Origin of the sequence: Ralstonia psammae, from assembly GCF_958405935.1 — a bacterium.
In the GTDB taxonomy this organism is placed as follows: Bacteria; Pseudomonadota; Gammaproteobacteria; order Burkholderiales; family Burkholderiaceae; genus Ralstonia; species Ralstonia psammae.
Window position 1 is genome coordinate 57672 of the sequence record NZ_CATZBU010000013.1, and the last position, 56229, is coordinate 113900.

55 protein-coding genes (1 of these 55 cut by a window edge) are annotated in these 56229 nt (G+C 63.8%); 35 read left to right on the forward strand and 20 right to left on the reverse strand.

What is annotated here, in order from left to right; genetic code table 11:
- Nucleotides 1-672: the 5' end (the start) of a sensor histidine kinase gene (locus tag R2N16_RS20625; RefSeq protein ID WP_316668089.1), read on the reverse strand. It extends 747 nt beyond the left edge of the window; 672 of the gene's 1419 nt are visible here — the first part of the coding sequence; it begins with the start codon at nucleotides 670-672; the stop codon falls past the left edge of the window.
- Nucleotides 669-1349: a response regulator gene (locus R2N16_RS20630; RefSeq protein WP_316668091.1), complete on the reverse strand. Its 681-nt coding sequence runs from the start codon at nucleotides 1347-1349 to the stop codon at nucleotides 669-671. The genes R2N16_RS20625 and R2N16_RS20630 overlap by 4 nt, the downstream gene beginning before the upstream one ends.
- A gap of 207 nt (nucleotides 1350-1556) precedes the next feature.
- On the opposite strand from R2N16_RS20630, the gene R2N16_RS20635 reads away from it, so the two are divergent.
- Nucleotides 1557-2630, forward strand: a complete 1074-nt coding sequence (locus tag R2N16_RS20635; RefSeq protein WP_316668093.1) for a porin — start codon at nucleotides 1557-1559, stop codon at nucleotides 2628-2630.
- 88 nt (nucleotides 2631-2718) lie between these two features.
- Here R2N16_RS20635 and R2N16_RS20640 read toward each other — a convergent pair whose 3' ends face one another.
- From R2N16_RS20640 to R2N16_RS20680, 9 genes are all read right to left on the reverse strand, one after another.
- The gene (locus tag R2N16_RS20640) at nucleotides 2719-3819 is read right to left on the reverse strand and encodes a J domain-containing protein (protein ID WP_316668095.1); all 1101 of its coding nucleotides are present in this window, start codon (nucleotides 3817-3819) and stop codon (nucleotides 2719-2721) included.
- 99 nt (nucleotides 3820-3918) lie between these two features.
- Nucleotides 3919-4713: an ABC transporter ATP-binding protein gene (locus tag R2N16_RS20645; protein WP_316668096.1), complete on the reverse strand. Its 795-nt coding sequence runs from the start codon at nucleotides 4711-4713 to the stop codon at nucleotides 3919-3921.
- Between the two features lies 1 nt (nucleotide 4714).
- The gene (locus tag R2N16_RS20650) at nucleotides 4715-5623 is read right to left on the reverse strand and encodes an ABC transporter permease (RefSeq protein ID WP_316668098.1); all 909 of its coding nucleotides are present in this window, start codon (nucleotides 5621-5623) and stop codon (nucleotides 4715-4717) included.
- 174 nt (nucleotides 5624-5797) lie between these two features.
- Nucleotides 5798-6778, reverse strand: coding sequence for an ABC transporter substrate-binding protein (locus R2N16_RS20655; RefSeq protein WP_316668099.1), 981 nt, complete (start codon nucleotides 6776-6778; stop codon nucleotides 5798-5800).
- 287 nt (nucleotides 6779-7065) lie between these two features.
- Nucleotides 7066-7863 carry a peptidylprolyl isomerase gene (locus R2N16_RS20660; RefSeq protein ID WP_316668101.1) on the reverse strand — a complete coding sequence of 266 codons (798 nt, stop codon included), beginning with the start codon at nucleotides 7861-7863 and terminating at the stop codon, nucleotides 7066-7068.
- 42 nt (nucleotides 7864-7905) lie between these two features.
- Complete coding sequence (locus R2N16_RS20665) at nucleotides 7906-8178, reverse strand: BolA family protein (protein ID WP_316668103.1); 273 nt, start codon at nucleotides 8176-8178, stop codon at nucleotides 7906-7908.
- Nucleotides 8178-8750, reverse strand: coding sequence for a septation protein A (locus tag R2N16_RS20670; protein WP_316668105.1), 573 nt, complete (start codon nucleotides 8748-8750; stop codon nucleotides 8178-8180). Before R2N16_RS20670 ends, R2N16_RS20665 begins: the two co-directional genes overlap by 1 nt.
- A 34-nt stretch (nucleotides 8751-8784) precedes the next feature.
- Nucleotides 8785-9171, reverse strand: coding sequence for a peptide-methionine (R)-S-oxide reductase MsrB (msrB, locus tag R2N16_RS20675; protein ID WP_316668107.1), 387 nt, complete (start codon nucleotides 9169-9171; stop codon nucleotides 8785-8787).
- A gap of 150 nt (nucleotides 9172-9321) precedes the next feature.
- Nucleotides 9322-10911, reverse strand: a complete 1590-nt coding sequence (locus R2N16_RS20680) for a protein adenylyltransferase SelO (RefSeq protein WP_316668109.1) — start codon at nucleotides 10909-10911, stop codon at nucleotides 9322-9324.
- Between the two features lie 344 nt (nucleotides 10912-11255).
- Between R2N16_RS20680 and R2N16_RS20685 the strand changes: the two genes are divergently transcribed.
- The 6 genes from R2N16_RS20685 to R2N16_RS20710 all read left to right on the forward strand — a co-directional run bounded on the left by R2N16_RS20685 (nucleotide 11256) and on the right by R2N16_RS20710 (nucleotide 18281).
- Nucleotides 11256-12884, forward strand: a complete 1629-nt coding sequence (locus R2N16_RS20685) for a 3-(methylthio)propionyl-CoA ligase (RefSeq protein ID WP_316668111.1) — start codon at nucleotides 11256-11258, stop codon at nucleotides 12882-12884.
- Between the two features lie 226 nt (nucleotides 12885-13110).
- Entirely contained in the window at nucleotides 13111-14367 is a 1257-nt protein-coding gene (locus R2N16_RS20690) for a branched-chain amino acid ABC transporter substrate-binding protein (protein WP_316668113.1), read from the forward strand.
- Between the two features lie 127 nt (nucleotides 14368-14494).
- Nucleotides 14495-15442, forward strand: a complete 948-nt coding sequence (locus R2N16_RS20695) for a branched-chain amino acid ABC transporter permease (protein WP_316668276.1) — start codon at nucleotides 14495-14497, stop codon at nucleotides 15440-15442.
- Entirely contained in the window at nucleotides 15443-16777 is a 1335-nt protein-coding gene (locus R2N16_RS20700) for a branched-chain amino acid ABC transporter permease (protein WP_316668115.1), read from the forward strand.
- Nucleotides 16774-17562 (forward strand): ABC transporter ATP-binding protein, encoded by a 789-nt coding sequence (locus R2N16_RS20705; protein WP_027681415.1) that lies wholly within the window; start codon nucleotides 16774-16776, stop codon nucleotides 17560-17562. The genes R2N16_RS20700 and R2N16_RS20705 overlap by 4 nt, the downstream gene beginning before the upstream one ends.
- Complete coding sequence (locus R2N16_RS20710) at nucleotides 17562-18281, forward strand: ABC transporter ATP-binding protein (protein WP_316668119.1); 720 nt, start codon at nucleotides 17562-17564, stop codon at nucleotides 18279-18281. The genes R2N16_RS20705 and R2N16_RS20710 overlap by 1 nt, the downstream gene beginning before the upstream one ends.
- Nucleotides 18282-18383: 102 nt before the next feature.
- On the opposite strand, the gene R2N16_RS20715 is transcribed toward R2N16_RS20710, so the two are convergent.
- A complete protein-coding gene (locus R2N16_RS20715) occupies nucleotides 18384-19910 on the reverse strand; it encodes an amino acid permease (RefSeq protein WP_316668121.1) in 1527 nt (508 codons plus the stop codon).
- Nucleotides 19911-19987: 77 nt separating this feature from the next.
- Nucleotides 19988-21523, reverse strand: coding sequence for an amino acid permease (locus tag R2N16_RS20720; RefSeq protein ID WP_316668122.1), 1536 nt, complete (start codon nucleotides 21521-21523; stop codon nucleotides 19988-19990).
- 360 nt (nucleotides 21524-21883) lie between these two features.
- Here R2N16_RS20720 and R2N16_RS20725 point away from each other — a divergent pair, with 360 nt between their 5' ends.
- The 12 genes from R2N16_RS20725 (at nucleotide 21884) to R2N16_RS20780 (ending at nucleotide 35747) form a co-directional block, all read left to right on the forward strand.
- Nucleotides 21884-23965 carry a 3-hydroxyacyl-CoA dehydrogenase NAD-binding domain-containing protein gene (locus R2N16_RS20725; protein WP_316668124.1) on the forward strand — a complete coding sequence of 694 codons (2082 nt, stop codon included), beginning with the start codon at nucleotides 21884-21886 and terminating at the stop codon, nucleotides 23963-23965.
- A gap of 44 nt (nucleotides 23966-24009) precedes the next feature.
- On the forward strand, nucleotides 24010-24648 hold the full coding sequence (gene pncA, locus R2N16_RS20730) for a bifunctional nicotinamidase/pyrazinamidase (RefSeq protein WP_316668126.1): 639 nt from the start codon (nucleotides 24010-24012) through the stop codon (nucleotides 24646-24648).
- 64 nt (nucleotides 24649-24712) lie between these two features.
- A complete protein-coding gene (locus R2N16_RS20735; RefSeq protein ID WP_316668128.1) occupies nucleotides 24713-25891 on the forward strand; it encodes an acetyl-CoA C-acyltransferase in 1179 nt (392 codons plus the stop codon).
- Between the two features lie 321 nt (nucleotides 25892-26212).
- Nucleotides 26213-28081, forward strand: coding sequence for an acyl-CoA dehydrogenase (locus R2N16_RS20740; protein WP_316668130.1), 1869 nt, complete (start codon nucleotides 26213-26215; stop codon nucleotides 28079-28081).
- Between the two features lie 25 nt (nucleotides 28082-28106).
- Nucleotides 28107-28889, forward strand: coding sequence for an SDR family oxidoreductase (locus R2N16_RS20745; protein WP_253539455.1), 783 nt, complete (start codon nucleotides 28107-28109; stop codon nucleotides 28887-28889).
- A gap of 32 nt (nucleotides 28890-28921) precedes the next feature.
- On the forward strand, nucleotides 28922-29356 hold the full coding sequence (locus R2N16_RS20750; RefSeq protein ID WP_012762007.1) for a PaaI family thioesterase: 435 nt from the start codon (nucleotides 28922-28924) through the stop codon (nucleotides 29354-29356).
- A gap of 81 nt (nucleotides 29357-29437) precedes the next feature.
- Nucleotides 29438-30841 (forward strand): serine hydrolase domain-containing protein, encoded by a 1404-nt coding sequence (locus R2N16_RS20755; protein WP_316668135.1) that lies wholly within the window; start codon nucleotides 29438-29440, stop codon nucleotides 30839-30841.
- Nucleotides 30842-30885: 44 nt separating this feature from the next.
- A complete protein-coding gene (locus tag R2N16_RS20760) occupies nucleotides 30886-31896 on the forward strand; it encodes an NADP-dependent oxidoreductase (RefSeq protein WP_316668137.1) in 1011 nt (336 codons plus the stop codon).
- A 96-nt stretch (nucleotides 31897-31992) separates the two neighbouring features.
- Complete coding sequence (locus R2N16_RS20765; protein WP_316668139.1) at nucleotides 31993-32841, forward strand: class II aldolase/adducin family protein; 849 nt, start codon at nucleotides 31993-31995, stop codon at nucleotides 32839-32841.
- A gap of 27 nt (nucleotides 32842-32868) precedes the next feature.
- Nucleotides 32869-33825 carry a glutathione S-transferase family protein gene (locus R2N16_RS20770; RefSeq protein WP_316668141.1) on the forward strand — a complete coding sequence of 319 codons (957 nt, stop codon included), beginning with the start codon at nucleotides 32869-32871 and terminating at the stop codon, nucleotides 33823-33825.
- Nucleotides 33826-33881: 56 nt separating this feature from the next.
- Entirely contained in the window at nucleotides 33882-34784 is a 903-nt protein-coding gene (locus R2N16_RS20775) for an SDR family oxidoreductase (RefSeq protein ID WP_316668143.1), read from the forward strand.
- Between the two features lie 36 nt (nucleotides 34785-34820).
- On the forward strand, nucleotides 34821-35747 hold the full coding sequence (locus R2N16_RS20780) for an alpha/beta fold hydrolase (protein WP_316668145.1): 927 nt from the start codon (nucleotides 34821-34823) through the stop codon (nucleotides 35745-35747).
- 10 nt (nucleotides 35748-35757) lie between these two features.
- Here the strand turns inward: R2N16_RS20780 and R2N16_RS20785 are convergent, their stop codons facing one another.
- Nucleotides 35758-36906 (reverse strand): iron-containing alcohol dehydrogenase, encoded by a 1149-nt coding sequence (locus R2N16_RS20785; RefSeq protein WP_316668147.1) that lies wholly within the window; start codon nucleotides 36904-36906, stop codon nucleotides 35758-35760.
- 109 nt (nucleotides 36907-37015) lie between these two features.
- Here R2N16_RS20785 and R2N16_RS20790 point away from each other — a divergent pair, with 109 nt between their 5' ends.
- Genes R2N16_RS20790 through R2N16_RS20800 form a run of 3 tightly spaced genes read left to right on the forward strand, consistent with a single transcriptional unit; the run spans nucleotide 37016 to nucleotide 38897 of the window.
- Nucleotides 37016-37996, forward strand: coding sequence for an alpha/beta hydrolase (locus tag R2N16_RS20790; RefSeq protein WP_316668149.1), 981 nt, complete (start codon nucleotides 37016-37018; stop codon nucleotides 37994-37996).
- Nucleotides 37997-38010: 14 nt separating this feature from the next.
- Nucleotides 38011-38448 carry an acyl-CoA thioesterase gene (locus tag R2N16_RS20795; RefSeq protein WP_316668152.1) on the forward strand — a complete coding sequence of 146 codons (438 nt, stop codon included), beginning with the start codon at nucleotides 38011-38013 and terminating at the stop codon, nucleotides 38446-38448.
- The gene (locus tag R2N16_RS20800; protein ID WP_316668153.1) at nucleotides 38445-38897 is read left to right on the forward strand and encodes a GNAT family N-acetyltransferase; all 453 of its coding nucleotides are present in this window, start codon (nucleotides 38445-38447) and stop codon (nucleotides 38895-38897) included. Before R2N16_RS20795 ends, R2N16_RS20800 begins: the two co-directional genes overlap by 4 nt.
- Here R2N16_RS20800 and R2N16_RS20805 read toward each other — a convergent pair.
- The gene (locus tag R2N16_RS20805) at nucleotides 38887-39792 is read right to left on the reverse strand and encodes a LysR family transcriptional regulator (RefSeq protein ID WP_316668155.1); all 906 of its coding nucleotides are present in this window, start codon (nucleotides 39790-39792) and stop codon (nucleotides 38887-38889) included. The two genes, R2N16_RS20800 and R2N16_RS20805, sit on opposite strands and share 11 nt — an antisense overlap.
- A gap of 100 nt (nucleotides 39793-39892) precedes the next feature.
- Here R2N16_RS20805 and R2N16_RS20810 point away from each other — a divergent pair, with 100 nt between their 5' ends.
- On the forward strand, nucleotides 39893-40795 hold the full coding sequence (locus tag R2N16_RS20810) for a sterol desaturase family protein (protein ID WP_316668157.1): 903 nt from the start codon (nucleotides 39893-39895) through the stop codon (nucleotides 40793-40795).
- A 12-nt stretch (nucleotides 40796-40807) separates the two neighbouring features.
- Here the strand turns inward: R2N16_RS20810 and R2N16_RS20815 are convergent, their stop codons facing one another.
- The 3 genes from R2N16_RS20815 to ygfZ form a co-directional block, all read right to left on the reverse strand.
- The gene (locus tag R2N16_RS20815; protein WP_316668158.1) at nucleotides 40808-41623 is read right to left on the reverse strand and encodes an NRDE family protein; all 816 of its coding nucleotides are present in this window, start codon (nucleotides 41621-41623) and stop codon (nucleotides 40808-40810) included.
- Nucleotides 41624-41759: 136 nt separating this feature from the next.
- The gene (locus tag R2N16_RS20820) at nucleotides 41760-42050 is read right to left on the reverse strand and encodes a DUF4936 family protein (RefSeq protein ID WP_316668160.1); all 291 of its coding nucleotides are present in this window, start codon (nucleotides 42048-42050) and stop codon (nucleotides 41760-41762) included.
- 14 nt (nucleotides 42051-42064) lie between these two features.
- On the reverse strand, nucleotides 42065-43105 hold the full coding sequence (ygfZ, locus tag R2N16_RS20825) for a CAF17-like 4Fe-4S cluster assembly/insertion protein YgfZ (RefSeq protein WP_316668162.1): 1041 nt from the start codon (nucleotides 43103-43105) through the stop codon (nucleotides 42065-42067).
- Nucleotides 43106-43239: 134 nt separating this feature from the next.
- Here ygfZ and mltG point away from each other — a divergent pair, with 134 nt between their 5' ends.
- From mltG to R2N16_RS20855, 6 genes are all read left to right on the forward strand, one after another.
- Nucleotides 43240-44238 (forward strand): endolytic transglycosylase MltG, encoded by a 999-nt coding sequence (gene mltG / locus R2N16_RS20830; RefSeq protein ID WP_316668164.1) that lies wholly within the window; start codon nucleotides 43240-43242, stop codon nucleotides 44236-44238.
- The gene (tmk, locus tag R2N16_RS20835; protein WP_316668167.1) at nucleotides 44235-44852 is read left to right on the forward strand and encodes a dTMP kinase; all 618 of its coding nucleotides are present in this window, start codon (nucleotides 44235-44237) and stop codon (nucleotides 44850-44852) included. Before mltG ends, tmk begins: the two co-directional genes overlap by 4 nt.
- 81 nt (nucleotides 44853-44933) lie before the next feature.
- Nucleotides 44934-45944 carry a DNA polymerase III subunit delta' gene (locus R2N16_RS20840; RefSeq protein ID WP_316668169.1) on the forward strand — a complete coding sequence of 337 codons (1011 nt, stop codon included), beginning with the start codon at nucleotides 44934-44936 and terminating at the stop codon, nucleotides 45942-45944.
- Nucleotides 45945-45986: 42 nt separating this feature from the next.
- Nucleotides 45987-46406, forward strand: coding sequence for a PilZ domain-containing protein (locus tag R2N16_RS20845; protein WP_316668171.1), 420 nt, complete (start codon nucleotides 45987-45989; stop codon nucleotides 46404-46406).
- Nucleotides 46407-46458: 52 nt separating this feature from the next.
- The gene (locus R2N16_RS20850) at nucleotides 46459-47262 is read left to right on the forward strand and encodes a TatD family hydrolase (RefSeq protein ID WP_316668173.1); all 804 of its coding nucleotides are present in this window, start codon (nucleotides 46459-46461) and stop codon (nucleotides 47260-47262) included.
- A complete protein-coding gene (locus R2N16_RS20855; protein ID WP_316668175.1) occupies nucleotides 47246-48094 on the forward strand; it encodes an ankyrin repeat domain-containing protein in 849 nt (282 codons plus the stop codon). The genes R2N16_RS20850 and R2N16_RS20855 overlap by 17 nt, the downstream gene beginning before the upstream one ends.
- A gap of 24 nt (nucleotides 48095-48118) precedes the next feature.
- On the opposite strand, the gene egtB is transcribed toward R2N16_RS20855, so the two are convergent.
- Nucleotides 48119-49429, reverse strand: coding sequence for an ergothioneine biosynthesis protein EgtB (gene egtB / locus R2N16_RS20860; protein WP_316668177.1), 1311 nt, complete (start codon nucleotides 49427-49429; stop codon nucleotides 48119-48121).
- Between the two features lie 241 nt (nucleotides 49430-49670).
- Between egtB and R2N16_RS20865 the strand changes: the two genes are divergently transcribed.
- The 6 genes from R2N16_RS20865 to R2N16_RS20890 all read left to right on the forward strand — a co-directional run bounded on the left by R2N16_RS20865 (nucleotide 49671) and on the right by R2N16_RS20890 (nucleotide 55424).
- On the forward strand, nucleotides 49671-50741 hold the full coding sequence (locus R2N16_RS20865; RefSeq protein ID WP_316668179.1) for a LacI family DNA-binding transcriptional regulator: 1071 nt from the start codon (nucleotides 49671-49673) through the stop codon (nucleotides 50739-50741).
- Nucleotides 50738-51769 (forward strand): ABC transporter substrate-binding protein, encoded by a 1032-nt coding sequence (locus R2N16_RS20870; protein WP_316668181.1) that lies wholly within the window; start codon nucleotides 50738-50740, stop codon nucleotides 51767-51769. The genes R2N16_RS20865 and R2N16_RS20870 overlap by 4 nt, the downstream gene beginning before the upstream one ends.
- A 2-nt stretch (nucleotides 51770-51771) precedes the next feature.
- The gene (locus R2N16_RS20875; protein ID WP_316668183.1) at nucleotides 51772-52623 is read left to right on the forward strand and encodes an ABC transporter permease; all 852 of its coding nucleotides are present in this window, start codon (nucleotides 51772-51774) and stop codon (nucleotides 52621-52623) included.
- Between the two features lie 97 nt (nucleotides 52624-52720).
- Entirely contained in the window at nucleotides 52721-53515 is a 795-nt protein-coding gene (locus R2N16_RS20880) for an ABC transporter permease (RefSeq protein WP_316668185.1), read from the forward strand.
- Complete coding sequence (locus R2N16_RS20885) at nucleotides 53515-54576, forward strand: ABC transporter ATP-binding protein (protein WP_316668187.1); 1062 nt, start codon at nucleotides 53515-53517, stop codon at nucleotides 54574-54576. The genes R2N16_RS20880 and R2N16_RS20885 overlap by 1 nt, the downstream gene beginning before the upstream one ends.
- Entirely contained in the window at nucleotides 54576-55424 is an 849-nt protein-coding gene (locus R2N16_RS20890; protein WP_316668188.1) for a phosphodiesterase, read from the forward strand. The genes R2N16_RS20885 and R2N16_RS20890 overlap by 1 nt, the downstream gene beginning before the upstream one ends.
- Here the strand turns inward: R2N16_RS20890 and R2N16_RS20895 are convergent.
- Nucleotides 55421-56119: an FMN-dependent NADH-azoreductase gene (locus tag R2N16_RS20895; protein WP_316668191.1), complete on the reverse strand. Its 699-nt coding sequence runs from the start codon at nucleotides 56117-56119 to the stop codon at nucleotides 55421-55423. The genes R2N16_RS20890 and R2N16_RS20895 overlap by 4 nt on opposite strands.
- Nucleotides 56120-56229 lie beyond the last annotated feature (110 nt).

Genomic DNA, 56229 nt, shown 5'->3' on the forward strand with positions numbered 1-56229 from the left:
CAGCGGCGCGACTTCTGCCGGCAACCCCTGCTGCGGCAGCGGGGCAAGCTCATCGGTGCCGCGCCCGGCCACGGTTTCGCTCAACTGCCGCAGCGGCCGCAGCCCGCGCCGCACACCCAGCCAGACAATGCCTACCGCCAGCACCACCAGCAGCACCTCCTGCTGCAATGAGCCGGCCAGAATCTCGTGCGCCAGCGCCTCGCGCGGCTCCAGCGTTTCGCCCACCAGCAGCCAGACGATCTGCGTCTCGGCGGATTGCGCATCGCGCACCGGCAGGGGCTGCGCGGCCATGCGCACCTGCATGCCGCGAAACAGCGTGTCGTAGAAGACGGTGCGATACGGCGTGGGACGCTGCCCGCCCGGCATGGGCAAATCGTCGTAGCCGGTGAGTGTGCTGCCGCCGGTATCGACCATGCGGTAGAAGATGCTGCTGCCCGTTTCCGATTCGAGAATGTCCAGTGCGAGGTAGGGCAGGTCGATGGCGAATTGCTTGTTGCGCAGTCGCACGCCTTCGCGCATGGCCTTGAGCGAGGCTTCCAGTGTGCGGTCGAACGCGGAGTTGGCCGCAGTCATGGCACGCGTGTAGGTCAGCCACGCATCCAGCGCGAGCAGCCCCAGCAGCGGCAGCAGCAGCCAGAGCGAAAGCTGCCGACGCAGGCTCGACGGGTTCATGGGGCCGCGCCTTCCGTGGTTTCCAGCAGGTACCCGAGCCCGCGCAACATGACGATGGCCACGCCGCTGCCGTCGAGTTTCTTGCGCAGGCGGTGCACGTAGATCTCGATGGCATCGGCGTTGACGGATTCGTTGATGCTGAAGATCTTTTCCGAGATCGCAGCCTTGTTGACGGCGCGGCCATCGCGCAGCATCAGCACTTCCAGCACGGCGCGCTCGCGGCCGGTGAGGGCGAGCAGTTCGCCGTTGAGCGTGAAGGCGCCGCTGATGCCGTCATAGTGCAGCGGGCCGCATTGCAGTTGCGTGCTCTCGTGGCCGTGGCTGCGGCGGATGAGCGCGCGGGCGCGCGCCTCCACTTCGGTCAGGTCGAAGGGCTTCGCAAGGTAATCGTCAGCACCGAGGTTCAGGCCGCGCACACGTTCCTCCACGGCGCCGTGTGCGGTCAGGATCATCACCGGCAGCGCGTTCTTGCGGGCGCGCAGGCGGCGCAGCACTTCCAGCCCATCAAGGCGGGGCAGGCCTATGTCGAGAATGGCCAGCGCGTAGTCCTGCGTGGTGAGCAGCAAATCGGCCGCGTGGCCGTCATGCACGCAATCGACCGTGAAGCCGGCCTGGCCCAGGGCTTCTTCCAGCGTGCTGGCCAGCTTCAGGTTGTCTTCCACCAACAGGATGCGCATATCGGACGTCTCTCAATCAGCCGCAGAGGAATACAGACATCGCCGCATGTTTTGAAGCTAGGGAAACCCCCGAGAACACCGCGACACATCCCGCCAATTTCCGGCCAATCGAAAGTGAACTGAAAGTGCGCTCCTCATACGATCCGTCCCGCCCAAAGGCCCTGCGACTGCGGCTTTTGCGCAAGGACAACGAATAAGGGAGACCTGATGAACAAGACTTCGATGGCGCTGGCAGTGGTTGCGCTCGCCACCGCCACTACCGCCGGCACGGCCGCCGCACAATCCTCCAATGTGACCCTGTACGGGATCATGGATTCGGGCATCGAGTACGTGAACCACGCCGGTCCGAACGGCGGCAGTGCCACGCGCCTCGTTTCGGGCGGCAAGAACACCTCGCGCTGGGGTCTGCGCGGCACCGAAGACCTGGGCGGCGGCATGAAGGCCGTCTTCAATCTGGAAAGCGGCATCGCCATCGACACCGGCAAGCTCGACACCGACAACACGCTGTTCGACCGCCGCGCGGTGGTTGGTCTGGCTGGCGGCTTCGGTCAGGTGGTGGTCGGTCGCACCTTCACCACCACGTACGACTTCATGCTGCCGTACGACCCGATGGGCTACGCGCCGAACTACTCTTGGGCCACGTCGTCCACGGCAACGGGTGACCGCAAGGACGGCCTGTTCTCGCGCGCTTCGAACGCTGTGCGCTATGACGGCACCTTTGGCGGCCTGAAGCTGGGCGCCACCGTCGGCTTTGGCGAGGCGGCCGGCAACTTCAAGAGCAGCTCCAAGTACGACCTGGGCGTCGGCTACAGCGTGGGTGGCTTCTCGGCCGCCGTCACGTGGGATCGCCAGAACGGCGCAGGCACGAGCACCACGCCGGCAGATACGACCGACTACATCCAGGGCATTCACGCTGGTGCCAGCTACGACTTCGGTGCACTGAAGCTGTTCGCGGGCTATCGCAACTACAAGCGCGCCTTCACGACGGCCGCCGCCAGCCAGCGCAGTGATATGTACTGGGCGGGCGCCAGCTACGATGTGACGCCGGCCTTCACCCTTTACGGCGCGGTGTACAAGCAGAACATCAAGGACGGCACGGATGCCGATCCGATCCTGTTCTCCGTTCGCGGCCAGTACGCGCTGTCCAAACGCACTACCGCGTACCTGTCTGCCGGTTATGCCAAGGCCAAGAACGGCCAGAACGTGAGCCTGTCGCGCGACGTGATCGGCTACGCCAGCAACCAGGTGGGTGTGACGATGGGCCTGCAGCACCGCTTCTGATCGACCGGTCGACCCGTCAATCGCTGTAACGAATACGGGCACCTTCGGGTGCCCGTTTTGTTTGATCAGAGCCCTCTTCTGCAGGGCATCAGTCAGTCGCCGTGCGGGATTTCAGCATGCGCCGCACGTCCTTGAAATCGTCAAAGGCAGCAAGGTCGTGCTCGATATTGCGAACATGTTCGCGCAGCACAGCGATGTCGGTGTCGAGCTTTTGCAAAACGGCGTCGGGCGGCATCGCTTCGAACCGCTGGTACCCGTACGTGTACCGGAACGTTGTCTCGACACGATGGATTTGCCGGTCCAGCTCGCGCACCTGGTCTTTCAGGATCTGGTTGTAGTGTGTCAGCCGTGCTTCGCTGATCTGGTTGATCGTGCGCTGATCGATGTGCTCAAGTTCAAGCTGCAACTCGATCAGTTGCAGCAGGTTGTTTTTGGCATAGGCCTCGTTAACACGCTGCATGAGCCGCGTCTTCCGATCGCGCTCCTGCGGATCGGTTTCCCGGTCTGGATGCAAGGCGCTGGCGAGTTTGCGATAGACCTCGCGGATGGACAGGCTGGTCTGCGCCTGTTCGTCTTCCGCCCGTGCTTCTGCGGCAAGTTGCTTGGGAGATTTCTTTCGGGCGGCCCGACGGGCTTCACGCTTGCTTGCAACGGCGGCTTTTTTCTCAGCCCGTTGCGCGATGTGCGCGCGGGCACGTTGCAGTAGCGCTTCCTGCGAATGCACGTCCGTGTCATCGCCCAGGTCGACACCGAGTGCCGCCTCGAGCCTTGACTTCATTTCCGCGGCTTGCATCGCGGCTTCCCGGTCGAAGTCTGTGCCGCTGTACTTGTTGTAGAGCACCTTCAGGCCGGGGTCTTCATCAACCAGATCACTGCTCAGTTCGATGATGAGGGCGGATATCGTGCGCCGCTCGGCCTTGGTAAAGCCGTCGTGTTCATAGACTTGGTCGAGGCTGCGCACCATCCGGATGTGCAGCTCGGTGCGGGTTCGCTCTAGCGGCAAGAACTCGCTGGCATAGCGGCGCTGGAACTGAACGGTGGTCGCCTCCCAGTCAGCCAGCCGCTTGCGTCGATTCTCGATCTGTTTGATCAGCGCGTTGAATGCTCTCTGGCCCTTCGACAGCGTTGGCGAGTCGTCCGCGTGCTGATCGGGCGCAATGCTGATGGCCGGACGGGGTGCCTTGGTCATGGAGCGGAAATGTCGCGGGCTCCGCTAAGGGAGCCCGGGCTGTGGGTCATGTGGCGGCGGTGTCGATCCTGAGCGCCGCGGTGGTGCTCAGGAACAGGGTCAGTCGAGCAACAGCGCGTCGTCGTCCACCTTGGCGCCGCGCGTTTCTTCGAACTTCTGCAGCAGGTGCGGCACGTCCAGGCCGCGGCGCTCCTCGCCTTGCACGTCGAGGATCACGTTGCCCTGGTGCAGCATCACCGTGCGGTCGCCGTAGTCGAGCGCCTGGCGCATGGAGTGGGTCACCATCATCGTCGTCAGTTTGCTCTCCGAGACGATCTTGGCGGTCAACTCCAGCACGAAGGCGGCCGTTTTCGGGTCCAGCGCGGCGGTGTGCTCGTCCAGCAGCAGAATGCGCGACGGTTGCAGTGACGCCATCAGCAGGCTCACGGCCTGGCGCTGGCCGCCCGAGAGCAGGCCGATGCGATCGGTCAGGCGGTTTTCCAGGCCGAGATCAAGCCGGCGCAGTTGCTCACGGAAGATCTCGCGCCACTTGCGGTTGGTCGCAAACCTGAAACCGCGCCGCTGCCCGCGGCACATGGCCAGCGACATGTTCTCTTCGATGGTCAGGTTTTCGCAGGTGCCGGCCATCGGGTCCTGGAACACACGAGCGACCTTGTCGGCGCGTTGCCATGCCGTCTTGCGCGTGACGTCTTCACCGTCGATGGTGATGCGGCCAGAATCGACCAGTTGGTCGCCGCTGATGGAGTTCAGGAACGTCGACTTGCCGGCCCCGTTCGAGCCGATCACGGCCACGAACTGGCCCGCCGGAATGTCCAGCGACAGGCCGCGCAGCGCGCGCGTTTCGATGGGCGTGCCGGGGTTGAAGGTGAGGGTGAGTGCTTGTGCGCTCAGCATGTCAGTTCCCCTTGGTAGCGGTCTTGGCGAACTTGCCGAACACCTTGCGGCGCACACCGGGAAGCACGAGGGCGATCACCACCAGCGCGGCGGTCACCATGTTCAGATCCTGCGCCTGCAGGCCGATGAAATCGCTGTTGAGCGCCAGGGCGATGAAGAAGCGATACAGGATCGCGCCCACCACCACGGCCAGCGTGGTCAGCACCAGGCGGCGTGCTGGCAGCACAGTCTCGCCGATGATGACGGCGGCCAGGCCGATCACGATGGTGCCGATACCCATGGATACATCGGCGCCGCCCTGCGTTTGCGCGTAGAGCGCACCGGCAAGCGCCACCAGCGCGTTGGACAGCGCCATGCCGGCCAGCGTGGCGCGGCCGGTAGCCACGCCCTGGGCGCGTGCCATGCGCGGGTTGGCGCCCGTGGCGCGCAGCGACAGGCCGATCTGCGTGGAGAAGAACCAGTCCACCAGCAGTTTGACCACCACCACGACCACACCCAGCAGCACCGGGCGGAAGACGTAGTCGGGCATCCAGTCCGGCTGCAGCAGCGAGAAGATCGTCGGCTCGGAGATGAGCGGCACGTTGGGCTTGCCCATGATGCGCAGGTTGACCGAGTACAGCGCGATCATCATCAGGATACTGGCGAGCAGATCCATGATTTTTAGGCGCACGTTGAGCCAGCCCGTGATGAAGCCGGCAGCGGCGCCGGCCAGCGTGCCGCCCAGCGTCGACATGAACGGATCGTGTCCACTGGCGATGAGCGTGGCCGCCACAGCGCCGCCCATGGGGAAGCTGCCGTCGACAGTGAGGTCAGGGAAGTTGAGGATGCGGAACGAGATCAGCACCCCGAGCGCCACGAGGCTGAAGATGAGACCGATCTCCAGGGCGCCGAGTAATGAAAACAGTGACATGACAGAGTAGGGCGCGATGGTTGGGCACCGGCCTGTGTGCAATGAACGGGGACGCTTGTGGGTAAGAGCGTAAGCGACCGGCCATGATGCGGCGGATAGCCACGTTGGGGCTCGGGCAGCCAGACCCGCGCCGGGATGGCTCCGTTGGACGGAGGCATCCCGGCGCCTTGCGAGTTACTTGATGACTTCCTTGGCGTCCTTCAGCAGGTCCGCCGACAGGGTCGCGCCTTGCTTCTTGGCCGCGCCTTCGTTCACGAACAGCTCCAGGTCGGTGCTGCCGGCCGAAGCAATCGAGCCCGGCTTCTCACCCTTCAGGATGCGGGCGACGACCTTGCCGGTCTGCTGGCCCAGCTTGTAGTAGTTGATGCCCAGCGCGGCGATGGCGCCGCGCTTGACGCTGTCGGTATCGCCGGCCACCAGCGGGATCTTCGCTTCGTTGGCCACCTTCACCAGCGATTCGTACGCCGACACCACGTTGTTGTCGGTGTTCGTGTAGATCACGTCGACCTTGCCGATCAGGTTCTTGGCGGCCGGCGCAATGTCCACCGTGCGCGGCGCGGCCGATTCGACCAGCGTCATGCCTTGCGCCGGCAGCAGCTTCTTCAGCTCAGTGACCACCACCACGGAGTTGGCTTCACCCGGGTTGTAGACCATGCCGACACGCTTGGCATTGGGCACAACACGCTTGATCAGGGCGATCTGCTTGTCCAGCGGCAGCTTGTCGGACACGCCAGTCACGTTTGTGCCGGTCGGCTCCCAGCTCTTGACCAGTTGTGCGGCAACCGGATCGGTCACGCCCGAATACACGACCGGGATCGATTTGGTGGCAGCAACAACCGCCTGCGCCGACGGGGTTGCGATGGCGATAATGGCGTCCGGCTTGTCGCCGATGAACTTGCGGGCAATCTGCGCGGCAGTGGCAGTGCTGCCTTGCGCGCTCTGGTATTCCCACTTCAGGTTCTTGCCTGCGTCAAAGCCTTCGGCCTTGAGTTGCTCCTTGGCGCCATCGCGGATGGCGTCGAGCGCCGGGTGCTCAACGATGGCCAGCACTTCGACCGACTTGGTGGCCTGTGCCAATGCCGGTGCGGCTTGCAGCAATGCCATTGGAATGGCAGCAAGCGCGGCAATGCGGAAGGCGTGCTTGAACGTGGACATAAGGATCTCCTGTTTCCTTTTGGGTGGTTTCGCTCTGGCGGCGAGCGGGATAGGCCCGTGCCGGCGTGATTGGTTTTTCAGACTCTGGATTCTTGAGCGCACCGAAGCAGTGCAATACCGGCGCACGTGGGCGCACATTATGGGACAAATCGCAATGCTTTTCAGCAAACACTTCAAAAGAGTCTGGGGGGTACGGAGGGATTCCGGTTGCGTGCGATGTAACGCGGCCATCAAGTCAAAAAGGGGCACGCGGCCCCTTTTTTTTTACTGCCCCACCGGGCTGCTGATTACTGGATCTTCGCCTTTTCGCGCAGGTCCTTCAGCATCGCCTGGAACTTGCTGCGTTGCCAGTTCTGGTCGCCCATCATCATCTCGAGCAGTTGCGGCTTGACTTCTTCGTACGACGGGATCTTTGCGTCGCGCGTGTCGTCCAGACGGATCACGTGCCAGCCGAATTGCGTCTTGACCGGCGTCTGGGTGATCTGCCCCTTCTTCAGGCCGGTAAGCGCTGCGGAGAATTCCGGCACGTAGGTGCCCGGGTTCGCCCAGTCCAGATCGCCGCCGTTGGCGCCCGATCCCTTGTCCTTCGATTGCGCCTTGGCAATGTCTTCAAACTTGGCGCCAGCCTTCAGCTTGGCGATGATGGCCTTCGCGTCGGCTTCCTTGTCCACCAGAATGTGGTGGGCGTGGTATTCCTTGCCGTTGCCGAACTGCGCCTTGATCTTGTCGTACTGCTTGTGCAGCTCGTCTTCGGTGGCGGGACTGTTCTTGACGTAGTCCTCGAACTCGGCGGCCACGAGCACGTTCAGGCGGGCCGATGCCAGTTGTTCCTGAATATCGTCGCGCTCCAGCAGACCTCGCTTGGCGGCGTCCTGCTCGATCAGTTCGCGGTCGACCAGCATCTCGCGGGCCTTGGCACGCAGCTCGGGCGATTCGGGCTGGCCCGACTTCTTGATCAGCGCGTCCACCTTGGCGCTCGGGATGGCTTTGCCGTTGACCACCGCGGCGTTTTGCGCCATGGCGGGAGCAACGGTCGCAGCAAAGGCAACAGCCAGCAGGCTGGCAGTGAGGCTGGAAATCTTCATGGGATTGCGTTCGAGGGAAGGACGAGTGAGCGTGGAATGCGCTTACGTGTTTTCTTCGGGAGTTACCGCGCGGATCGCCAGGGCATGGATCGCCGCCGGCCATAGCGTGTGCAGCGCATCATACACCATGCGGTGACGCGCCAAACGGTTCTTGCCGGCAAAGGCCGAGCTGACGATTTCGACGTTGTAATGCCCCCCGCCGGAGGCGGCACCGGCGTGTCCGACGTGCTTGGCGCTGTCGTCTTCCACGACGAGGTGGAGGGGCTGGAAGGCCTCGCGCAGCAGGCGTTCGATTTCACGCGGATCGGCGGCCATCAGCGGTCGTCCCCGATGTTGGCGTCGTTGGCCGCGTTGGCAGGGCGCTCCTGCATGTGGCGCGCGAGCCAGACACTTTGCACGAGGATGAACACCACCATCAGCCCCATCGAGCCGAACAGCTTGAAGTTGACCCACACGTCGGTGTCGAAGTTGTAGGCCACGTAGAGGTTCAGGCAGCCCATGGCCAGGAAGAACAGGGCCCACACCAGGTTCAGGCGGCCCCACATCGGTTCGGGCAGCGATACCTGCTGCTCCATCATGGCTCGGATGAGGTTCTTGCGAACGAACGCCACGCTGCCCAGCAGCACAACACCAAACAGCCAGTACAGCACCGTTGGCTTCCACTTGATGAAGGTCTCGTTGTGGAAGATGAGCGTGGCGCCGCCAAACACGCCGATGATGAGCAGCGACAGCCACTGCATGGCGTCGACCTTGCGGTGCCGGAACCACACCCAGGCGATCTGCAGCACGGTAGCGACCATTGCGACGGTGGTCGCCACATAAATACCGGCCACCTTGAAGGCAGCAAAGAACAGGATGACCGGGAACAGATCGAACAGGAATTTCATGCGGGAACGCGCTTGTGCGGGCCTATGCGGAAGATCAATCGCCGAATTTTAGCGCAGCCGAGTTAATGCAATACCGCAGCCCGGTGGGCGCAGGGCCATCTTCGAACACGTGGCCGAGGTGGGCGCCGCAGTTCTTGCACTGCACTTCGATGCGCAGCATGCCGTGCGAACGGTCGGTTTTCTCGGCGATCACTTCACCGTTGATGGGCTGGAAATAGCTCGGCCAGCCGCAGCCCGCATCAAACTTGGTCGACGATTCAAAGAGCGGCGTGCCGCAGCAGACGCAGTTGTAGACACCGCGATCCCAGTGGTCCCAATACTTGCCTGTGAAGGGGCGCTCGGTCGCGGCTTCGCGGGTGACGCGGTATTCGATGTCGGAGAGTTGGTCGCGCCATTCGGCGTCGGATTTATTGACGGTCATGGTGATGAGACTCCTTGTTGGGTTCAGCAACCGCGGGATGGGAGCGATCGGGCGGCTGACGTTATTTTGTCGTTCTGCTGCGGCAATCCTGACAGGCGCGGATTAGAGCATGGCGTCAGTTCAGGCGCATCCCGCGCGCCACATGTCGGATCACGACGAGCAGCTCACTTCCAGTGAGGACGCCCAGTCCGGCGCCGGCTGTGCGTAGTGCTCAAAGCCCGGGTGGTCGTCAAACGGACGGGCCAAGACGGTGCGCAGGTTTTCAACCTCGGAGAAATCCTTTTCCTTGGCGCGGCGGATGGCGATTTCGGCCAGGTGGTTGCGCAGCACGTATTTGGGGTTGACGCGATGCATGGCGGCCGCGCGTTCGTCGTCGGATTGCGGTTCGGCCTGCAAGCGCTGGCGATACGCGGCGAGCCACACGTCAGCGGCAGCGCGGTCGAAGAAGAGATCACGCACGGTGCGCGCTTCTGCCGTGGGGGGCGTGTCGTCGCGGCGCACCGAGGCGAGATGGCGGAAGAACAGCGTGTAATCGACGCGCTGGTTGTGCAGCAGCTTGAAGAGGTCGCCGAAGAGCGTTTCGTCTTCGTCCTGGGCGGTGGAGAGGCCCAGCTTGGCGCGATAACGTGCGTAGAAGGCTGCGCCGTAGACGTCGCGGTAGGTCAGCAGCACATTCTGCGCGGCGTCGATGGCGGGTTGGGCCTGCGCTTCGTCGCTCAAATTGACGAAAACGTCGGGATCTTCGCCGAACAAAGGCAGCAACGCCTGCGCGAGGCAGAACAGGTTCCAGTAGCCGATCTGCGGCTGCTGGGCGTAGGCGTAACGGCCGCTGGTGTCGGAGTGGTTGCAGATGTGGTTGGCGTCAAAGCCATCCAGGAAGCCGAACGGGCCGTAGTCGAGCGTGAGGCCGAGGATCGACATGTTGTCGGTGTTCATCACGCCGTGGCAGAAGCCAACGGCTTGCCAGTCAGCCATCAATTCAGCCGTCCGGCGGGCGAGGTCGCGCAGCAGGGCGAGATACGGTTGCGGCTCGCTGCGGCAGGCGGGGTAGAAGCGGTCGACGACGTAATCGGCGAGTGCGCGCAGTTGGGGCAACTGTTCGCTGGCCGCAAAGTGCTCGAAGTGGCCGAAGCGCACGAACGACGGCGCAAGGCGCGTGACGACGGCAGCGGTTTCGATCTCTTCGCGGCGGACGGGGGCGTCTGCGCCGGTAACGCAAAGGGCGCGCGTGGTTGGAATGCCAAGGCCGGCCATGGCTTCCGAACACAAGAATTCCCGGATGGACGACCGAAGCACAGCGCGTCCGTCGCCCATACGCGAATACGGCGTACGGCCGGCACCTTTGAGCTGGACTTCACACGGGCCGTCGGCTGCCTGCAGTTCGGCCAGCAACAGCGCGCGGCCATCGCCCAACTGGCCCGCCCACACGCCGAACTGATGGCCCGAATAGACGGTGGCGAGCGGGTCGCTCCAGGCGGCGACGGCATTACCGGTAAATACGGCCAGTCCGGCCGGGGTATCGAGTTCGGCGCGTGTGATGCCGAGCGACGTTGCGGCATCCGGCGAGAAGCCTACCAAATAGGGCTCACCGATTGCCCCCGAAGGCATGGGCATCGGCGGCAGGCGCGTGAGAAAGCGCTCGCCCAGGGCTGAAAAACCGGGGGCTGCTGGGGGGCGGCCGGGCCAGTCGAAGGGGCTCGCAAGGGAATCGTCAGGCAAGGCGGCGGGGGAGGCAGTCATAGGGTGGGGCGGCAGGGCAGGCAGCCGATAGCACAGGAAACGGCGCAAAAAAAGTGCCGAATCCTCAAATGTTGTGCGCTTTGCGGCGCAGCAAAATGCGCGCTCCGTAGGGGAAAACGCCATGTTGAGACGCAGCAACGCTATCGCGTATTGTACTTGCGAGTAAAGAAAGCTGCAGCCTGCGAACCCTTGCACCACAACGATTCGCAGGGTTTTTCAGATGGCCGGGTAAACATGGGGGCCGATGTGGCAGCGCACAACAATATCCCGTTGACGTGCTTGACGATCACGGGAACAATCGGCCAAAAAATAGAACGGTTGTTCAGTTTTTTCTAGGAGACACCATGGCCCTGATGGGACAAATGATGAGCGCCCCTTTGCTCATCTCGACCATCATCGAACATGCAGCGCGCAATTCCGGTTCGACTGAAGTCGTGTCGCGCCGTGTCGAGGGCGATATCCATCGCACCACGTACCGGCAAGTGCGAGACCGTTCCAAACAACTGGCGAATGCGCTGTCCGCACTCGGCGTGCAGCCCGGCGAGCGTGTCGGTACGCTGGCCTGGAACGGCTATCGCCACCTTGAAATCTATTACGGCGTGTCTGGCTCGGGTTCGGTGTGCCACACCATCAACCCGCGGCTGTTTCCCGACCAGATCGCCTACATCGTCAATCACGCTGACGATCAGTACGTCTTCTTCGACCTGACGTTCGTGCCGCTCATCGAGGGCATCGCGCCGCATTGCCCGAACGTGAAGGGCTGGGTGGCGATGACCGATCGCGCCCACATGCCCACCTCCAGCGTGCCGATGCTCTGCTATGAAGAGCTGCTGGACGCGCAGAGCGCCGACTACACCTGGCCGCAGTTCGACGAGAACACGGCAGCCGGCCTGTGCTACACGTCGGGCACCACGGGCAACCCGAAGGGGGCGTTGTATTCGCATCGATCCACGGTGCTGCATTCGTATGCGTCTGCATTGCCGGATGCACTTGGGTGTTCGGCGCAGGACGTGATCCTGCCGGTGGTGCCGATGTTCCACGTTAACGCGTGGGGGCTACCGTATTCCGTGCCGCTGGTGGGCGCCAAGCTGGTCTTCCCGGGGCCGAAATTGGATGGCGCTTCGCTGTACGACCTGTTCGAGCAGGAGAAGGTGACCTTCTCTGCGGGCGTGCCGACCGTATGGCTTGGCCTGCTGCAACACGTGCAGGCCAACAAGCTGAAATTTTCGACGTTCCGCAAGACCGTGATTGGCGGTTCGGCGGCGCCGCCGGCCATGATCCGTACGCTCAAGGAGTTGGACGTGGAAGTCATCCATGCGTGGGGCATGACGGAGATGTCACCGCTGGGCACGACGTGCAAGCTGATGGGCAAGCATGCCGACCTGTCGGACGAGGCTAAGCAGCACGTGCTCGAACGTCAGGGCCGGGCCATCTACGGTGTCGAGATGAAGATCGTCGATGCCGAGGGCCACGAACTGCCTTGGGACGGCAAGGCCTTCGGCGATCTCTACGTGCGCGGGCCCTGGACCATCCAGAGCTATTACCGCAACGAGGTGTCGCCGCTGGTTGACGGCTGGTTCCCGACGGGTGACGTGGCCAACATCGATGCCGACGGCTACATGCAGATCACCGATCGCAGCAAGGACGTGATCAAGTCCGGCGGCGAGTGGATTTCATCCATCGATGTGGAAAACGTGGCCGCTTCGCACCCCGGCGTGCACATGGCCGCGTGCATCGCGTGTCACCACCCGAAGTGGGACGAGCGTCCGTTGCTGGTGGTGATGAAGAAACCGGGCGTGGAACTCACGCGCGACGAGATGCTCAAGTTCTTCGAAGGCAAGGTTGCCAAGTGGTGGGTTCCGGACGATGTTGTGTTCGTCACCGAGATTCCCCTCACGGCCACTGGCAAGATGCAGAAGCTCAAGCTGCGCGAGCAGTTCAAGGATTACCAGTTCCCCGCTGTACAGGCTTAGCTACATATAGAAACTGCCGCCCGTGCATGGGGTCACCCCGGGCACGAGGACGGCGGACGTAAGACAACCGGATCAGGGCCGGCCGCGGCACGTCGACACGCATGACGACGATGCAGCGGGATGAAGCCCGGGCGCGTTGCAACCTGGAGACGCAAGCAGCCGCACGCCCACCAGAGGCACGCGGAGAGTGACTCGCCGGCGGCTCCACCACATGAAGGAGACACGCATGACGAAGTTCCGTCCGTTGGTTGTGGCTGTTGCATGTGTTGCGGCAATCGGTGGGGCAGTCCTGCCCACTGCAGCGTCCGCCGCCGAAACCGTGAAGATCGCCTGGATCGATCCGTTGTCCGGCCTGATGGGCGCGCTGGGCCAGAACCAGTTGCGCAGCTGGCAGTACATCGCCGATCTTGCCACGCAGAAGAACTGGGCCGGCGACGGTACGAAGTTCGAAGTGGTGGGTTTTGACAACAAGCTCTCGCCGCAGGAGAGCCTGACGGCGCTCAAGCAGGTGGCCGATCAGGGCATCCACTACATCGTGCAGGGCAACGGCTCGAGCGTCGGGATGGCGCTGGAAGACGCCGTTGCAAAGTACAACGAGCGTAATCCGGGGAAGGAGATCGTCTACCTGAATTACGCTGCGGTGGACCCGGACATGACCAACAGCAAGTGCAACTATTGGCACTTCCGCTTGGACGCCAACTCCGACATGAAGATGGAGGCGCTGACCAGCTTCCTGGCGAAAGATCCGAAGGTCAAGAAGGTCTACCTGATCAACCAGAACTACTCGTTCGGCCATCAGGTCGCGCGTGCGGCCAAGGAATACCTCAAGCGCAAGCGTCCGGACATCGAGATCGTGGGCGAAGATCTGCACCCGCTGGCGCAGGTGAAGGACTTCTCGCCGTACGTGTCGAAAATCAAATCGTCCGGCGCCGATACCGTCATCACCGGCAACTGGGGTAGCGACTTGGCGCTGCTGATCAAGGCCGGCAAGGATGCAGGCCTGAACGCGAACTTCTATACGTACTACGCCTCGACCACGGGCGTGCCGACAGCGATGGGCTCTGCAGGCGCAGATCACGTGAAATACGTGGGCTACTGGAACGTCAACAACGACGGCTACAAGGGCGCCGATATCGTCGAGGGCTACAAGAAGAAGTACAACGACGATTTCTACCTGATGGCGTCGTACACCGGCATCGCCATGCTGGCCAAGGCCATCAAGCAGACCAAGTCGGCCGAGCCAGCCAAGGTTGCCAAGGCGTTCGAAGGCATGAAAGTCGATAGCCTGAACGGCACCTTCGAGATGCGCGCGTCTGACCACCAAGGCCAGCAGCCGCTCTACATCGCCACCTGGGAAAAGACCAACGGCAAGAACGTTAAGTTCGACCAGGAAAACACCGGCTACGGCTGGAAGACCGACGCGGTGCTTGATCAGTACGTGGCGTCGCAGCCGACCTCCTGCCAGATGAAACGTCCGCAGTAAGGCGACGGGTGGTGTGCCGAAGGGCCGCCCGATGCTATCGTGCGGCGATGTTTTAAACGGAGTCCATGGGCCCGCGCATTGATGCGTCTGGCCCATGCTCCGCCGAATCTGCTGGAAGGGCTGCAGCGTGGAATTTCTAGTCATCAATCTCTTGAACGGCATCAGCTACGGGCTGTTGCTGTTCATGCTGTCTTCGGGCCTGACGCTGATCTTCAGCATGATGGGCGTTCTCAATTTTGCGCATGCCAGCTTCTATATGCTGGGTGCGTATTTCGCCTACGTCGTCAGCGGTTATCTGGGCTTCTGGCCCGCGCTGATCATGGCGCCGCTGCTGGTGGGCGCGCTGGGCGCCGTGGTCGAGCGCTTCGGCCTGCGCACGGTGCACCGCTATGGCCACGTTGCCGAACTGCTGTTTACGTTTGGCCTGGCTTATCTGATTGAAGAAGGGGTGAAGCTGGTGTGGGGCCTGCCCGCCGTGCCATATCGCGTGCCGGACGCACTGGACGGCCCGCTGTTCACGCTGTTCACGTCGTCGTTCCCCAAGTACCGCGCCTTCATGATGCTGGTGTCGCTGCTGATGCTAGTGGGCATCTTCCTGCTGCTCACGCGCACACGTATCGGGCTCGTCATTCAAGCTGCGCTCACGCATCCGGACATGGTCGAAGCGCTGGGCCACAACGTGCCGCGCGTGTTCATGCTGGTGTTCGGTGGTGGTTGTGCGCTGGCTGGGCTGGCAGGGGTGATTGGCGGCAATGCCTTTGTGACCGAGCCGTCGATGGCGGCAGCGGTTGGCTCCATCGTGTTCGTGGTGGCCGTGGTGGGCGGCATGGGGTCGCTGGTAGGCGCGTTCATCGCGTCGCTGCTCATCGGCTGCATCCAGACCTTTGCCGTCACGCTTGATATCTCGGTAACCAGCGTGCTGGGGAAGATCGGTGTCACGCTCAATCCGGACGTGCCGCTCATCTCGGTCTGGAACCTGACGATTGCGCAAGTCGCACCGGTGCTGCCGTATCTGCTCCTGGTGTTGATGCTGATCTTCCGCCCGCGTGGGCTGATGGGAACGCGGGAGAGCTAAATGGAACGCACCATGCACCAACAAGCGCAACAACAAGCCGCGCTGCCGGCCAACGATCGTGCGCGGACGATGAAATTCAGGCCGGTCAATCTTGCCCGGTGGCTGCTCTGGGGCATCACCGCGCTGGTGATGATCGTGCTGCCGCTCATCTGGCCGCAGGGTTTTGCCATCACGCTGCTCTCGCAGATGGGCATCATGATCATCTTCGCGTTGTCGTACAACATGCTGCTCGGCCAGTCCGGCATGCTGTCGTTCGGGCACGCGGTGTACGCCGGCCTGGGCGCCTTCATGGCCGTGCACGTGCTCAACAAGATCGGCGCCATGCAGACGCTGGGCATCGGCGGGCCGCTCGCCGTCGCGCTGTTGCCCATTGCGGGCGGCCTGGGCGGCGCGCTGTTCGGCGTCATCTTCGGCTACGTCACCACCAAGAAGGCCGGCACGACGTTCGCCATGATCACCCTGGGTATCGGCGAGATGGTGTTCGCCAGCGCGTTGATGTTTCCGGACTTCTTTGGCGGCGAGGGCGGTGTCTCCACGAACCGCAGCATTGGCGATGCGCTGGCCGGCGTCACCTTCGGGCCGGCGCGCCAGGTGTACTACCTGATCGCCGCGTGGTGCCTGGTCTCGATGGCACTGATGTACGCGTGGACGCAGACGCCGCTGGGTCGTATCGCCAACGCCGTGCGCGACAACCCGGAGCGCGTGGAGTTCATCGGCTACAACACGCAGCGCGTGCGCTTCCTGGTGGTGATTTTGTCGGCGTTCTTCGCGGGCATTGCCGGCGCGCTGTCGTGCATCAACTTCGAAATCGTGACGGCCGAGAACGTGTCGGCGGTGCGCTCGGGCTCGGTGCTGCTCGCGGCCTTCATTGGCGGCATGGGCAGCTTCTTCGGGCCGATCATCGGCGCGGTGCTCACGGTGTTCTTTACCGTGGCGCTGTCGGGCATCACGAAGGCGTGGCTGCTGTACCTGGGGTTGTTCTTTGTGCTGATGGTCATGTACGCACCGGGCGGGATCGCCAGTCTTCTGGTCATGCACCTGCCGATCGTGCGACGCGGCAAGCTCAAGACGCTGCTGCCGGCTTACGGTGTGGCGATTGTGCCGGCCATCATCCTGCTGGTCGCGTTGATTTCCACCGTGGAAATGATCTATGCCGTGCAGGACGACGCCTCGGGGGGCGTGGTCACGCTGTTCGGCCTGTCTGTCGAACCGAATGCCCTGAAGCCGTGGATCGTCGCCGCCGTGCTGTGGCTGGTGGGCGGCTTCGGCTTGCGCGCCGCAGCGGGCAAGCTGCGCGCCGCCTGGGACAACGCATTGCAGGAGCCGCAACCATGAGCCAACCGACATCTGGGCCGACCGCAGCGCTCGAGTTGCGCGATGTTCGCAAGCGCTTTGGCGCGACTGAAATCATTCGAGGGGTCAACCTCACCATCGGCAAGGGCGAGCGCCATGCGCTCATCGGCCCGAACGGCGCCGGCAAGTCGACCACGTTCAATCTGATCTCGGGGCGGTTCCCGGCCAGCTCGGGAAGCGTGCGCCTGAACGGCGAAGAGATCAGCGGCCTGGCACCGTTCGAGATCAACCGCAAGGGCCTGTCGCGCAGCTTCCAGATCACCAACATCTTTCATCGGCTGTCGGTGTTCGAGAATCTGCGCTGCGCGGTGCTCTGGTCGCTCGGCTACAAGTATTCGTTCTGGCACAAGCTGGCCGAACTGCGTGATGCACGGGAGCGCGCTGAAGAAGTCCTCGAGCAGATCGGCATGACGCATCGGCGTGATGCTGCCGCAGGCCTGCTGACCTACGCCGAGCAACGGGCGCTGGAAATCGGCATCACCATCGCGGGTGGCGCAGACGTCATCCTGCTGGATGAACCTACAGCCGGAATGAGCCGCTCCGAGTCCGACCATGCGGTGGACCTCATTCGCAAGGTCACCGTCGGCAAGACGCTGGTGATGGTCGAGCACGACATGAGCGTGGTGTTTGGCCTGGCGGACCGCATCTCGGTGCTCGTCTACGGCGAGGTGATCGCCACCGACACGCCCGAGGCCATTCGCAATAACCGTCGCGTGAAAGAGGCCTACCTCGGCACCACGCTGGACGAACCTGCAGGAGCGCATTGATGGCAACGAATACTCCGATGTTGGAGGTGCGCGACCTGCACGCGTACTACGGCAAGAGCCACATCCTGCACGGCGTCGACATGCACGTGGGCGAGGGCGAGATCGTCGCCCTGCTCGGGCGCAATGGGGTGGGGCGTTCGACCCTGGCCAAGTCCATCATGGGCATGGTCCGGCACGAAGGCGAAATCCTGTTGCGCGGTAAGAACGTGAGCGGCCTGCGAACCTTTGAAGTGGCGCACAAGGGCATCGGCTATGTGCCCGAGAACCGGGACATCTTCCCCACGCTGACGGTGCGGCAGAACCTTCTGCTTGGCGAGAAACGCAACCCGAGTCAGCCCAAGCCGCGCTGGCAGGTGGAAGACATGTACCAGATGTTCCCGCGCTTGAAGGAGCGCGAGAACACCGCGGCAGGTGTGCTTTCTGGCGGCGAGCAGCAGATGCTGACGCTATGCCGCACGCTGATGGGCGATCCCGATTTCATCATCATCGACGAGCCGACCGAAGGCCTTGCGCCGCTGGTCGTGACGCTGGTGGGCGAGTATCTGAAGACGCTCAAGGAGCGGGGGATCTCCGTGCTGCTGGTGGAGCAGAAGCTGGCCATTGCCCTGGACATCTCACAGCGCGTGTATGTGATGGGGCACGGCCAGATTGTGTTCGAGGGAACGCCTCAGCAGTTGAAGGCGGATGTGAAAGTCCGGCAGGAGTGGCTGGAGGTTTAAACCCTGCAAGTTGAACCACACTGCACAGAGGGCCCGCATGGAGAAGTGCGGGCTTCTTTTTAGCAGGCAGTTGAAGTCGGGCCCCATTGTGGGGCCCGTCGGTCAGTTCACGATGACACCCGCCGAATTGGCTTCGGTGATCGTTTTGACTTGCTGGAGATGTTCCGGGCTGAACTGCATCTCCGAGTACTTCACGAACCGGGTCTTGAATTTCCAGCGGTACGCCAGCCAGATCGCCACAAACAGAATCACGCCGCAGTACGTTGCAATGAAGGCGCCAAAGTTGTCGATGGGTGCAAACAGTGCCTTGGTGTTCTGTCCAAGAATGATCACCACGCACAGGATCGCCACCATGATCGGCCCGAACGGGAAGAACGGCGACCGATATGCCAGTTGCTTCACGGAGTGCCCCTGGCTCGTGAACCCCTTGCGGAACCGATAGTGCGCCAGCGCAATGCCAAACCAGGCAATGAAGCACGTCACCGCAGACGTATTCAACAGCCACAGGTAGACCACCTGATCGCCAAAGAAGGAACTGAAGAAGCACAGCGCGCCAACGGCGGAAGTTGCCAGCAGCGCGCGGTGTGGCACGCCGTTGGCCGACACCCTGGCAAACCAGCGCGGCGCCTGACCTTCGAGCGACAGGTCGTACAGGATCCGCGTCGACACGTAGAGGCTCGACGTGCCGGACGACAGCAGCGCGGTCAGCACCACCGCATTCATCATGCCGGCGGCAAACGCTAGGCCCGCATGCTGGAACACCAGTGCAAATGGGCTGACGCCCACGTCCGTCGCTTCATTGCGCAGCAGGTTCGGGTCGGTGTACGGCAGCAGCACACCGATGATCAGGATCGCCAGCACATAGAACAGCAGGATGCGCCAGAAGGTCTGGCGAATGGCGCGCGGGATCGTGCGGGAGGGGTTCTCGGCCTCGCCGGCGGCAACGCCAATGGTCTCGACGCCCTGGAACGAGAACCCGGCAATCATCGCCACACCGACCATGGCCGGCACACCGCCCACGAATGGCGCATCGCCCACCGTGAAGTTCTGCCAACCCGACTGCGGCCCTCCATGCATGATGCCGAAGATCATGGCCAGGCCGATCAGCAGGAACACGACGATCGTCACTACCTTGATCATCGAGAACCAGTATTCCGCCTCACCGAAGCCACGCACGGAGAAGGCATTGAGGCCAAACATGAGCAGCAGGAATGCGGCGCTCCACACCATGCCCGACACGCCCGGGAACCAGTACTTCATCACCAGCTGCGCGGCGGCCAATTCCACAGCAACGGACACGGCCAGTGCAAACCAGTAGTTCCAACCCAGCGCAAAGCCGAAGCCTTCTTCCACATACAAGCGGCTGTAAGTCACGAACGAGCCCGAGACGGGCAGATGCACTGCCAACTCACCAAGACTCGTCATCAGGCAATAGACCATCACGCCGATCAGCGTGTAGGTCAGCAGTGCGCCGCCGGGGCCAGCCTGCGCAATGGATGCGCCGGACGCGACGAACAGCCCCGTGCCGATGGCGCCGCCCAGGGCGATCATCATCAGGTGGCGCGAGCGCAGGCGTCGGCGCAGTTCGGATTGGGCTTCGAGGCCGGTGGGGGTGATGGGTGTGTGCATAGCCGGTAACGCCGGGTGGGCGTCCCAATGAAAACGCCCGCCGGATGCAGTGCAAACGGCTGGCGGAGCGGGTGTGATTACTGCGTACGGTTCGCGACGGTCGGCAATTCGGGGCCGGGGTCTTGGCCGGCCAACGAATCGCGCAGCACGGGCGGGCGCGGGAAGTGCATATCCTGGTAGCGGACAATGCCGCCGCCACGCACCAGCCGGTAGCCGATCCAGATCAGGAAGAAGACCGGGATGCCGATGTACGTGGCGATCACCGCCGGCCAATCGACGGTGCCGCTGGTGAACGCTTGGTAGTTCTGGCCAAGCGTGATGACCAGGCAAAGTCCGAACGCGAACAACGGGCCATATGGGAAGAACTTCGAGCGATACGGCAACTGTGCCGGATCATGCCCCTGCGCCACGAGTCCTTTGCGGAAGCGATAGTGGCTCACGGCAATCCCGAGCCATGCCACAAAACCGGTCATGCCCGAGGTGTTCAGCAGCCACAGATAGACCGTCTTGTCGCCATACAGCGAACTCAGGAAACAGAGCGCGCCGACGGCGGTCGTGGCCAGCAGCGCATTGCGCGGCACACCGTTCTGGGTGAGTTGCGCAAAGATGCGCGGCGCGCGGCCCTCGGTCGCCAGGTTGTAGAGCATCCGCGTGGACGCATACATGCCCGAGTTGCCCGCCGACAGCACGGCCGTCAGGATCACCGCGTTCATCAGCCCGGCTGCAAACGCCAGGCCGGCATGCTTGAACACCAGCGTAAACGGGCTCACGCCAATGTTGGTGACTTCCGTCGACAGCAGATTCGGATCGGTGTACGGCACCAGCACGCCGATGATGAAGATCGCCAGCACATAGAACAGCAGGATGCGCCAGAACACCTGCTTGACCGCACGCGGAATGGTGCGCGCCGGGTCGGCCGATTCGCCGGCCGCCACGCCAATCAGCTCCGTCCCCTGGAACGAGAACCCCGCGATCATCGCCACGCCGATCATCGCCGGCAGCCCGCCCACGAACGGCGCATCACCCAGCGTCAGGTTTTGCAGGCCCGATTCCGGGCCGCCCTTCATGATCCCGAAGATCATGGCCAGGCCAATGCCGATAAAGAAGATGACGGTAACGACCTTGATGAGGGCGAACCAGTATTCCGCCTCGCCAAAGCCGCGTACCGAGATGGCGTTGAGCAGGAACATGACGGCGAGGAACACGGCGCTCCACAGCACGCCCGGCACATCGGGAAACCAGTAGTGCATGACGAGCTGCGCGGCCGCCAGCTCAACGGCAATGGTCACGGCCCAGTTGTACCAGTAGTTCCAGCCGAGCGCGAAGCCGAAGCCTTCGTCCACATACAGCGCGCCGTAGGTCGCAAACGACCCGGAAACCGGCATATAGGCGGCAAGCTCACCCAGGCTGGTCATCAGGAAATAGACCATTGCCCCGATCAGGATGTAGGCGGCGAGCGCGCCTCCGGGGCCTGCCTGCGAGACCGACGCGCCCGAGGCGACGAAGAGCCCCGTGCCGATCGATCCGCCAATGGCGATCATGGTGAGATGGCGCGCGCGCAAAGTGCGGCGCAAGCCCGGCGTCTCTGAGGACGGGGTAGCGTGTTCTGACATGGATACAGAGTGGTCGATTTTGCTCGGATCGCGAATCAAATCGACAAAATGTGACGAGACGTCCGCGCGCCTGATGGGCACCCGGCGAACGAAATGCGCGACTCTATCAAAACCGTCACGCAGCGGGCAAAAAATCCATGCTGCCGCACGCGCATTTGAACCCACCAGGGGTGTGCCGGATCGCCCGCCGGACGGCGCCGTGCAGCGCAAAAATAAAAATTGAACGACCGTGCTATTTTGTGTATTCTGTGTCGAGTCGCGGCCTTACCGCGCGTTAAAAAAACGATAGTTGAGAGACAGTTCAACCGCGAGGCACGGCGCGCCTGACTTGCCGGCCCCCGCATCACCAAAGGAACCAGCATGACAGCGGAGTACAAGGTCCAGGACGGCGTTGCCGTCATCACGCTCAGCAACCCGCCGGTCAACGGCCTTGGCCACGCTACGCGCCTGGGTATTGTCGAAGGCATGGTCAAGGCGGGCGACGACGCCAACGTCAAGGCCATCGTGATCACCGGTGCCGGCAAGGCCTTCTCGGGCGGCGCCGATATCCGCGAATTCAACACGCCCAAGGCCACGCAAGAGCCGACGCTGCACGCCGTCATCAAGGCGGTCGAGTCGAGCAGCAAGCCGGTCGTGGCGGCCATCCATTCGGTGGCAATGGGCGGTGGGCTGGAACTGGCAATGGGTTGCCACTACCGCGTGGCCGCACCGGGCGCGCAGATCGCGCTGCCGGAAGTGAAGCTGGGCATCCTGCCGGGCGCGGGCGGCACGCAGCGCCTGCCGCGTGCAATTGGTCTCGAACCCGCGCTGAACATGATTGTTTCCGGCACGGCGATTCCATCGGAAAAGCTGGCCAAGAGCGGCCTGTTCGACCAGATGATCGAAGGTGACCTGATGGCCGGCGCCATCGATTTCGCATTGAAGGCCGCGGCCGACGGCAAACTGCCGAAGCTGCGCGATCGCAAGGTCGAGCACGACAACCCGCAAGGCTTCCTGCAATTTGCCCGCAACACCGTAGCGGCTGTTGCCAAGAATTTCCCGGCACCGGGCAAGTGCGTCGACGCCGTGCAAGCCGCAGTGGAAAAGCGCTTTGACGACGGCATCAAATTCGAACGCGATCTGTTCATCGAACTGGTGAACACAAGCGAATCACGCGCGCTGCGCCACGCATTCTTTGGCGAACGCGCAGCGAGCAAGATCCCCGACGTGCCGGAAGACACCCCGGTGCGCAAGGTGGAGAAGGTTGCCGTGATCGGTGCCGGCACGATGGGCGGCGGCATCTCGATGAACTTCCTGAACGCGGGCATTCCGGTCACGATCCTGGAAACCAAGCAGGAAGCGCTCGACCGCGGCGTCGCCACGATCCGCAAGAACTACGAGAACAGCGCCAAGAAAGGCAAGCTCACGCAAGAGAAGGTCGAGCAGCGCATGGCTCTGCTGACCCCGACGCTCTCGTACGACGACATCAAGGACGCCGACCTCGTCATCGAGGCCGTGTTCGAAGAAATGGGTGTCAAGGAAGTCGTGTTCAAGAAGCTGGACGAAGTCGTCAAGCAGGGCGCAATCCTGGCATCGAACACCTCCACGCTGGATGTCGACAAGATCGCCAGCTTCACCAAGCGCCCGCAGGACGTGGTCGGCATGCACTTCTTCAGCCCGGCCAACGTGATGAAGCTGCTGGAAGTCGTGCGCGGCAAGGACACCGCCAAGGACGTGCTGGCGACCGTCATGAAGCTGGCCAAGGCCATCAAGAAGACGGCCGTCGTCTCCGGCGTGTGCGACGGCTTTATCGGCAACCGCATGATCGAGCAGTACAGCCGCCAGGCCGGCTACCTGCTGGACGAAGGCGCGCTGCCGGAGCAGGTCGACAAAGCCATCGAGAAGTTCGGCTTTGCAATGGGCCCGTTCCGCATGGGCGATCTGGCTGGCAACGATATCGGCTGGGCCATCCGCAAGCGCCGCGCCGTCGACAAGCCGGACATCGTCTACTCCAAGACCGCCGATCTGCTGTGCGAGATGGGCCGCTTCGGCCAGAAGACTGGCGGTGGCTGGTACGACTACAAGGCGGGTGACCGCAAGCCGTATCCGAACCAGCAGGTCAACGACATGATCATCCAGCACTCGAAGGATCTGGGTATCACACGCCGCAAGATTTCGGATGAAGAAATTGTCGAGCGCCTGGTGTTCGCGCTGGTCAACGAGGGCGCCAAGATTCTGGAAGAGGGCATTGCCTCCAAGGCGTCGGACATCGACATGGTCTACCTGACCGGCTACGGCTTCCCGCTATTCCGCGGTGGCCCGATGCTCTATGCAGACACCGTTGGCCTGTACAACGTCGCCCAAGCCATGCACCGATACAGCAAGGGCTACCACGGCGAAGCCTGGAAGCCGGCACCGCTGCTGCAGAAGCTGGCTGACGAAGGCAAGGGCTTTAATGGCTAATGCGCGGCTAACCGACTAAGCGACCAAGCAACCAAGCGACCGCCATGCAACTCACGCCCACCGACTGCCTGCTGATCATCGACGTGCAGAACGATTTTCTGCCCGGCGGAGCGCTGGCCGTGCCGGACGGCGACCAGGTCATCCCGATCGTCAATCGGCTCGGCAAAGCATTCGGACGCGTGGTACTGACGCAGGACTGGCACCCGAGCGAACACGTGTCGTTCGCGGCCAACCATCCTGGCACGCAGCCGTTCGGCACCATCGATTTGCCGTATGGGCAGCAGGTGCTGTGGCCGGTCCACTGCGTGCAGCACAGCGCCGGAGCCGCGCTGGCCGACGGACTGGACGTGCCGCATGCGCAGCTGATCGTTCGCAAGGGCTATCACCCGCACATCGACAGCTACTCCGCATTCTTTGAGGCGGATCGCAAGACGCCGACCGGCCTGCTGGGCTACCTGCACGAGCTTGGGATCAAGCGCGTGTTCTGCGTGGGGCTGGCTACGGATTTTTGCGTGGCGTGGTCAGCGCTGGATGCCCGTGCTGCGGGGCTGGAAGTGGCCGTCATCGAGGATGCCTGCCGCGCGATCGACCTGAACGGGTCGCTCGCGCAGGCGTGGCAGCGCATGACGGAAGCGGGCATCGCGCGGTTGCAGTCGCCGGACATTTTGAACACCTTGTCTTGAACGGATAACGGAATACACGGCGCGGAACCGAAACCGCGCCCCACCAGATACGAGGAGCAACACCATGACCGAAGCAGTCATCGTTTCCACCGCACGTACCGGCTTGGCCAAGAGCTGGAAGGGTGCCTTCAACATGACGCACGGCGCCACGCTGGGTGGCCACGCCGTCCAGCACGCCATTGAGCGCGCCAAGATCGAGCCGGGCGAAGTGGAAGACATCCTGATGGGCTGTGCGAACCCGGAAGGCGCGACCGGCGCCAACATCGCGCGCCAGATCGCGCTGCGTGCCGGCTGCCCCGTGACCGTGCCGGGCGCGACCGTCAATCGCTTCTGCTCGTCGGGCCTGCAGACCATTGCCATGGCTGCGCAGCGCGTGATTGCCGACGAAGGCGACATCTTCGTGGCCGGCGGCGTGGAATCCATCTCGTGCGTGCAGCAGGAGATGAACCGCCACATGATGACCGAAGGCTGGCTCAACAAGCACAAGCCGGAAATCTACTGGAGCATGCTCCAGACCGCCGAGAACGTTGCCAAGCGCTACAACATCGGCAAGGAGCGCCAGGACGAATACGGCGTGCAGAGCCAGCAACGCGCCGCTGCCGCCGCTGCCGCAGGCAAGTTCAACGACGAAATCGTTCCGATGACCACGGTGATGGGCGTGGCCGATGCCAAGACCGGCCAGCTCATGACGCGCGAAGTCACGATCTCGGCTGACGAAGGCATCCGCGCTGATACCACGCTTGAAGGCGTGTCGAAAATTCGCACCGCCATGCCGGGCGGTGTGGTCACTGCCGGTAACGCCAGCCAGTTCTCCGACGGCGCATCCGCTGCCGTGGTGATGAACGGCAAGGTCGCCGCCGCCAAGGGCCTGCAGCCGCTGGGCGTGTTCCGCGGCTTTGCCGTGGCCGGTTGCGAGCCGGATGAAATGGGTATCGGTCCGGTGTTCGCCGTGCCCAAGCTGCTGAAAAAGGCTGGCCTGAAGGTTGAGGACATCGGCCTGTGGGAACTGAACGAGGCGTTTGCCGTGCAGGTGCTGTACTGCGCGGACAAGCTCGGCATCCCGATGGATCGACTGAACGTCAACGGCGGCGCCATCGCCGTGGGCCACCCGTACGGCGTGTCCGGCGCGCGCCTGGTTGGCCACGCACTCATCGAAGGCAAGCGCCGTGGCGTCAAGTACGTGGTCGTGACCATGTGCATCGGCGGCGGCCAAGGCGCAGCCGGCCTGTTCGAGGTGCTCTAAACAGACAGGCTCCCGCATCAAAACGGGAGCCTGTTTTGTTTCTGCCAGAGCTGGTTTGATCGCCCGCGCATGCACCCAGACGGTTTGGCCGTTCCTGCCCTAGATGGCGCCTTGAATTTCTGTAAGCGGGCGGGAAAAAGAAGGACCGCTGCCTGAGCGCAGCGAGTTTCGATTCTTCTCAGCCCGGTTACAGAAATTCAAGGAGGCTTTCGCCATCTCGGGCGCGCCTTTCTTTTGCTTACTTTTCTTTGGCAAGACAAAGAAAAGTGAGTCGACCCCGGCAGGGGACGACACCCAGAACACAAGATGCCGAGTCACATCATGTCTTCTCTACTGCTATCCCGCCGCGACCTGAGCTTCCTGCTCTATGAATGGCTCAACGTGGAATCGCTCACGCGCATTCCGCGTTATGCAGACCACTCCCGCGAAACCTTCGACGCCGCACTCGATACTTGCGAGCGCATCGCGACGGATCTGTTTGCTCCGCACAACAAGAAGAACGACCAGCAGGAGCCGCATTTCGATGGCACCACGGTCCACATCATTCCCGAAGTGAAGGTGGCGCTGGATGCCTTCAACAAGGCGGGTCTGATGGCCGCGGGGCAGGACTTTGAGCGCGGCGGCATGCAATTGCCGACTGTCGTTGAGAAGGCGGGTTTCGGCTTCTTCAAGGCCGCCAACGTCGGCACCAGCTCATACCCGTTCCTGACCATCGGCAACGCGAATCTGCTGCTCGCGCACGGCACGCCCGCGCAGATCGAAACGTTCGTACAGCCCGAGATGGAAGGCCGCTTCTACGGCACGATGTGTCTGTCGGAGCCGCAGGCCGGCTCGTCGCTTTCGGATGTTGTCACGCGTGCTGAGTACGAAGGTGAATCGCCACTCGGCGCCCAATACCGCCTGACCGGCAACAAGATGTGGATCTCCGCCGGTGAGCACGAACTGTCGGACAACATCGTCCATCTCGTGCTGGCGAAGATTCCCGGCCCGGACGGCAAGCTGATCCCGGGCGTGAAGGGCATTTCGCTGTTTATCGTGCCGAAGTTCCTTGTCAATGCCGATGGCTCGCTCGGTGAACGCAATGACGTGGTGCTGGCCGGCCTGAACCACAAGATGGGCTACCGCGGCACGACCAACTGCCTGCTGAACTTCGGCGAGGGTACGCAGTTCCGCCCGAAGGGTGCAGATGGCCAGCCGCGCGCCGGCGCCATTGGTTACCTCGTCGGCGAGCCGCACAAGGGCCTCGCCTGCATGTTCCACATGATGAACGAGGCGCGCATCGGCGTTGGCATGGGCGCGACGATGCTCGGCTACACGGGTTATCTGCATGCAGTGGACTACGCGCGCAATCGTCCGCAGGGCCGTCCGGTCGGGCCGTCGGGTAAAGACGCGGCGTCTCCACAAATCCGCATCGTCGATCATGCTGACGTGCGTCGCATGCTGCTGGCACAGAAGGCGTACGTGGAAGGTGCGCTTGGCCTGAACCTGTATTGCGCCAAGCTCGTCGATGAAGAACGCGGGGAAACCGACGCGGCCAAGCGCGCCAAGCTTGGCCTGCTGCTCGACATCCTCACACCGATTGCGAAAAGCTGGCCGTCACAGTGGTGCCTGGAGGCCAACAGCCTGGCGATCCAGGTGCACGGCGGTTACGGCTACACGCGTGAATACAACGTCGAACAGTTCTACCGCGACAACCGCCTGAACCCCATCCACGAAGGCACCCACGGTATCCAGGGCCTGGATCTGCTGGGCCGCAAGGTTGTGATGCAGGACGGCGCCGCCTTTGCCGCACTGGGTGAGCGCGTGCAGGCCACCGTCGGCCGTGCGTTGGAAACCGACGATGAAACGCTGGCGGGCTATGGCCGCGCGCTCGGCATGGCCACGCAGAAATTGGCCAAGGTCACGCAGACGCTGTGGGCCGCTGGCGACCCGCGCGTGACGCTGGCGAACGCCTCGGTCTATCTGGAAGCCTTTGGCCACGTCGTCATCGCGTGGATCTGGTTGGAGCAGGCCCTGGCCGCCGCCAAGGCGCTGCCCAACGCACAGGGCGAAGACGCCGATTTCTATCGAGGCAAGCTGCAGGCCGCACGCTACTTCTTCCAGTGGGAACTGCCGAAGATCGATCCGCAGATCGTGCTGCTCGGCTCGCTCGACACGACCACGCTGGACATGCAGGACGCTTGGTTCTAACGACGACAACGACACTGGAGACACCATGGGTACGCTGAAACATCTGTTCGATCTTTCCGGCAAGACGGCGCTGATCACTGGCGGCTCGCGCGGGCTCGGCCTGCAGATTGCCGAAGCACTGGGCGAGCAGGGCGCGCGCATCGTTTTGTCTGCCCGCAAGGCCGATGAGCTGAAGGAGGCACAGGCACACCTGAAGTCGCTCGGCATTGAGGCCGACTGGATTGCCGCCGACGGCGCCATCGAAGCCGACATCCAACGCCTGGCCGATGAGGCACTTGCCAAGCTCGGCCACGTCGACATTCTTGTCAACAACGCGGGCGCAACGTGGGGCTCGCCGGCGGAAGACCATCCGGTGGAGGCGTGGGACAAGGTGATGAACCTGAACATCCGCGGCCTGTTCCTGCTCACGCAGCAGATCGGCAAGCGCTCGATGATCCCGCGCAAGTACGGAAAGATTGTCAACGTGGCGTCGATTGCAGGCCTGAAAGGCAACCCGCCGGGCTCACTGGATACGATTGCCTACAACACCAGCAAGGGCGCAGTGGTCAACTTCACGCGCGCGCTGGCGGGCGAATGGGGCGAGCACAACATCACCGTCAACGCGATTGCGCCGGGCTTCTTCCCGTCGAAGATGACGCGTGGCTCGCTGGAAAAGCTCGGTGTGGACAAGCTGGCCGAGCGGTCGCCGCTGCACCGCATTGGGGACGACGAAGACCTCAAGGGCGTGGCCGCGCTGTTCGCGTCGGACGCCTCCAAGCACATCACCGGGCAGATCCTCGCCGTCGACGGCGGCGTGAGCGTGGTCTAATTTCGGCTGCTTCTCACTCTTTCTGACGCAGCATGAACGCAGACAACAACGGTTTTCCGATCGACATCCCTTTCCTGAAGCTCCTCGGCATGCGCTGCCTGAAGGTGGCCGACGGCGAGGGCGTGGTCGAACTCGCACTCGAAGCGCAGCACATGAACAGCTGGGAAATGGCCCATGGCGGCGTAACCATGACGATGCTCGACGTCGCCATGGCCATGGCTGGCCGCTCGGCCGACGTGCATGGCCGTGGCGTGGTGACGATCGAGATGAAGACGGCGTTCATGCAGCCCGGGCGCGGCACGCTCAAGGCCAGCGCACGTTGCGTGCATCAGTCCACCACCATGGCGTTCTGCGAAGGCGAGGTGCGCGACGCCGATGACAAGCTGGTCGCACGCGGCTCGGGCACGTTCAAGTTCGTCAAGCGCATGCCGCCGCCGCGCACGCCTGAACCCGGCGCAGACGGCTGACCAGGCAACACCGCAGTTGCAGTACCCCGTTGCACACCGGACCGCGTCCGACACACAAGAAGAGCAACCACGGAGACAACCATGCAACAACCTGCGCGGCGGACGGTGTCTGCCCTTGCCATCACGCTGCTTTGCTGCACCGGACTGACCATGACCCTGCAAGGATGCGCCTCCAACTCCGCGTCAACCGACGCACAGGCGGCCAGTGCACCGGTTGCCGTGCAGCCTCCGCCGGCGCCGAATCCGCCGATGCAGAAGCCGCTGACGGCCGACGAATCCGACCCGAACAAGATGGGCTGGATGCAAGGCTTTCCGCCGCCGGCCGATCGCATCATCCGCTTTGACTTGGCGGGCAACATGTTCCCGCGCACGCGCTACGGCTACAGCCACTTGCGTGAGTTCGTGCCGACGCGCGTGGTGTGGCACGGCGATGGCCCGGTCAGCAAGCTGCCGCGCGCCGAGCGCGACATCAGCGGCGTGCTGTTCACCGATCCGAACGGCACGCGCCGCACGTTTGCCGAGGCGCTCAAGCTCACCTACACCGACGGCATCCTCGTCATGCACAAGGGCAGGGTGGTCTACGAGCGCTACTTTGGCGCGCTCGATGCGCATACGCAGCACATCGCCATGTCGGTCACGAAATCGTTTGTCGGCACCCTGGCCGCCATGCTGGTGGCCGACGGCAAGCTCGATCCGGCCGCGCCGGTGACGCAGTACGTGCCGGAGCTGAAAGACAGTGCCTACGGCGACGCCACCGTGCGCCAGGTCATGGACATGACCGTGGGCGTGCGCTACTCCGAAAACTATGCCGACCCGAATGCCGATGTCTGGGCCTACGCCCGCGCCGGCGGCATGCTGCCGCGTCCGGCCGGCTACAAGGGCCCTGACAATTTCTACGAGTATCTGACGACGCTGCGCAAGGAAGGCGAGCACGACGCGGAGTTCTCGTACAAGACCGTCAACGCCGAAACCCTGGCGTGGATCGTGCGCCGTGCTTCGAACAAATCGTTGGCGACGCTGTTGTCCGAGCGCATCTGGCAACCGATGGGCGCACAGGATGACGCGTACTTCTCAGTGGACAGCATCGGTACGGAATCGGGCGGCGGCGGCCTGAATACCACGCTGCGCGATCTGGCGCGCTTTGGCGAAATGATTCGCAACGACGGCCGCTTCAACGGCAAGCAGATCCTGCCCAAGAGCGTGATCGACGACATCCGGCGCGGTGGCGACCCGGCCAAGTTTGCCAAGGCAGGCTATACGACGCTGCCGGGCTATTCGTATCGCAACATGTGGTGGGTCTCGAGCAACGACCACCACACGTTCGAAGCGCGCGGCATCCATGGCCAGCGCATCTATATTGATCCGGTGGCCCAGATGACGATCGTGCGCTATGCCTCGCACCCGATCGCCGCCAATGCTGCCAATGATCCGGTCACGCATCGCGCATATGCGGCGCTGGCCGAGTACTTCATGCAACACAAGTAACAACCCGACCCCATACCGATATCCGATATTCAGGAGCGTTTTTCATGTCGAAGACCTATCAGCGCATCGTCCTGGCTTCGCGCCCGCAAGGGGCCGTGACGCCCGACAATTTCCGCCTGGAGACGGTGGACATCCCGGAACTGCAGGACGGCCAGGTGCTGGTGCGCAACCATTTCCTGTCGCTCGATCCGTACATGCGCGGCCGCATGAACGACAGCAAGTCGTATGCGCAACCGCAGCCGCTGGATGAAGTGATGATCGGCGGCACGGTGGGCGTGGTGGAAGCCTCCAAGAACCCGTCGTTTGCCGTGGGCGATACCGTAGTCGGCATGTTCGGCTGGCAGGAAGTGGGCGTGTCGGACGGCCGCGGCATCCAGAAGGTCGATACGCGCCACATTCCGCTCTCGGCGTACCTGGGTTCGGTGGGCATGCCGGGCGTGACGGCGTGGTACGGCCTGAACAAGATCATGCATCCGAAGCCCGGCCAGACCGTGGCGGTCAGCGCTGCGTCGGGCGCCGTGGGCAGCGTGGTGGGCCAGCTTGCCAAGCTCAAGGGCTGCCGCGCCGTGGGTTTTGCCGGCGGCAAGGACAAGTGCGATTACGTGGTCAACGAGCTGGGCTTTGACGCCTGCATCGACTACAAGGCCGCCAAGGACCCGAAGGAGCTGTACAAGATGCTCAAGGAAGCTACGCCCGACGGCATCGACGCGTACTTCGAGAACGTGGGTGGCCCGATCCTGGATGCGGTGCTCTCGCGCATGAACCCGTTTGGCCGTATCGCCATGTGCGGCATGATCGCCGGCTACGACGGCCAGCCCCTGCCGCTGCAAAACCCGCAACTGATTCTCGTGTCGCGCCTGACCATTGAGGGCTTCATCGTCTCCGAGCACATGGACGTGTGGCCGGAAGCACTGCGCGAGCTGGGCGGTTTCGTGGCGCAGGGCAAGCTGAAGTTCCGCGAGAGCGTGGCCGAGGGCTTGGCGAGCGCACCGGAAGCATTCATGGGCCTGCTCAAGGGCAAGAACTTCGGCAAGCAACTCGTCAAGCTGGTTTGAGTCAAGCCGCATGCGGACTGTCAATGGTTTGACAGTCCGCCAGGTGAGGGCCGCACAGAATGGCCCCACCCACAACGTACGCGTGAAGGAGACACCATGAACGCACCTGAAACCACGCAAGCCAAGCGGCCCGACAGCATGGCCGCCAGCCTCAGCCCCGAGGCCGCTGCCCGCTATCGCAACCTCCCGCGTCCGCCGCAATTTGCCACCGTGGCTGAAGAACGCCTGCATCGCAAACAGCGCCTGGCTGCAGCGTTCCGCTTGTTTTCCAAATTCGGGTTCGATGAAGGGGTGGCCGGGCACATCACGGCACGCGATCCAGAGCACCAGGACAGCTTCTGGGTCAACCCGTTCGGGGTGCATTTCAGTCAGGTGACGGTGTCGAACCTCATTCGATGCGATCACCACGGCAACGTGGTTGAAGGCGATTACCCGGTCAACGCCGCAGCGTTTGCGATTCACTCGCGCGTGCACCAGGCACGACCGGATGCTGTCGCCGCTGCGCACTCGCACAGCACGTACGGCCGTGCGTGGTCGACGCTCGGCCGCAAGCTTGATCCGCTCACTCAGGACGTATGCGCTTTCTATGGCGACCACGCGGTGTACGACGATTTCGGCGGTGTGGTGGTCGAGCTGGATGAAGGCCAGCGCATTGCAGAGGCGCTGGGCGACAACAAGGCCGCCATCCTCCAGAACCACGGCCTGCTGACCGTCGGCAAGACGGTCGACGAAGCGGCGTGGTGGTTCATCACGATGGAGCGCTCCTGCCAGGTGCAGTTGCTGGCCGAAGCCGCTGCCGCGCGCACCGGCGACGCACCGCGCACGATTTCCGATGCCGCTGCCCGCCAGGCGTATTCCATCGTCGGCTCGGCGCAGGCAGGGTGGTTCCAGTTCCAGCCGCTGTACGCACGCATCGTCAAAGAACAACCCGATCTGCTCGACTGATCGGCATCGCAAATTTCTGGAGCACGCATGACGGACCTGATCCTGCATCACTACGCCACCTCGCCGTTTTCAGAGAAGGTGCGTTTGATCTTCGGCTACAAGGACCAGCCGTGGAAGTCCGTCACGGTGCCGGTGATCCTGCCCAAGCCGGATGTGATGCCGCTCACCGGTGGCTACCGGCGCACGCCGTTTCTGCAGATCGGCGCGGATATCTATTGCGATACCGCGCTGATCGCGCAGGTGCTGGAATCGATTCACCCGGCACCGACGCTGTATCCCGCAGACCATGCTGCTGCAGTGTTTTCGATGGCGCAGTGGGCCGATACGGCGCTGTTCTGGGCCACGGCAACATTCGTGACGCAACCGGCGGGCTTCCAGAGCCTGTTTGGCGACGCGCCAGAAGCATTCGTCAAAGCCTTTGTGGAAGACCGCAAGGCGATGCGTGTGGGCGGCACGGGCTTGCGCACGCCGCTGCCGGAAGCCACGTCCACCCTGCGGGTGTTCCTCGCCCAACTGGAGCGGCAGTTGGCGACAGGCGAGCGCATCTTCCTGTTTGGCGAGCAGCCGACGGTGGCCGACTTTTCCGTCTACCACTGCCTGTGGTTCATCCGCCGCGCGACGGCGGTGGCGGGCATTCTCGATGCGCACCCGGAAGTCGTGGCATGGATGCATCGCGTTGCGGCGTTCGGTCACTCGCAAGCCCAACCGATGACGCCCGCCGAAGCCCTGGACATTGCCAAGGCCGCCACGCCGCGTGCGCTGACTGAAACGAATGCCACCTTCGACGACAGCTACGGCCTGCCCAAGGGCACGCGTGTGACGGTGGCCGCAGTTGACTACGGCGTCGACCCTGTCGAAGGCGACCTTGTCGTCTCCACGCGCGATACCGTCGGCGTGCTGCGCGAAGACCCGCGCGTCGGCCAGGTGGTGGTGCATTTTCCGCGCGTGGGTTACGCCGTGCGCAAGGTTGAGGCGGCGGGCTGATTCGGCTTCGCCATCTCGATCGCCTTTCCTACTACAACGACATCAGTGAGACACGTATGAAGCAATTCGCAGGCGGTGTGGCCGTCATCACGGGCGGTGCGTCGGGTTTCGGCAAGGAGTTCGCCAAGATCGGCGCCGGGTTGGGCATGAAGCTGGTGCTGGCCGATATCCAGCAGGATGTGCTGGATGCCGCCGTGGCCGAGTTCTCGGCGCAGGGCGTGGAAGTGATTGGCCTGCGTGTCGACGTGTCGAAGGTGGAAGACGTGCAGGCGCTGGCTGACGCGGCCATCAAGACGTTCGGCAAGGTCAACCTGCTGTTTAACAACGCCGGCGTGGGCGCGGGTGGTCTGATCTGGGAGAACACTGAGCGCGATTGGGATTGGGTGCTCGGCGTGAACCTGCACGGCGTGATCCACGGTGTACGCATCTTCACGCCGCTGATGCTCGAAGCCGCCAAGAAAGATCCGGCGTACGAGGGCCATATCGTCAATACGGCATCGATGGCGGGGCTGCTGAATGCGCCGGCCATGGGCATCTACAACGTGTCCAAGCACGCGGTGGTGGCCCTGTCCGAATCGCTGTACCAGGACTTGAGCCTGGTGACCGAACAGATCCATTGCTCGGTGCTGTGCCCGTACTTCGTGCCGACCGGCATCACGCAATCTGACCGCAACCGCCCGCAGGATCTGGCCAACACGGCGCCGCCCACCAAGTCGCAACTGGTTTCGCGGGCCATGTCGGAGAAGGCGGTCAGCTCCGGTAAGGTCACCGCCGAGCAGGTCGGCCAGATGACCTTCGATGCGATCCGCAACGCAGGCTTCTACATCTACTCGCACCCGCATGCGCTGGCGCCCGTGCAGCATCGCTTTGAAGACATCATCTCGCAGCGCAACCCGTCTGATCCGTTCGAGGGCAAGCCGGACGTGCGTGCGCGTCTGGTCGATGCGCTGCGCGGATAATTCCACCTTTACGACCGCCACCACTCCGAGATCGCCATGAACACAGCAACGGCTGCCGCCATTACTGAATCGCAGTTCGCCGATCTGCCCAACGGCACGCGGCTGCATTACGCCAGCGCCGGCAAGCGGGGGGCGCCACTGATGTTGTTCGTACACGGCTTTCCGGAGTTCTGGTACGAGTGGGAAGCGCAGCTTGCTGCATTTGGCGACACGCACTTTGCCGTTGCGCCCGACATGCGCGGCTACAACCTGTCGAGCAAGCCGGCTGCGGTTGATGCATATCGCCCGAAACTCCTGGTGCAGGATCTGACGCAGTTCATCACGGCGCTGGGCTATGAGCGCGCCATCGTGGTGGCGCATGACTGGGGTGGGGCGATCTGCTGGAACCTTGCCATCCAGCACCCGGAGCTGGTCGACCGTTTGGTCATCATCAATTCGCCGCATCCGTGGGTGTTTGCGAATGCGCTACTGAGCGATCCAGCGCAGCAGGCTTCATCGGCGTACATGAACTGGTTGCGCCAGCCCGGTTCAGAAGACGCACTGGCCGCCAATGCGTTCGAGAAGCTGGAAGGCTTTTTCCATGGCATGGGCCAGCCGGTGGCCGAGTGGTTCACACCCGAAGTGCGAGCGCGCTACCACGCCGCCTGGAGCCAGCCGGGCGAGGGCGGTTCCCACGGCCTGACGGGCGGCGTGAACTACTACCGCGCTTCGCCTTTGCATCCGCCCACCGAGGGCGCTGCGCCGTTGCGCATTGATCAGATGCCGCCCGAGGCGTTTGTCGTCAAGGTGCCCACGCTGGTGATCTGGGGCGAGATGGACATGGCGCTGCCTAAAACCCTGCTCAATGGGCTGGAGCGATTTATTCCGGAGATGCGGCTCGAACGCATCCCGGAGGGTACGCACTGGGTGGTGCACGAACAGCCGGAACGCATCACCGCGCTGATCCGGCCGTTCGTTTCGTAGTGCTGCCGCGTTACATCGACTCCGCCAGCATGCGGCGGTAGTCGTCCGCCGTGGCGATGCGCGGGTTGGTCTTGTGGCAGTGGTCGAGCAGGGCACCCTCGACCACGTGTTCCAGCGCATCTTCCGGCACGCCCATCTGGCGCAAGCCGGTCGGCAGACCCAGGCGCGCCGTCAGGTCATGCACGGCCTGGGCGAGGTCCGCACCGGCGGGCAGATTCATCACGCGGCGCATACGCGCGTAGCGGTTGTCTCGCACCACCGTCTCTGCCGTCTCGTTGAAGCGCAACACCGCCGGCAGCACCACCGCATTGAGTGTGCCGTGGTGCAGCGCAGTCTTGCCGTCGACCTTCACGCCACCCAGCGGGTGCGACAACGAATGCACGCACCCCAGCCCCTTCTGGAACGCCATCGCACCCTGCATCGATGCGCTCATCATGTTCAGCCGCGCATCGCGGTCAGCTCCATCGCGCGTGGCGCGTTCGATGTTGGCCCAGGCACGTTCGAGGCCATCCAGTGCGATGCCGTCCGCAGGCGGGTTGAACGCTGGCGCGAGGAAGGTCTCGATGCAATGCGCAATCGCATCCATGCCCGTGGCGGCTGTCAGCGCGGGCGGGAGGCCGAGCGTCAGTTCCGCGTCGCAGATGGCCGACTTGGGCAGCAAGTGCCACGAGTGGAAGCCCAGCTTGCGGCCGTCTTCCAGGATGATGATCGCGCCGCGCGCCACTTCGCTGCCGGTTCCGGCCGTGGTGGGAATCGCAATCAACGGCGCCGCCGCTTCCGTGATCTTCGTGCTGCCGCCCTCGATGGTCGCGTAGGTCGTGAGCGGCTCGGGGTGCGTGGCTGCAATCGCAATCCCCTTGGCCAGGTCGATCGACGAACCGCCGCCGATGGCGATCAACCCATCGCAGCCGGCGTCCTTGTACTGCGCGGTGGCCTTCAGCACCATCGCCTCGGTCGGGTTGGAAGGGGTCTCGTCGAACACGGTGACGGGCAAGCCGCCCGTGGCGTCAATGGCGCGCTGTGCCAGTCCTGCGGCGGCCACGCCCTTGTCGGTTACGATCATCGGCCGCTGGATGCCGACGCGTTCGCATTCGCTCTTGAGTTCGTTGAGGGTGCCGAAGCCAAGGTGAACGTGGGTGAGATAGAAGATGAGGGCCATGCTGTCTCCGGAGGGTGTTTGTCTGCGTCGCCTGTCTTGTCGTGCAGGCGTGGTTCAATGGATACTCCGATGATAGCCAAATTAGAACGATCGTTCAGTTAACGCCCGCATGTCGTCCCCGTCTCTCGACCCGCACGTCGCCCAATTACTCGATCTGGTGGCGCGTGCCAAGCGTCCGCCGCTGAATGCGCTCGACCCGGCCGATGCCAAGATCGCCTACGAAAAGAGCAGCCCCATTGTCGACATCCCGTCCATCCCGCTGGAAGCCGTGCACGACCTGACGGTGGCGGCGCGCGATGGTCATGCCATTCCCATCCGCACGTACGCAGCGCGCGAGGCCAGCTGGGCCGATCCGCTACCGTTGCTCGTGTACTTTCACGGCGGCGGTTTCACGGTGGGCAGCATCAAAACGCACGATCAGCTCTGTCGCTCGCTGGCCGCCAAATCCGGCGCGATGGTGTTGTCGGTGGACTACCGGCTCGGGCCCGACTGGAAATTTCCGACCGCCGCGAACGACGCGTTCGACGTGCTGCAGTGGGTGTTCGATGAAGCCGTCACCGTGGGCGCTGACCCAGCACGCATCGCATTCGGCGGCGACAGCGCGGGCGGGACGCTGGCCGCGATCAGCGCCATTGAAGCGCGCAATCGCGGCTTGGCGCCCGTGCTGCAGTTGTTGATCTACCCTGGCACCACCGCGCGTGAATCCACGCCGTCGCACCGTGAGTTTGCCGAGGGCTACTTGCTCACGCAGGACATGATTCACTGGTTCTTCTCGCAATACCTGCGCACCGATGCCGACCGCGACGATTGGCGTTTCGCCCCGCTGGATGCGGGCGGCCACGGCGCAGACGTGACCGGCGTGTGCCCCGCGTGGATTGCCGTGGCGGGCTTCGACCCGATCCGCGACGCCGGCATTGGCTACGCCAACAAGCTGCGCGCAGCGGAGGTGCCGGTCGAGCTGAAACTGTACGAAGGCATGATTCACGATTTCTTCAAAATCGGGCGCTTCGTGCCGGCGGTGGAAGACGCGCACCGCGATGCCGCCAACGCGCTGCGTCGCGCCTTCGGCACCGAGACCGAATCACCATAACGAGAGGAGACTGCATGGCGATCGAGGATTTCCGCCACAGCACGCCGCTGCGCGTACGCTGGGCCGAAGTCGATGCGCAGAGCATCGTCTTCAACGGCCACTACCTGCTGTACGCCGATGTGTGCATCACCGAGTACTGGCGCAGCATCGGCGTGCGGTATCCGGTGGATGTGGTCGACACGTTTGGCGTGGATTTCTACGTGGTCAAATCCACGCTCGAATACCACGCCTCCGCGCGCTTTGACGACGAGCTGGACTTGCGCTGTCGCGTGGCGCGCCTGGGCCGCTCCAGCATGCGCTTTATCATCGAGATGTATCGCGCAGACGAGCACCTCGTCACCGGCGAAGTCATCTACGTGTGCGCAGACCCTGCCACGCAGACCTCCGCGCCGATTCCCGACTCGCTGCGCGAACGCATCCTCAATTTCGAAGTTCTGAAGCCTGAAACATGACTGCCCCTGAATCTGTCCGCCCGCTTGCGGGTGTTGAAGTCGACCACTGGGACGCCGTGCGCGAAGAAGCGCGTGCCATCCGCTACGACGTGTTCGTCATCGAACAAGGCGTACCCGTTGAGCTGGAGTGGGACACGTGGGACGACCAGTGCTGGCATGCGCTGGCACGCGACACGGCCGGTCGCGCCGTCGCCACGGGCCGCCTGCTGCCCGACGGCCATATCGGCCGGATGGCGGTGCGCAAGGAGGCCAGGGGCACGGGCGTTGGCGCGCGCGTGCTGGAGGCCTTGATCGACAAGGCGCAGTCGCTTGGTTACCCCGAACTGGTCCTCAACGCGCAAACCCACGCCATGCCGTTCTACGCGCGCGCCGGTTTTACGGCCGAGGGCGAAGCGTTCGAGGAGGCCGGCATTCCGCACCAGACCATGCGCCGCGTGCTTACACGTTGATGTCCTGGGCGGCCCGCGCAATGGCTGCGATGGCCGCCTGCGCTGCCGGCGATGCGGTTCTGCCGTGCAGCCGCACAATCCCCGTCGTGGACGGCGGCGACAGCCACCCCTTCACCGCCAGCCGCACCAGCGCACCGGTTTCCAACTCTTCCCGTACCGCAGCGTCCGTGGCACCCAGCACGGTGTCCGTCGTGAGCGCAACCGTCTTCAGCACGCCGTAGTTGTCGCATTCCAGCGCGATGCTGGCTTCGCGGCCTGCCGGCAGGCCAAGCAGCATCGCCAACTCCACCTTTGACGGGCTCAGGAGTTTCGGTACGGCAATACCGTATTCCCACACTTCGCGCAGCGTGTGCGTGTGCCCCGCAAGCGGATGGCCGGCCCGCACGTACAGGTGAGGGGGCTGACCTCCGATCGGTTGGATATCCAGGGCGGCGTCTTTCGGCATGTCGCGCACGTCGGCCGCGAAGAATTCGATGTTCTCGCTGCGCAGGCGCTCCAGCAACTGCACCCAATTGCCGACCTCCATGCGCAGCGCAACTTGGGGATGCTGCTGCCGCAATTCCTGCAGCGCTCGGGGCATGAGGGTGGCCGTCAGCAGCGGCCCGACGCCGAAGGCCGTGTCGCCGAGTTGGCTGTCGCGATACAGATCAACGTCGCGTTGCAAGCAGCGCGCTTCGAACAGCAGGCGCCGCGCGCGCTCGATGACAAACTCCCCGGCAGGCGTGGGGCGCACATCGCCTGCTTCGCGATCGAACAGGCGGATGCCGAGATCGTCTTCGATCGCCTGGATGCTGCGGCTGAATGCGGGCTGGCTGAGATGCACCGCTTGCGCGGCACGCGCGAAGTGCAGCGTGTCGGCAAGGGCCACAACGTGACTGAGGCGGCGCAGATCCATGACGTTGCGTATTTTGCATTGAACAGATGTTCATTATGCATTGGACGCATTGGCATCGCACTCCTAGGCTTGTCTGCACAACAAAAGCGAGGAGACACCAATGAGTTCGCACATGGAGCACGCGCTGATCGTCGCCTGCATCCTCGGATTTGCCGCCATGGAGTTCGTGACCCGGCGCTACCAGGCCACCGTGCGTGGCCGCGCGACTGCCAACGATGCCTGGCTAGAGGTGCTGATGTTCATCAGCCTCGTCGCCGTCACCCAGCCGATCGCGCTGCTGGGCAGCAACGCACTGTGCAAGTGGCTCATCCCGGCGCAGCAGAACGCGTGGGCGGATCTGCCTTGGTGGGCAATGACCGGCTTGCTGCTCATCGGCGACGACCTCACGCAATATCTCTGGCACCGCGCTTCGCACACGCCGCTGCTGTGGCCGTTGCACCGTGCGCACCACAGCGCGTCGTACATGAGCGTGCGCATTACGTACCGCAACAATTTCTTCTACTACCTGATGATGCCGGGGCTATGGATTGGCGGCGTGGCGGTGTACCTGGGCTTCGGGCCGGTCTATGCGGCGTATCTGGTCGTCAAGCTGAGCGTCATTGTTGGCGCGCATTGCGCCTGGCCGTGGGATGCACCGCTGTACCGCATCCGCGCGCTGCGTCCGCTGATGTGGGTGATCGAGCGTACGATTTCCACGCCCGCCACGCACTGGGCGCATCACGCGCTCACCAATGCCGATGGCATCGGCCACTACAAGGGCAATTTCGGCAACCTGCTGTTTTTCTGGGATGTGCTGTTCGGCACGGCGCATATCACGCGCAAATATCCCGCGAAGATCGGCTTGCAGGATGACGTGCTGTTCGGCGCCGAGCCGTGGACAGCGCAGATGTTCTACCCGCTGGTGCAGTCCAAACGCGAACATTCGGCATTACGCCCGGGCGGCGCGGCCGTCACCGAAATGGAAGTGGATCGGACCGCGAGCGCCAAGCAGGAAGCGGCCTGAGCGGCCCGGCGCTTACGTACCGGCGTGCGTGACGGTATCGAGCACGCCGAGGTAGCGCGTCTCACCAATCTGGCCCTGGGCGTCGAAGCGGCGCTCGGTCACGTCAAAGCAGCCGTCGTGGCGGATGCGCACGATGGTGCTGGCACGCGTGCCATAGCGCGGCGAGCGGATAAAGGCGGCAGAAAGCAGCTTCTCCCACTCGGGCGCCACGCCCGTGGCGGGCAGGGAGCCGGTCGGTGCTTCACGTGTTTCCGACAACAGATCGAGATAGCGCGCCACATCCAGCGCGTTGCCGTGCCGGCCCGTGTCTGCGGCCAGGGCTTCGGCAAAGGCGGCCATGCGATGCCGCACCTTGAACCACGGGGTATCGAGCAGCGCGTTGGACAGTCCGTACAGACCGGGCGCGAGCTTGCGCGGCGCTTCGGCGCGGTTGCTCGTCCACCAGAGTTCGTCGCGCGTGGCGGTCAGCAGGTTGTAGCCGTTGTATGCGCGGTCGCGCGCGGCGAGGCTATCGAGATAGGCGGGCACCGACACATCATCCGCCGTCAGGAAACTGGAGACCAGCTCCCCGCGCGAACGCGCATCGGGCCGGCGCTCGGACGGCGCGCGATAGTTTGTCAGCGCGGCAAAGCGGCCGTCGCGCGTCATGCCCATCCACGTGCCTGCGTGACCGACCACCTGGGCCATGTCACGCCCGGCGAGCACGTTGGGCGCGTCGCTCCACCACGCCAGCGGCGCGGCAGGGCGGTCATAGAATTCGTCCCGGTTGGCGGCCACCACCAGCGCGTAGGCGGGGTGGGCGTGCCAGGCCGTGAGAATCAAACACATGAGCACTTCCTTTGAACATGCCGCGCAACGAGCGGCCGAGCGGCCAAGGGTCAATGTGACGACCTGTGTTGCGCGGGCTTCGGCCAAGCATAGCAGCCTGCCGGATTTTTGCGATGACGATTGCGACAGGGCGCTGTCAGTTGTTTTCCAGATCGGCAAACAACTCTGCATGGCGTTCACCCGCGACGAATTCACGCGGGCCGCCGGTTTCCCACAAGGCCGCCAGCGTGGCTGCAAATGCGGGCGGGACGTCGTCGTAGGACTCCATCCACGTGGCTTGGCCGTCGCGTGTTTCAGGACGGCGCATCAAGGCGCCTGCCACGCCTGTTGCCTCTTCCACGGTATCGAGCCAACGCCGCCAGCGCGGCAGGGCAGCAGCAGCGTCACGCTCGGCGATGCGGAAGTAGACGAACAGGTGATCGGCCATGATGGGGGGTGGTGTCAGGCGTTTTCTGAAACGGGAATGACGTACGGCAGGTTCTGCAACGTCAGTACCGGGCCGTCTGCCGTGGCCAGGTGGATAACGGTGTCGAGTGCATCCAGCTTCAACTCGACCAGCAGATCCGTGCCGCCATCGGGCGCCATGGCTGCGTTGACCACCATGCCGCACGGTTGGTTCGGATCGGCTGCGCTGTAGACCTCGGCGCCCGCCGACGTGGGGGCATTCACGTGCGCACGCTGCATGCGCCGCTTGAGCGTGCCGCGATACTGGCTGCGTGCCACGATCTCCTGGCCGGGATAACAGCCCTTGCGGAAATCGACGCCACCCAGCAACTCCAGGTTCACCATCTGCGGAACGAACTGTTCCTGCGTGGAAACAGTGATGTGCGGCACACCTGCTTGCAGGCTCATCCAGTCCCACACCTCGGTACCCACCAGCGACAGGCGCGACGACAGCGTCTTCCAGGCGTGCTGGAAGTGCTCGGCGTGCACCATCCATTGATAGCGGGGGCGGCCGCCGGCATCGGGCAGGCGGACGACCGCACCGAATTGCTGGCCCACCGTGGCGGGCTGCTGCGCCACCGCGTTGACGACGTCCGGCTCAGGCAACACGGCACCGGCCTCACGCAGCGCTTCCGCCGCCTCGGGCCCGGCGACACCGATGGCGATGAACTCGTCCATCGGGCGCAGCTTGGCCTTGGCGCGCAGCACGAACATCGACAGGCGCTTGGTCAGCGCGGGCGCGATGGCCTTGTCTGTCTGCAGCACGATCGTATCCGCCTGACGCCACACCAGCAGCGTGGCAAGCAGGCGGCCCTTGGGCGAACAATAGCCCGCCAGGCGCGCCTGATTCAGGCCGAGGCCCGTGACGGCGTTGGTGAGCTGGTTATGGAGGAACTCGGCGGCATCGGCGCCTTCGACGGCGATGCGCGCAATATCGGTCGGTGCACACAGCACGCTGCCGCGCGTGGCAGCATCAAATTGCACGTCGAGCGGCGCAAAGCTCAGCGTATCGACGAAATCGTGGAAGACATCATTCATGGTGTGCGGGGCTGCCTGAGATTGACCCGGTATTATATTGGGCTGTCTGAAGGGCAGTTTGTGCCCTGTCTATCCATTTCAAGAGTGCGGAAATCGCCGGTGTCGGCCGGCTCCGCACGCAGATTCGCAACACAATGCTCTCTTTTCTCAAACGCTTGATCCTGCTGGCGATCCTGATTGTGCTGGCAGCAGCAGGCGGTGTCGTGTGGTGGGCCCAGCAACCGGTGAGCCTGTCGGCCTCGCCGCTGGAGGTGGTGATCAAGCCGAACTCGAGCGTGATCTCGGTCGGCAAGCAGCTTGCCAATGCCGGCGTGGGCGTGCAGCCGCAGTTGTTTTCGCTGGTGGCGCGCGCCACGGGCAACGCCAAGAACCTGAAAGCCGGCGGTTATGCGCTGGAAACCGGCGCGACGCCCATGTCCATCCTCGACAAGATGGCGCGTGGCGAGGTCACGCACTACGTCGTCACCGTGATCGAGGGCTGGTCGATGCGGCAGATGCGGGCGGTGGTTGACGCAGAACCTGCGCTCAAGCACGACACGGCCGGTATGTCCGATGCGGACCTGATGCGCAAGATTGGCGCGCCCGAAGCCAACCCGGAAGGCCTGTTCTTTCCCGACACCTACCTGTTTGCGCGCGGCAGCAGCGACGTGGAGCTGTACCGTCACGCCTACCAGGCCATGCAGAAGCGCCTGAACGATGCCTGGGCCAAGCGCTCGCTTGATCTGCCATACAAGACGCCGTACGAAGCGCTGACCATGGCCTCCATCATCGAGAAGGAGACCGGTCAGAAGATGGAGCGGCCGATGATTGCCGCCGTGTTCATCAACCGACTGCGCAAGAACATGCTGCTGCAGACAGACCCGACGGTCATCTATGGCCTCGGTGCCGGCTTTGACGGCAATTTGCGCAAGCGCGATCTGCAGACCGACACGCCGTACAACACCTACACGCGTACGGGCCTGCCACCCACGCCGATCGCGCTGCCGGGTATGGCGTCGCTGCAGGCGGCGCTGAACCCGGCGCCGTCCGACGCGCTGTATTTTGTGGCGCGCGGCGATGGCAGCAGTCAGTTTTCGACCAACCTGACGGACCACAACCGGGCCGTCAACAAATACCAGCGCGGCCAACCATGACCGGCAAATTCATCACATTCGAAGGTATCGACGGCGCGGGCAAGAGCACGCACCTGGCGTGGTTTGCCCAGCAATTGCAGGCGAAACTCGCTCCCCAGGGCAAAAAGGTGGTCGTCACCCGTGAGCCGGGCGGCACGCCGCTGGGCGAACGACTGCGCGAAGTGCTGCTACACGAGCGCATGCATCTGGAAACCGAAGCACTGCTGATGTTTGCCAGCCGCCGCGAGCACATCGCCGAGGTGATTCAGCCAGCGCTCGACGCCGGCGATTGGGTCATCTCCGACCGCTTCACCGATGCCACGTTCGCCTATCAGGGCGGGGGCAGGGGGCTCGCCATCGACCGGCTGGAAGCATTGGAACACTGGGTGCAGCAGGGCCTGCAGCCGACCAAGACCCTCCTCTTTGATCTCGCGCCCGAAATTGCCGCCGCGCGCTTGGCCGATGCACGCACGCCGGACAAGTTCGAAGCCGAGTCCGCCCAGTTCTTCCTGCGCACGCGTGCTGAATACTTGCGCCGCGCGGCAGCCGAGCCCGATCGATTTGTCGTGCTCGACGCCAACCGGGAGCGCACCGATATCCAGAAAGACCTGGAGAATCTGCTTGCAACGCTCTGATTTTGCAGGCAATTTCGGATGCGGAAATAATGGTTTCACGACGAGTTTTTGCATCAACAATCTGACGCAACCTATTGATTCATGATGCTTTATCCCTGGCAATCCGCTGATTGGTCCCGCCTGCAAGCCATGCGGGCCAAGTTGCCGCATGCGATTCTGCTCAACGGCCAGGCTGGCACCGGCAAGCGCGATTTCGCCATGCACTTCGCGCAAGGCCTGCTGTGTGATACGCCTGCGGCCGACGGCCAACCGTGCGGCACGTGCGCGGCCTGCAACTGGTTTGCGCAGGGCAACCATCCGGATTTCCACCTTGTGCGCCCCGAAGCGATGGAGGACGCCCCCGAGACGGAGAAAGACGCCGACGGCAAGAAAAAAGCGCCCAGCAAGATCATCCGCATGGAGCAGGTGCGCAACCTGATCGAGGCGGTGGGTGTCGGTACGCACCGGGCCGGGTTGCGGGTGGTGGTGCTGTATCCGCTCGACGCGTTGCAGACCGAAGGCGCCAACGCGCTGCTCAAGACGCTGGAGGAGCCGCCGCAGAACACCGTCTTTCTGCTGGTGACGGACCGTATCGACCGTATCCTGCCGACCATCCTGTCGCGCTGTCGGCAATTTCCCCTGCAGCCGCCGCAGCCCGAGGCCGCGCGGCAGTGGCTGGAGCAACAAGGCGTGCCGCACGCGCAAAACCTGCTGGCCGAGTTCGGCAATGCGCCATTGGCCGCGCTGGCCGCCGCCGAGTCTGAGGACCGCCCGCTGCTGCAATTTTTGCTCGAACAGCTTGGCCAGGGCGCCAAGCTGGACGCGCTGGCCACGGCGGATCATTTACAGAAATTGTCGGTACCCGCCGTTCTCAGTACCATGCACCGATGGGTCTTTGACTTGATGGCGGCACGGCTGGCGGGGCGTCCGCGCTACTTTCCGGCGCAGCGCGATGCGCTGCAACGTTGCGCAAATACCATCCCGCTCGACCGCCTGGAACGTTTTGCGCGTGCCTTGCCGGAGCGGCGCCGCACCGAACAGCATCCGCTGGCCGCGCGGCTCGTCATCGAAAGCCTTTTGCTGGATTACCGGCAGCTCTTTCCGGCTGCTTGAACCCGAACCCGCACCTGAACGTTTGCACTCTGTGGACATCCTGTGAGCACTGCACCTCTTCGTACGCCCGGCACTCCCGTCACCCCTGGCACGCCCGCTGCAGCCGGCATGGCTCCAGGCGCACCGACCCGTCCGGGCATCGTCTCGCTGGCCATTAAAGATGAAGCGGGCCTGCACGCCGCATATATGCCGTTCCTGAAGAACGGAGGCATCTTCGTGCCGACGCAGCGTCCTTACCGGATCGGCGAGGAAGTTTTCCTCGTGCTCTCGCTGCTGGACCGCCCGCAGAAATATCAGGTGGCCGGCAAGGTGGCATGGATCACCCCGGTGGGCACGCCCGCCAAGACGCCGGGCATTGGCGTGCATCTTGGCGAGGATGAGCAGTCCCGCGTACTGCGCCGCGTGATCGAGGAGCTGCTGGGCAAGCAGATCAACTCGCAGCGCCCCACGCAGACCCTTTGATCCCTTTCTGATGCGGCGCGCGAAGTTTGCGCCGTAACCTTCTGATTATTCGATGTTTGTCGATTCCCACTGCCACATCAATTTCCCCGACTTGCGCGCACGCCTGCCGGAACTGCTGACGCGCATGCGCGAGAACCGCGTCACCCACGCGCTGTGCATTTCCGTCACGCTGGAAGATTTTCCGAGCGTGCTCGAGATCGCCGAGCAGGAGCCCAATGTCTACGCCACCGTGGGGGTGCACCCCGATGCCGAAGCCGACGTGGAAGAAGGCAGGTCCATTGAAGAGCCCACGCTGGAGCGCCTGCTGACCCTGGCCGATCACCCGCGCGTGGTCGGTATCGGCGAGACGGGGCTCGACTACTACCGCCTGGGCGACCGTACCGTGGCCGACATGGAATGGCAGCGTGATCGTTTCCGCACGCATATTCGCGCGTCGAAGCAGACAGGCAAGCCGCTGGTGATCCACACACGCTCGTCGGCCGATGACACGCTGGCCATCATGCGAGAAGAGGGTGCAGAGGCCGCACGCGGCGTCATGCATTGCTTCACTGAAACCTGGGATGTGGCCAAGGCCGCGCTGGACCTGGGGTTCTATATCTCGTTCTCGGGCATCGTGACGTTCAAGAATGCGGTGGACCTGCAGGAAACCGCCAGGAAAGTGCCGCTGGACCGCATGCTGATCGAGACCGACTCACCCTACCTCGCGCCGGTGCCGTTCCGTGGCAAGACCAACGAGCCGGCGTACGTGCGGCACGTGGGCGAATTCCTGGCCACGCTGCGCGGCGAACCGCTGGAGCGCATTGCCGGGGTGACAACCGAGAATTTCTTCAATCTATTCAATGCTATACCGCGATAACTTGAAGCAAGCGATGAATAAGATCGCTCTGGCTGGCGCGTTGACCATGACGCTGTCGGGCGTCGCACTCGCCACGCCGCAGGACGATCTGCGCAACGCGGTCGAGTACAACCGCCCGGTGCTGGTGCAGAAGTACGTCGCGCAGGGCGTCGACCCGAACCTGAATACGCGCGATGGCACGCCGCTGCTGGTGGATGCGCTCAAGGACAAGAACATCGAGGTGGCCGAGGCGCTCATCCGCGCCAAGAACATCGATTTCGAGCGCACCAACGCTGCCGGCGAAAACGCGCTGATGATGGCCGCCTACCAGGGCCTGCTGCCCATGGTGAAGCTGATGGTGGAAACGTACGACGTGGAGGTCAACAAGACCGGTTGGACCGCGCTGCACTACGCCGCCACCAACGGGTATGACGACATCGTCAAATACCTGCTCGACCACGCGGCCTATATCGATGCGGAAAGCCCCAACGCGACCACGCCGCTCATGATGGCGGCCATGGGCGGGCACATCACGACGGTCAAGCTCCTGCTGGACGAGGGTGCTGACATGAACCTGCGCAACCAGCAGAAGATGGACGTGATCGACTTCGCCAAGCGGTATCACCAGGATGAGATTGCGGCAGGGCTGGAATCGCGCCGGCGCAAGCTGGCGGCGCAGTCGGGCAAGCCTGCGCCGGCGGCTCAGCCTGCAGCACCCGAGGCACCGGCGCCGATGCCGGCACCCAAGGCGGCAGCGCCCGGCAACCGCGATGCGATCGGCACCTCAACCGACGCGCTGTTCAATAGCAACGACAACAAACGCCAGGCGCCTGGCGATCTGCGCGGCAATTAAGCCTTCGGGCTGGCGTGTTGCTGGTCATGCCCGCCGCGCCAGCCGCACCCCGGTGAACTGCCACCGCTGGTGCGGATAGAAGAAGTTGCGATACGTCGCCCGCAGATGGCCCTCGGGCGACACGCAGGATCCGCCGCGCAGCACCATCTGGCTGCACATGAACTTGCCGTTGTATTCGCCCACGGCCCCTGCGGCCGGCTCAAAGCCCGGGTACGGGCCATAAGGGCTGGCGGTCCATTCCCACACGTCACCGAACAGTTGACGCAGGCTGCCGGCCTCGGCGATGCCGTGATCGGGCAATGGGCGTAACGCACCCCGGCCAGCAAAGTTGCCTTGCACGGGCAGGCCTTCTGCGGCGTGCTCCCATTCGGCTTCCGTCGGCAGGCGGGCACCGGCCCAGCGGGCGTAGGCATCGGCCTCATAAAAACTGACGTGCGTGACCGGTGCGTCCAGCTCCACCGGCTGCAGGCCGTGCAGCGACATCTGCTGCCAACCCTCGGCCTCATCCATGCCGGCGCGCCAGTAGAGCGGGGCGTCAATGCCTTCGCGCTGCACCCACGCCCAGCCGTCGGAGAGCCACAGGGTGGGCTGCCGATAACCGCCGTCCTGCATGAAGGCGAGCCACTCGCGGTTGGTGACAGGATGCGTGGCCAATGCATAGGGCTCCAGCCAGACGGTGTGGCGCGGGCCTTCGCAATCGAACATGAAGTCGGTATCGGTATCGGTATTGGTATCGGTCTTGCCGATCTGTACGGCGCCGCCCTTGAAGCTGACCCAGCCCGGTTGCGCGGGGGCCGCATGTACGCGCGGCGGGGGCGCTTCGGCATAAGCCGGGCACAGCGGGTTCTGCGCGAACAAATGGAGCAGATCGGTCAGCAGCAGTTCCTGATGTTGCTGCTCGTGGTGCAGGCCCAGCGTAACCAGGCGGGCGAGGTCATTCGTTACGCCGTCGGCCAGCAAGCGCTGCATGGCTGCATCGACATGGGCGCGATAGGCGCGCACCTCGTCGAGCGTGGGGCGCGTAAGCATGCCCCGGCGCGGGCGCGGGTGCCGGGCCCCGACCGTCTCGTAGTACGAATTGAACAGATAGCGGTAGCGTGCGTCCGGTGAGCGATAGCCCGTGACGTTGGGGCCAAGGATGAACTCCTCGAAGAACCACGTCGTGTGGGCCAGATGCCATTTGGCGGGGCTGGCGTCGTCCATGGATTGGACGGTGGCATCGGCGTCCGACAACTGTGCGGCCAAGGCCAGGGATTGCGCTCGCACCACGCCGTAGTGCTGCATCAGCGCGGGCAGGGCAGTCGTAGGCAGATCAAATACGGTCGATACACGCATGGTGTCTCCAAAGCAGGCAGCGAGAACGGCGCAGCAGCAAGTGGGCCATGCCGCTGCGCGCACATTGGCGCACTCCGCTAGCCCGTTTTCGTAAGAAGCATATGCGAGCTTTGTAACTTTGCCATGCGCAACACGGGGGATGCTGCGTTGCGGCGATGACTGCAGCGCAGCATCGATTGTCATGAAATAGTCACTGCGCGCCCCTAGGATGTAAACGTTTACACATTCCAGAGGGCGCACAGTGGGCAGCAGCATCAAGGACGTGGCGACGCATGCCGGCATTTCGATTGCCACCGTGTCGCGAGCGGTCAATACGCCGGAACGGGTGAGCGCATCGACGCTGGCCCGTGTGCAGGCCGCCATGAATGCGCTGCGCTATCGCCCGAACGCGCTGGGCCGCCAGCTGCGCGCCGAGCGCACGGGACTGCTGGGCGTGGTGCTGCCGTCGCTGGCCAACCCCGTGTTTGCCGAGTGCATGCAGGGCATTGAGGAAGCCGCGTCCATTACGGGCCAGCGCGTGATGCTCATGACCACCGCCTACGACCGCGAGCGCGAAGCCCGCGCCATCGAGACCATGCTCGAGCAACGTGTCGACGGTCTGATCCTGACCGTGGCTGATGCAGCGGCCAATCCGCACCTCGATCGACTTGACGCCGAGCACGTGCCCTATGTGCTGGCTTACAACGACACGGTCGGCCAGGCGCGCATTCCGGCGCGCTGCTGCGTGACCGTCGACAACCGGGCCGCTGCGCGCGACGCCATTCGCGCGTTGCTCGCGCAGGGGCATCGGCAGATTCGCATGCTCACCGGCACGCTGGCGGCGTCGGATCGTGCGGCGCTGCGCCACGACGGCTACCGCGAAGCGTTGGAAGCTGCAGGCATTGCCCCGCAGCCCCCCGTCGAAATTGATTTCAATGCCGATGCCATGCTGCCGGCCGAATTGGCCCGCCTGCTGGCGCCGCCGCGCCCGACCGCCATTTTCTGCAGCAACGACCGCCTCGCGCTGCTCACCATCCGCTCGCTGCGCGAGATGGGCCTGCGCGTGCCCGAAGACGTGAGCGTGGTCGGCTTCGATGGCCTGGCGATGGGGCAGTGGCTTTCGCCCACGCTGGCGACGGTGGCACAGCCGCATCGCCGGATCGGCACCGATGCGGCCATGGCGCTGGCCCGCCGCATTGCGGGCGAGGCAGTGCCATCGATGACGTTGCCGCATCGTCTGCTGGCCGGCGGCACGTTGGCCCGGGCGCCGGCCCAAGCCCCTCTCTCCGCTGTTTCTTCCCTCACGTCTGATACGCAAGGAGCGTCTCGATGAAACGTCTCGTTCAATGGCTGCGCGCGTGCGGCCTCGTGGCTACAGCCGCCTTCGCCGTTGCGGCGCCGGTGCAGGCCCAGCCAGCCGGCCAGCAGATCGCCATCTGCTACAACTGCCCGCCGGAGTGGGCTGACTGGGCCAGCCAGATCAAGGCCATCAAAGACAAGACCGGCATTACCGTGCCGTTCGACAATAAGAATTCCGGTCAGGCCATCGCGCAGATGCTGGCCGAGAAATCGCACCCCGTGGCTGACGTTGCCTACCTGGGCATCACGTCCGCCTATCAGGCCAAGGAGAAGGGCCTGGTCGCCAACTACAAGCCCAAGCATTGGGAAGACGTGCCGGTCGGGATGAAGGACCCGGACGGCGCGTTCTTCTCGATCCACTCCGGCACGCTGGGCTTCTTCGTCAACAAGGATGCGCTCGAAGGCAAGCCCGTGCCGCGCTCCTGGAAAGACCTGCTCAAGCCCGAATACAAGGGCATGGTGGGCTACCTCGACCCGAGCAGCGCATTCGTCGGCTACGTGGGTGCGGTGGCGGTCAACCAAGCGCTGGGCGGCACGCTGGACAACTTCGGCCCGGCCATCGAGTGGTTCAAGCAGTTGAAGAAAAATGCGCCGATCGTGCCGAAGCAGACCGCCTATGCGCGCGTCGTGGCTGGTGAAATCCCCATCCTGCTCGACTACGACTTCAATGCCTACCGCGCCAAGTACAAGGACCACGCCAACGTGGAATTCGTGATCCCGCAGGAAGGCACGATTGCCGTGCCGTACGTGATGAGCCTGACGGCCGGTGCGCCGCACGCAGACAACGCCAAGAAAGTGCTCGATTTCGTGCTGTCGGACGAAGGCCAGACGCTGTGGGCCAACGCCTACCTGCGCCCGGTGCGCGCCAACGCCATGAGCAAGGAGGCCGCCTCGCGCTTCCTGCCGGCGAGCGAATACGCCCGCGCCAAGACGGTCGACTTCAACAAGATGGCGGCCGGCCAGCAGGCGTTTGGCACGCGCTACCTGAACGAGGTTCGCTAAGCATGAGCACCGTCACCCGAACCACCTTGCCTGACGATGCGGTATTGCCCGCTCGGTGGCGGGTGGCGTTGCTGGCGCCGGCCGTCGCGCTGTTCTGCGCGTTCTGGTTGCTGCCGATGGGCGCGCTGCTGCGTGTGAGCGGCAGCGATGGCCTGATCGCCACGTACACGGCGGCGCTGACCACGCCGCGCTATCTGGGCAGCTTGTTCTCCACGGTGGTGCTGTCGGCGGCGGTGACGCTGGCGACGCTCGTCCTCTCGACCATCGCCGGGTTGTTCCTGGTGCGCCACAACGTGCCGGGCAAGCAGATGATTACCGCCATGCTGACCTTTCCGCTGGCGTTTCCCGGCGTGGTCGTCGGCTTCATGGTGATCCTGCTGGCGGGGCGCCAGGGCCTGCTGGGCGATGTCACGCACAAGCTCATCGGCGAGAAATGGGTGTTCGCCTATTCCATCGGCGGGCTGTTTCTCGGCTACCTGTACTTCTCGATTCCACGCGTGGTGCTGACGGTGATGGCCGCGGCGGAAAAGCTCGATCGTTCATTGGAAGAAGCAGCCCGCTCGCTGGGCGCATCGTCGTGGCAGGTGACGCGCGATGTGCTGGTGCCGGGGTTGGCGCCTGCGCTCATTGCCTCGGGGGCTATCTGTTTTGCCACATCGATGGGGGCCTTCGGCACGGCCTTCACACTCGCCACCGACATCGACGTGCTACCGATGACGATCTACACCGAATTCACGCTCAACGCCGGGATCGCAATGGCGGCAGCGCTGTCGGTTGTGCTGGGCGTGGTGACATGGCTCGTATTGGCGATTGCACGCACGGCGGCGGGCGGGCAGGCGGGGGCGGCAGCATGAGCAGCAAGCAGGGGCCCCGCACAGCGGGGATGCGCGCGCCCGCGAATGCTGCCGGCCGCCGACACCAATGCAGAGACAACCTTTGGGAGGCGGCAGCATGAAGCGCGCGCTTTCCATTGCCCAGTGGGGTATCACGCTGCTGCTGTGCCTGTTCCTGATCGTCCCGGTTGTGCTGTCGATGGCCGTGGGGCTGACGCGCAACTACATCCGCGGCTTCAAGAGCGGTTGGACGCTGGATTGGGTCGCCCAGGTGTGGGACATGTACCACGCGTCGATCTGGATGTCGCTGCTGGTGGCGCTGTGCACGCTGGTGATCGTGCTGGCGGCCGGTGTGCCGGCGGGCTATGTGCTGGCGCGGCGCCAGAGCCGTGCGAGCCGCCTGATCGAAGAGTTTCTGACGCTGCCCGTGGCGCTGCCTGGCCTGGCTACGGCGCTGGGGTTGATTGTGGCGTACGGCGGCTTTGGCGGCTTTCGCGAGAGCCTGTGGTTCATCGTCGTCGGTCACGTGGTGTTCACACTGCCGTTCATGGTGCGCTCGGTCGCGGCCGTGGCTGCTGGCCAGAGCCTGAAGACGCTGGAGGAGGGCGCCGCCAGCCTGGGGGCGTCGTTCTGGCAGCGCTTTCGCACCATCGTCCTGCCGAACGTGCAGCCCGGCATCCTGGCCGGCGCGTTGACGGTGGTGACGCTCTCGGTGGGCGAATTCAACCTGACGTGGATGCTGCACACGCCGGAAACCAAGACCCTGCCGGTCGGCCTGGCCGATACCTATGCGTCGATGCGCCTGGAAATCGCCAGCGCCTACACGCTCATCTTCTTCGTCATGATCGTGCCGCTGCTGGTGCTGATGCAGCGCTTTGGCGGCCTGCGTGTGAACAACGGAAAGGCTTCCTGATGACTGCCGAACCCCTACATCTCGCCCCCGTGCCGATCCGGTTGCGCGGCTGCGGAAAACACTTCGGCGGCCAGCGCGTGCTGGAGTCGATGGATCTCGACATCGCTGCCGGCGAGACCGTCGTGCTGCTCGGCCCCTCGGGCTGCGGCAAGACCACCACGCTGCGCATCGTCGCCGGGTTGGAAGCGCCGGATGCCGGCGGCACCGTGCACTTTGGCGATGAAGACGTCACCGCGCGCCCGATCGAGCGCCGCCGCGTCGGCATGGTGTTCCAGAGCTACGCGCTGTTCCCCAACCTGAGCGTGCGCGGCAACGTGGAATACGGTCTGCGCATCCAGCGCCGGCAGAACGGTTTGTCCGACACGCAGATCAGCGCCCGGGCGAGCACGCTGCTGGAGATGATGCACCTCACGCCGTATGCGGACCGCGGTGTGAACCAGCTCTCCGGCGGCCAGCGCCAACGCGTGGCCCTGGCGCGCGCGCTGGCACCCGAGCCGCGTGTGCTGCTGCTCGACGAACCGCTCACGGCGCTCGATGCCAAGCTGCGTGAATCCGTACGCGCCGAGATGGACCGCCTGCTGCGCAGTCTCGGCATCACCACCATCTACGTCACGCACGACCAGGAAGAGGCGATGGCACTGGCCGATCGCATCGTCGTCATGGAAGCCGGCCGCATTGCGCAGATCGGCACGCCGCGCGAAATCTACTTCCAGCCCGCCAACCGGCATGTGGCGGATTTCATCGGCATCATGAACCGGCTCGACGGCACACGGCAGGATGGCGCGTTCATTTGCGCAGGCGGCCGCGTGCGCGTGCCGGCAGGGGATGGCGATGCCGTGTTCTTCCGCCCCGAAGATGCCGTGCTGGCAGACCCGGCACTGGCCGCGCTCAAAGGCACGGTCGAATCGGCGGTGTTTCTCGGTTTCCGCACCCGTGTGCGCGTAGCGGGCGTATCAGATACGCCGTTGTTCATCGACGTGCCCGGCCGCCAGCACTTTGCGCCGGGCCATGCGGTCGGCTTCGATATTCCGGCTGACCGCCTTCTGACCCTGCAAGCCTGATGCATTTCCTGCAACTGACCGATCTTCATATCAAGCGCCCGGGGAGACTGGCTTACCGCCGCGTGGACTCCGCCGCGTACCTCGCACGCTGCGTGGCGCACATCCTTGCGCAGCCGGAGAGGCCCGATGCCATCGTCCTGACCGGCGATCTGGTCGACGCCGGCGCGCCCGAGGAATACGCGCACCTGCGCGCCGTGCTGGCGCCGCTCGATGCTGCAGGCATCCGCATGCTGCCGGTACTGGGCAACCACGACGCCCAGGATGCCGCGCGCGCAGCGTTCGCCGATTGGCTTGCGCCCATCGCCGCCGACGCGCAAGACCCACACGCGTTCCAGTACTGGACCGACATCGGCGACGTCCGGCTGATCGTGCTCGATACGCTGGACGCCGGCCACCCCGGTGGCCGCCTCGGCGTGCAGCGGCTGGACTGGCTGGCCGATGCACTTGCGCTGGAAACGCAGCGCCCGACCGTCATCGCCATGCACCACCCGCCGTTCGCCACCGGCATCGGCCACATGGACGTGCAATCGCTCGCAGAAGACGACATCCCCGCCTTCGCGCAGATCGTGCGTGCCGCCGGTAATGTCGAGCGCATCATCTGCGGCCATCTGCACCGCTCCATCGATGTGCGCTTTGCGGGAACGGTGGCATCGACGTGCCCATCGCCGGCACATCAGGTCGCTCTGGACCTGGACCCTGATGCTGCGCCGGGCTTCGTGATGGAGCCGCCCGCGTACAAGGTCCACGCATGGGTACCGGGGCAGGGGCTGGTGAGCCACCTCGCCTACGTGGGGCAGTTCGATGGCCCGCATCCGTTCTTTGAGCCGGACGGACGACTGATCGACTAGACCGCTTCGGTAACCGCATGCGCCGTCATGCGCGCGACCAGAGCGTCCACGTCGGCTTCGGCGGATGCAATCGACGTGCGTAGGCGGTCGTCCGCGAATTCGTCGTATTCGATGGCCACCGATGCCACATCGCCGATGCCGATGTAGCCAAAGGCGGTCGCAACGCCGTCCTCCACGTGATTCAGGTGGGCGATGCGCTGGCCGGGGCCGTAACCGAAATCGCCACGTGAGCTGAGGATGACGAGGCGTTTATTCATGCCAGCCAGGAGCGGCCAATAGGGCTCGCCGGTGCGGCTGCGGTCGAACCCGAACGTGCGGCCCACGCGCACGATGTTGTCGATGTACGCCTTGAACTGCGCGGGCATGCCGAAGTTGTACATCGGCACACCGGCCACGATCACGTGGGCGGCGAGCAACTCGTCGATCAGCGTGTCGCTCTGCGCAAGCCGTTCGTGCATCCACGGTTCGCGTTGCGCGGGCGGCGTGAACGCGGCGTGCACCCAGCGGCCATCCACGGGCGATGGCGGTTCGGCGCCGATGTCGCGATAGACGACCTGCGCGTCGGGCACGTGCTCAAGCCAGCGCTGCACAAAGCGCGCAGAAAGCCGACGGGTGTGCGAACCATGGCGCGAAGTATCGGAGGTGCCCGGCCGGGCGCTTGAATCGAGGTGCAACAGGCGCATTGGAGTCGTCATTTTCGAATCCGTTTTGAGTGGAGGTGTGGCCACTCTACGAATCGCACTGCACTGCGGCAAACGACAAGTTTTGCATGTCATAGGTGACATGGATTCATCCATCCCGCCCA

Bases quoted from the DNA above. Each gene is read 5' to 3' on its own strand.
- R2N16_RS20720 (WP_316668122.1), bottom strand. From the start codon at position 21,523: ATGTCAGAACACGCTACCCCGTCCTCAGAGACGCCGGGCTTGCGCCGC.
- R2N16_RS20750 (WP_012762007.1), top strand. From the start codon at position 28,922: ATGAACGCAGACAACAACGGTTTTCCGATCGACATCCCTTTCCTGAAG.
- R2N16_RS20850 (WP_316668173.1), top strand. From the start codon at position 46,459: ATGTTTGTCGATTCCCACTGCCACATCAATTTCCCCGACTTGCGCGCA.
- R2N16_RS20775 (WP_316668143.1), top strand. From the start codon at position 33,882: ATGAAGCAATTCGCAGGCGGTGTGGCCGTCATCACGGGCGGTGCGTCG.
- R2N16_RS20795 (WP_316668152.1), top strand. From the start codon at position 38,011: ATGGCGATCGAGGATTTCCGCCACAGCACGCCGCTGCGCGTACGCTGG.
- R2N16_RS20690 (WP_316668113.1), top strand. From the start codon at position 13,111: ATGACGAAGTTCCGTCCGTTGGTTGTGGCTGTTGCATGTGTTGCGGCA.
- tmk (WP_316668167.1), top strand. From the start codon at position 44,235: ATGACCGGCAAATTCATCACATTCGAAGGTATCGACGGCGCGGGCAAG.
- R2N16_RS20760 (WP_316668137.1), top strand. From the start codon at position 30,886: ATGTCGAAGACCTATCAGCGCATCGTCCTGGCTTCGCGCCCGCAAGGG.
- R2N16_RS20890 (WP_316668188.1), top strand. From the start codon at position 54,576: ATGCATTTCCTGCAACTGACCGATCTTCATATCAAGCGCCCGGGGAGA.
- R2N16_RS20685 (WP_316668111.1), top strand. From the start codon at position 11,256: ATGGCCCTGATGGGACAAATGATGAGCGCCCCTTTGCTCATCTCGACC.
- R2N16_RS20800 (WP_316668153.1), top strand. From the start codon at position 38,445: ATGACTGCCCCTGAATCTGTCCGCCCGCTTGCGGGTGTTGAAGTCGAC.
- R2N16_RS20660 (WP_316668101.1), bottom strand. From the start codon at position 7,863: ATGAAGATTTCCAGCCTCACTGCCAGCCTGCTGGCTGTTGCCTTTGCT.
- R2N16_RS20655 (WP_316668099.1), bottom strand. From the start codon at position 6,778: ATGTCCACGTTCAAGCACGCCTTCCGCATTGCCGCGCTTGCTGCCATT.
- pncA (WP_316668126.1), top strand. From the start codon at position 24,010: ATGCAACTCACGCCCACCGACTGCCTGCTGATCATCGACGTGCAGAAC.
- R2N16_RS20765 (WP_316668139.1), top strand. From the start codon at position 31,993: ATGAACGCACCTGAAACCACGCAAGCCAAGCGGCCCGACAGCATGGCC.
- R2N16_RS20880 (WP_316668185.1), top strand. From the start codon at position 52,721: ATGAAGCGCGCGCTTTCCATTGCCCAGTGGGGTATCACGCTGCTGCTG.
- R2N16_RS20820 (WP_316668160.1), bottom strand. From the start codon at position 42,050: ATGGCCGATCACCTGTTCGTCTACTTCCGCATCGCCGAGCGTGACGCT.
- R2N16_RS20640 (WP_316668095.1), bottom strand. From the start codon at position 3,819: ATGACCAAGGCACCCCGTCCGGCCATCAGCATTGCGCCCGATCAGCAC.
- R2N16_RS20870 (WP_316668181.1), top strand. From the start codon at position 50,738: ATGAAACGTCTCGTTCAATGGCTGCGCGCGTGCGGCCTCGTGGCTACA.
- R2N16_RS20705 (WP_027681415.1), top strand. From the start codon at position 16,774: ATGAGCCAACCGACATCTGGGCCGACCGCAGCGCTCGAGTTGCGCGAT.
- R2N16_RS20745 (WP_253539455.1), top strand. From the start codon at position 28,107: ATGGGTACGCTGAAACATCTGTTCGATCTTTCCGGCAAGACGGCGCTG.
- R2N16_RS20645 (WP_316668096.1), bottom strand. From the start codon at position 4,713: ATGCTGAGCGCACAAGCACTCACCCTCACCTTCAACCCCGGCACGCCC.
- R2N16_RS20740 (WP_316668130.1), top strand. From the start codon at position 26,213: ATGTCTTCTCTACTGCTATCCCGCCGCGACCTGAGCTTCCTGCTCTAT.
- R2N16_RS20725 (WP_316668124.1), top strand. From the start codon at position 21,884: ATGACAGCGGAGTACAAGGTCCAGGACGGCGTTGCCGTCATCACGCTC.
- R2N16_RS20780 (WP_316668145.1), top strand. From the start codon at position 34,821: ATGAACACAGCAACGGCTGCCGCCATTACTGAATCGCAGTTCGCCGAT.
- R2N16_RS20785 (WP_316668147.1), bottom strand. From the start codon at position 36,906: ATGGCCCTCATCTTCTATCTCACCCACGTTCACCTTGGCTTCGGCACC.
- R2N16_RS20770 (WP_316668141.1), top strand. From the start codon at position 32,869: ATGACGGACCTGATCCTGCATCACTACGCCACCTCGCCGTTTTCAGAG.
- mltG (WP_316668164.1), top strand. From the start codon at position 43,240: ATGCTCTCTTTTCTCAAACGCTTGATCCTGCTGGCGATCCTGATTGTG.
- R2N16_RS20805 (WP_316668155.1), bottom strand. From the start codon at position 39,792: ATGGATCTGCGCCGCCTCAGTCACGTTGTGGCCCTTGCCGACACGCTG.
- R2N16_RS20670 (WP_316668105.1), bottom strand. From the start codon at position 8,750: ATGAAATTCCTGTTCGATCTGTTCCCGGTCATCCTGTTCTTTGCTGCC.
- R2N16_RS20735 (WP_316668128.1), top strand. From the start codon at position 24,713: ATGACCGAAGCAGTCATCGTTTCCACCGCACGTACCGGCTTGGCCAAG.
- R2N16_RS20855 (WP_316668175.1), top strand. From the start codon at position 47,246: ATGCTATACCGCGATAACTTGAAGCAAGCGATGAATAAGATCGCTCTG.
- R2N16_RS20665 (WP_316668103.1), bottom strand. From the start codon at position 8,178: ATGGCCGCCGATCCGCGTGAAATCGAACGCCTGCTGCGCGAGGCCTTC.
- R2N16_RS20635 (WP_316668093.1), top strand. From the start codon at position 1,557: ATGAACAAGACTTCGATGGCGCTGGCAGTGGTTGCGCTCGCCACCGCC.
- msrB (WP_316668107.1), bottom strand. From the start codon at position 9,171: ATGACCGTCAATAAATCCGACGCCGAATGGCGCGACCAACTCTCCGAC.
- R2N16_RS20810 (WP_316668157.1), top strand. From the start codon at position 39,893: ATGAGTTCGCACATGGAGCACGCGCTGATCGTCGCCTGCATCCTCGGA.
- R2N16_RS20680 (WP_316668109.1), bottom strand. From the start codon at position 10,911: ATGACTGCCTCCCCCGCCGCCTTGCCTGACGATTCCCTTGCGAGCCCC.
- R2N16_RS20790 (WP_316668149.1), top strand. From the start codon at position 37,016: ATGTCGTCCCCGTCTCTCGACCCGCACGTCGCCCAATTACTCGATCTG.
- R2N16_RS20755 (WP_316668135.1), top strand. From the start codon at position 29,438: ATGCAACAACCTGCGCGGCGGACGGTGTCTGCCCTTGCCATCACGCTG.
- R2N16_RS20895 (WP_316668191.1), bottom strand. From the start codon at position 56,119: ATGACGACTCCAATGCGCCTGTTGCACCTCGATTCAAGCGCCCGGCCG.
- R2N16_RS20815 (WP_316668158.1), bottom strand. From the start codon at position 41,623: ATGTGTTTGATTCTCACGGCCTGGCACGCCCACCCCGCCTACGCGCTG.
- egtB (WP_316668177.1), bottom strand. From the start codon at position 49,429: ATGCGTGTATCGACCGTATTTGATCTGCCTACGACTGCCCTGCCCGCG.
- R2N16_RS20710 (WP_316668119.1), top strand. From the start codon at position 17,562: ATGGCAACGAATACTCCGATGTTGGAGGTGCGCGACCTGCACGCGTAC.
- R2N16_RS20630 (WP_316668091.1), bottom strand. From the start codon at position 1,349: ATGCGCATCCTGTTGGTGGAAGACAACCTGAAGCTGGCCAGCACGCTG.
- R2N16_RS20715 (WP_316668121.1), bottom strand. From the start codon at position 19,910: ATGCACACACCCATCACCCCCACCGGCCTCGAAGCCCAATCCGAACTG.
- R2N16_RS20700 (WP_316668115.1), top strand. From the start codon at position 15,443: ATGGAACGCACCATGCACCAACAAGCGCAACAACAAGCCGCGCTGCCG.
- ygfZ (WP_316668162.1), bottom strand. From the start codon at position 43,105: ATGAATGATGTCTTCCACGATTTCGTCGATACGCTGAGCTTTGCGCCG.
- R2N16_RS20840 (WP_316668169.1), top strand. From the start codon at position 44,934: ATGATGCTTTATCCCTGGCAATCCGCTGATTGGTCCCGCCTGCAAGCC.
- R2N16_RS20650 (WP_316668098.1), bottom strand. From the start codon at position 5,623: ATGTCACTGTTTTCATTACTCGGCGCCCTGGAGATCGGTCTCATCTTC.
- R2N16_RS20875 (WP_316668183.1), top strand. From the start codon at position 51,772: ATGAGCACCGTCACCCGAACCACCTTGCCTGACGATGCGGTATTGCCC.
- R2N16_RS20885 (WP_316668187.1), top strand. From the start codon at position 53,515: ATGACTGCCGAACCCCTACATCTCGCCCCCGTGCCGATCCGGTTGCGC.